Genomic DNA, 57,671 nt, shown 5'->3' on the forward strand with positions numbered 1-57,671 from the left:
CAAATACCGTTTTTATACAGAACCGAAATAATTTTGCTTCCAAAACCAGGAAGAATACGATAACTATTCTCACGTCTAATGATATCAAGCATACCAATGCAGATGATGTCATGGGGTTTGCTCAAAACAATGATTTATTTTATTTGTCAGGAATAGATCAGGAAGAAACAATATTGGTATTATACCCAGATGCTTATAAGCCAGAAAACAGAGAAATTTTGTTCATAAAAGAAACTAATGAACATATTAAGATCTGGGATGGTGAAAAATTAACTAAAGAAGAAGCGTATCAGATTTCTGGGATAAAACGTATAGAATGGCTACACGATTTTGAAAAAATACTTCAATTAATGGCCTTCGAAGCAGATGGTTTTTATTTAGGACACAACGAGCACATAAAGCGAATTACATATAACAAACAAACACAACAGGATCGAATGATTAACTGGTGTAAAGAAAAATATCCTTTGCATCAGTATCATCGAGCCGCCAAAATTACAAGAGCTTTACGTCCTGTTAAATCAAATGAAGAGGTAACACTAATACAAAAAGCTGGAGATATTAGTATCGAAGGTTTTTATAGGGTGCTCAAAACAGTAAAACCAAACTGCAAAGAGTATGAATTAGAAGCAGAATTAACGTATGCACTCCTTAAAAATGGAGGAACAAGACATGCTTTTAAACCTATTGTAGCTTCAGGAAAAAATGCTTGTGCATTACATTATAATACCAATGATAATACTTGCCAGGATGGTGATATGATACTGCTGGATTTTGGAGTTTGCTATGGTAATTATAATAGTGATACAACACGTTGTATTCCTGTAAATGGTAAATTTTCAGATCGACAAAAAGAAGTATATTCTGCGGTTCTTTATTGTTTAAAAAAAGGAAGTAAGTTACTTAAGCCGGGAGTTATCCCAGCAGATTATGAAAAACAAATGGCCAGTTTAGTCGAAGAGCAACTTATCAAAATCGGATTACTTGATGCTTCTGAAATTGCTACTCAAAACCCGGATAAACCTTTGTATAAAAAGTATTTTATGCATGGTACAGCACATCATCTTGGATTAGATGTTCACGATGTAGGTTTGTACTCCAGGGCCTTAGAATCAGGGATGGTACTTACTTGCGAGCCCGGCATCTATATTCCTGAAGAAGGAATAGGTTGTCGCCTCGAGAATGATTACCTCATTACAGAAACCGGAAACATAAATCTCACACAAGCTATGCCTATAGAAATTGAAGAAATTGAAAAGTTGATGACGGTATAGTATTAATTACAAAATTATAAATTATGAATGCATTAGGAATAGGCGGTTCTACTATCGAAAAAGAATTAAATGCTATACAGCCAAAAGCTCATCTTGCCAAACCCATTCAAAAAGAAGAATTTCAAGCCAGAATACATAAAGCTTGTAATCTTATGAAAAAGCAGGAAATTCCTGTAGTATATCTGCATGCAGGAACAAATCTATTTTACTTTACAGGAATGCGATGGAATCCGAGTGAGCGAATGGTCGGAGCATTACTATTTCCTGATGGTGAAGTGCATTATATAGGTCCTAAGTTTGAAGAAGGAACTATTTTGGATTTCATGTCAATAAAAGGCCCTGTTCATTGCTGGGAAGAACATGAAAGTCCATATACCTTATTTGTGAATATCCTTAAAAAGAAAAATATTAGTGGTAAGGATGTGGCTATGGATGAAGCAACACCCTTTTTTATTATTGATGGAATCCTAAAAGAACAATCCATTTATCATCTGATTAATGCAAAACCGATTACAGCAGGTTGTAGAATGATAAAATCTGAAGCAGAAATTGCCATCATGCAAACTGCTATGGATATTACTATGGAAGTGCAAAAAGCTGCAGCAAGAATATTGAAACCTGGAATTAGTGCTAAAGAAGTTACTGGTTTTATTAATGAAGCTCATAAACGATACGGTATTCCTTCGGGATCATACTTTTGTATCGTATTATTTGGTGTAGATTCCTCTTTCCCCCATGGCGTAAAAACACCAAAAAACCTTGAGCAAAACGAAGTAGTACTTGTAGATACAGGATGTGTCTTGCATGATTATATTTCAGATATTACCCGAACATATGTGTATGGTGAAATCAATGAGTTACAGCGTAAGATATGGAATCTTGAGAAAGAAACTCAACTCTCTGCGTTTGCTGCTGCTCAATTAGGAAAACCATGTTCTGTAATAGATGATGCTTCAAGAAAAACATTAGAAGCCAAAGGTCTTGGTCCTGATTATAAATTACCGGGATTGCCTCACCGCACCGGCCACGGAATCGGATTAGATATCCATGAATGGCCATATATAGCGAGACATGAAGAGGCGATTCTTACATCTGGAATGTGTTTTAGTAATGAACCTATGATTTGCGTACCCGATGAGTTTGGTATTAGATTAGAAGATCATATCTATATGACCGACGAAGGACCAAAATGGTTTACGCAACCTGCGCATTCAATTGAAGATCCTTTTGGTTTATCTCTGTAAACAGATACAGGACAAACAAAACTATCCCAAAGTATTATCGATGATACTTTGGGATAGTTTTGTTTGTTACCTAAAAATGAATCCGTTTTTCATAGGATCATCGGGATCAATCATAAAAGTATGCATTCCTGTAATGTGCGCTGTTCCTTCAACCTGTGGTATTACCGCTTTATAGGGGCCGTACTCTTCTTCAGAAATAACAGAACCCTTAAATACAGAATCTGTGATACTTTCTATAGTCATCGTATCTCCATACTGTATTTCATTTCTCATTTTGTGTATTGCCATTCTACCAGAAACCCCTGATCCCGTAGGACACCGATCGACTTCTCCTTCAGCAAAAATGCATACATTTCTACTGTCAATATTTTCTTTTGTAGAATCTCCAATAAAAATGGTACCGTATAAAAAACTAAGATCTTCTTCGTAAGGATGTAAAATATTAGAATCTTGCTCCATTACGGCATATTTTATATCCATTCCTTTGGCAATTAGCATTCTATATGAATTTGAAGTCAAATCAAAATCAAAGTTGTTTTTAGCCATATCTACATATGCATAAAAAGCGCCTCCGTATGCTAGATCATAAATTACTTCTCCTATACCGTCTACCTTTACTTTTCTATCCAATCCAACTACAAAACTGGGAACGCAATGAAAACGAACTCCGGTCACTTTTCCATTTTTTACTTGTGCATAAGAAATGATTCGACCACAAGGAGCATCAATTTTTATGGTATTATCTCCTTCATTATAATCTATCCAGTTCATCTCTACAGCCAATGTAGAAATCGCAATAATAGCATGACCGCACATGGTGCTATATCCTTCATTGTGTATAAACATGATACCAAAATCCCCATCATCATCATTAGGCGGTAGTAAGATACATCCATACATATCGGCATGACCGCGAGGTTCAAACATAAGTGAGGTACGTAAATGATCATAATGCTCTTTACAATATCTTCTGTATTCTAATACCGAATTTCCTTTCAGTTCGGGAAAACCATCAACAATAACCCTAAGGGGTTCTCCTCCTGTATGCATATCTATTGTTTTGATTTGCAACCAATCTTCTTTTGGCTTGAAATCGATATTTCTTAGGATATTTTGATAAGTTTTACTCATGTGTATATTTATTATAGTAATAAGTAGCTGCTGCTAAATCTTCGAGGGCATGTCCTACAGATTTAAAAATAGTTATTTCACTATCACTGGTTCTTCCTTGTTTAGCCTTAGAGCAGAGTTCGAATAAATCGGCTCCGATATCACCTTCTTTTAGAATACCTTCTTTAAGAGGAATAACAATATCTCCACTTTCTTTAAGTCCTCCCTGAAAAGTATCCACAAAGACAGTCGCTTTTTTTATACTTTCATTATCAGCTTCACGCATATCTTTTTTGTAAGCTCCAACCAAATCTACATGCTGCCCGGTTTTTAAGTATTTACCCAAAACCAAAGGAGTTTTAGATAATGTTGCGCAGGATATAATATCTACTTCAGAAATTTTTTCTTCTATTGTATGTATGGCATGAATTTCAAAATCTTCTCCTTCTAATTCAGTTGATATTTTTTTAGCTTTTTCATAATTCCTCCCCCAGATATAAACTGTTTTAATGGGTCTTACGCTAGCATGCGCTTTAATTAGGTTAGTAGAGAGTGCTCCTGTTCCAATCATTAATAAGGAAGAAGCATCAGTTTTAGATAAATACGATGATGCCAGGGCAGATGCCGAAGCTGTTCGTTTTACGGTCAAACTTTTTGCTTCCATTATAGCTTTTATGGTACCCTTGATGGCGTCCATATATAAATATGTACCTTGGATCGAAGGTAGATCAAACTGACCGTTTTCTGGACTTACCGTTACAACCTTAACTCCTGCCTCTTTACCAGGATTCCAGGCTGGCATCAATAGTAAAGTAGAGTCTTCCTGAACCGCTGGATTTGGAAAATCATGATGATGGCGCATGGGCACCAGAATAGAATTTGACGCAAATTTGTCTTTTAATTCGGCAATTAGCTCATTAAAATTAGTGTTGTTTTCAATAAAATCGGTACTGACCTGAACAATTGTATCCATAGATTATAAATGTAAACAAATCCCAATTCGTAATGACATACTAACTCAAATGTTATTAAAATGATATTATTCTTAGGTAATATAGTATCACTAAGTCAATACTCTTTTAGGCTATCTTTAAAATATTAAAAACTATTCATTTTATGAATCGAGCTAAGTATATAGTATTACTACTTCTTGTTAGTCTTTCTCTTTTTTCTTGTAAAAGTTCATTGCCACCTGCTACCGAGATATCCTTTGAACAAAAATTAAAGAATGTATTCCCTACTGCAGAGATAAGTGAAATAAAGGTGAATGATCATTTTACAGAATCGTATCGGTTGATATTAAAACAGCCATTAGATCATAATAATCCAGATGCAGGAACTTTTGATCATTATGTATATGTATCACATTCTGATTATTCGCAACCCACAGTATTAGTTACGGAAGGATATTCTGCAAAACACCAAACATATGAATTGAGCACCTTGCTAAAAGCAAACCAGGTTATGGTAGAATATCGATTTTATGGAAAATCAAGGCCTAATCCAATTCCATGGGAGTACCTGACCAATGATCAGGCAATTCAGGATTATCATCTTCTGGTTATGAAGCTAAAAAAAATATACACTAACAAATGGATTTCTACAGGAATAAGTAAAGGAGGGGAGACGGTATTGATTTATAAATCACAGTACCCAAAAGATATGGATGTTGCTGTTTCTTATGTTGCTCCTTTGATCAATACTCGTGAAGATCCAAGAACACAACAACATATTAATACTGTTGGAACCAAAGAGTGCAGAACTAAGATCACTAATTTTCAACGATTATTGTTAACTCGAAGAGAGGCTCTTTTGAAGGAAATTGATCAGCATTCCAGAAAAAAGAAAATGAGTTTTACAAAAGTATCACCAGAGGAGGCTCTTGAATATGCAGTATTAGAATTTCCTTTTTCATTTTGGCAATGGGGAGGAAAGTGTGATGAAATTCCTGATGGGCATGCCGACGCTGCCACCTTGTTTACCTATCTTAATAAAGTGGTAGGAATCGGCTTCTATAATGATAAAACATATCATGATTTATTACCTTCTTATTATCAACATATGGTAGAACTTGGATATTATGGATTTGATAGTGCTCCTGTACAGGATTTAATTAGAGTAGTAAAACAGCCAACTAATATGAGATTTGCTCCAAAAAATATTCCTATGACTTATGATCAAAATTATATTAAAAAAGTTAGAGATTATGTAGAGAATAAAGGCGATCATATCATTTATATTTATGGAGAATATGACCCGTGGGGAGCTTGTTCACCTAGCCCAAAACCTCATGTAAATGCTTTAAAAATGGTATTTCCTATGGGGAGTCATAGTACTAGAATTAAAAATTTCTCAAAAGAAGATCAGAGAAAAATCTATGAGAAGTTACAAGCATGGTTGTCAAAAGGTAACTAAGCTATTTTTGCAACAAATTTTAAGCCTGTAATATATTTTATACTACAGGCTTAAAATTAATAACTGATGATGGATTTAATACATTTTTAAAATCTGAAATTCAAAGCTCTATTTTCCTCCGCCTGGTAAATTTGTCTTAAGATAATGGGTTAGTGTTTCTCGTAAATGTCTAGAGGTGTTTTTTCCTTCATATATACCATGAGATCGATTAGGATACGATACCATAGAGAATATTTTATTATGACGAATAAGCTCATTAGCCAGTACTTCTATACTTTGATAATGAACATTATCATCTCCTGTCCCGTGTATCAATAATAAATCTCCTTTAAGATTTTTGGCAAAATTAACCGGAGATCCTTTTTTATAACTTTCGGGCATGAGTTGTGGGATTCCCGAGTATCGTTCCTGGTAGATATTGTCATATAATCTTTGATCGGATACCGGAGCTACTGCCATTCCCATTTTATAAATTTCGGGATACCTAAATAAAGCGTTAAGGGTCATAGAACCACCACCGCTCCATCCCCAGATACCAATGCGATCTGGATCTACAAAATCAAACATTTCAATGATTTTTTTTGTTCCTTGAGCTTGATCTGAAGAGGAAAGAACACCAATTTGTCCATACACACATTTTCTCCATTCTCTTCCTTTAGGACCAGGAGTGCCTCGGTTATCAATACTCATTACAATATATCCTTGCTGGGATAGCATCGTATGCCATAAATAGTTACTTCCGCCCCAGGAATCTAATACAGTTTGAGACCAAGGTTCGCCGTATACATGAAATAACACAGGGTATTTTTTTGATGGATCAAACCCTATAGGTTTGATCATATAGGCATCTAGTGATGTGCCATCATCTAATGAGATCTTAAAAAACTCTTGTGGATTGTGATCTATAGCTGCTATTTGTTTTTTCAGTTTTTGGTTAGAGACCAAAGTTTTAATCACTTTGTGATCGGGTAAAGAAATAATATCTGTAGTAGGAGGAAGGCCAGATTTAGAATAGGTATGCTGAGCAAATTTTCCGTTTGGAGCAATACGATATCGATGCGTTCCCGGTTGATCTTTTGGCGATAATCTTTCTGCTTTTCCTTTTTTATTAAGCTTAGTTCTATACAGATATCTTTGTGTAGCATTTTCTGGACTTGCCATATAGTATAACCATCCGTTTTTTTCGTCGATTAATTCAATATTAATCATATCTGAATCGGTAGGAGATACTTGGGTTTCATTACCATCTTTAACAAGATAAAGAGCTTTCCATCCACTTTTTTCACTTACCCAGGTAAATGTACTGGCATCGTCTAGATATTTAAAATCATCTACTGCTTCTAACCAGGCAGTCTCTTTATCTTCATAAATTATCTGAGTATTCCCATCCAGAGCATTGCAGAGTGTTACTTTATTATGATTTTGTGCTCTGTTGAGGTGTTGCAGAAGCAATGATTTAGAATCTGGTTTCCAAATCATCCTGGGAATATATTGGTTGCTGGCATCTCCTGATAGTTTCATCCAGGTTGTGGATCCTCCAGATGCATTAACTACCCCGACTTTTGCTTCAGACGGTTTTTCTCCTGCTTTAGGATATTGTACTGGTATGGTATACGAATAGATAGAATCTGTAGTATTGATCATAAGAAAATTCTTAATCTTACTGGCATTGATTCTCCAGTATGCAATCTTACTACCATCGGGACTCCACTTAAAACCATCTCTACATGAGAACTCTTCTTCATATGCCCAATCAAAAGTTCCGTTAATGATCTTATCTGTTCCGTCTGTTGTTAATGCAGTGATATTTCCATCGGTTAGTGATTCGATATAAATATTGTGCTCTCTTACATATCCTACCTTATTTCCATCTGGTGAAAACTTGGCAAACATAAGCGAAGATGATTTTGCCTTTGCACCGCCCAGTTTGGTCAGTTTTTTTGTTTTTAAGTGTAATACCCAATAATCTCCTTTGGTGTTATATCTCCATACTCTCGAAGAGTTTGTGAATAATAAGACTTTACTTTTATCGGTAGACCAGATATAATTCTCTATAGATAATGGAGTGTTTTTTCCCTCAGGAATCATCCATTTAGCTGGGATTAAAATACTTTGCTCTCCTGTTTTGGTATCTGTTTTAATAATATCATAATACCCTTTGTTTTCTGAAGAAGTTACCAAAGTAGTATATGAGTCTCCTCCTTCGAACCATTTTAAGGTTTTTGATCGCTCTAAAGAAAAAGTATTACTACTGAAGATTTGTTCTAGTGAAAGTTTTGATTGTTGAGCAGATATGATGCTTACATTCAGTATAACAAGGAATATGCAGCAAACCTTTTTGATCGTATTATAATGTATCATTAACCGGAAGTTTAATTTTAAAGAGATATCTAATTTGGTGATTTCTCAAAGATATAGTGATATCTAATTGATTTGATACAATAAGTTAGCTAAATGTGATACTATATTACCTTTTTTGATGCTTTTTTGTTAAAAAATATGAGAAAATAATACTCTGTTTTTGATTCAACTTAACTTCAGCATATAAGAATCCTTTTAAAAAATCACTTTGGCTTAGCTTAAGTCAAAAGGATAAGTACTACGTGTTACTGTAGCTTTTTTAAAAGTTTTTCTATTAGAGATACGATACTCTAAAATAGATTAAGATGATGCAACAACGATCTGTTGTTTCTTTAATTCCTCTTCGTTTAAGTCTCGTGTCAACCAACCACTTCTACCAGCTGTAGCTATTGCATATGGTGTAATCCAAAATAAAGTAAAGGCATAAAAAACACTATATGGATATGCCCAAAAACACTCTGATATAGTATGCTTTCTGGCATAAAATAAAGCTTGTATACTCGAAAAAACTAATATGCTTACCAATGTAGAACTAAAGAATAATAATGGATATGTACCTATGAAAAATAACATTAACAGCATAGCTGGATATGCAGCTATCATTTTTAACCATTGGTTTAAGAGTAGTACTCTGGTACCAATTTTAGTCCCTTTTCTAAAATTTGTAAAGGCAAATTTACTCATAGCAATATTCTCTCGAATGTTACTTCTCTCCCAGCGGATAAACATTTTAGATAGGTTTTTGTAGCGCTCTGGAGTGTTGGTATAAACGTATGCTTCACGTTGAAAAAATACTTTATACCCTTGCTTCAAAATCATATTAGTCATAGCACGATCCTCACCAATTTTCGAAACTTCTCCCATAAAAGTTTGATTAATCCAGTCTTGAAGACAATTGAAGACTGCCTCTCTGCGATAAGCAGATAAAGCGCCTGGTGTGCATAATACCGAACCTAATCTACTTTGTGCAGAACGTATAAATTCGAAACTAAAGGCGAAACTTACATTTAGCATACGTGGAATTACAGCTTTTTCTCTGTTCAATACGCGTACATTTCCGGCTACAGCTCCACACTCTTTATTTACAACAAAAGGACTTGCCATAAGACGCAACGTATCTTTTTTAACTATAGAATCACTATCAACAGTTATGAATACTTCTCCTGTGGCTAAATTGAATCCACGGTATAATGCATGCCTTTTTCCTTTGTTTTTGGGTTGTTGGTATATTGAAACACGATCGCCTAATACTTCTTTAGCTTTTTGCATCCATTGCCAGGTATTATCCTGACTTCCATCATCAATAGAAATTAACTGTAATTTTTCTTTCGGATAATCACTTTCGGCAAGACTAATTAAAGTTTTATAAACCAATTCTCCTTCATTATAAGCGGGTACTATAACTGTACACGAGGGTAATTTTTCATACGATACTGGTTTAATGGCCTTGTAACGTAGATATAAAAACAGCAAATAAATTAAAAAACTAATCTTAACCGTAAGTAGCATGATACCAGTGATCATCAAGGGGATTCCCCAGGCAGTATTCATTCTTTCTAAATACACTTTTTCAAAATAAGGTTGTAGAAAGTAAAATAAGGATACACCACCAAATATCAATAGAAATGTTGCTATTAGAATGAGAGGTGATGATACATTTGAAATAAATTTTTCTAGAAGATTAGGGGATTTATTTATAGATATTGATGTTTCCAAAGATTCGCAAGATGTTGATTGCTTCATGAATGTTTCCTTAAATTACTCGTGAGAGAAAACAACATTGATGCCATTTTGGATAGGGTTTGAATAACAAGTGTTTAGGCGGTTGTTCTAGTTTTTTGGATGTGGAAATCTTACACACTTGTGTGTATTTATACGTCATTATTGCATAAAATTAAATGTGATATGTGTGCTTTTATCAGCAAAAAGGCATCAGATATCTTGTCCTGAAAAAAGTTTACAAGTTTTTATTTAATCCTAGAATAGGTTTGTACTTTATGAGGAAGAAACGCAAGTATTACAAAAAAATGAGAAGGGATTGAATAAAACTATAATAAATGAATCAGAATTATGGGATTTTTTATATTTTCATGATTGAGTAGAAATTTATAGAAAAAAATTAAAAAACTAAAGTTCAATAAACAAATGAGAAACCTAATTATAGTATTTATTCTTTTAATATCCTTATGTGGTTATAGCCAAGAGCGAAAGACACAGGTAAATGTATCTAAATTTTACAGAGAAGGTGACTTATCGTTCTTACATATAGAGAAAGAAAAATACATTATAATGCAGATGACTCATTTTGAAAATGAAAAAAGTAATGAAAAAGAAATGATACTAAACGGAGTAGAGTATCGATTAAAGAAGGTATTTAAAATTAAAAACCTGAATTCAACTTCAACTATTCATTCATTAGAGTACTGGTCTAGTTTAAATAATGACATTATACTAATGGATAAGTAGAAAGTATATTTGTTTGAATTTAAAAAAATAATGAAACAATAATTACTTTCCAATTTACTTTTCGGTTAAAAAAGAAACCTCTTTAAAAAAAGAGGCTTCAGGTGTTTCTGTGGAGTCTGAGAGGGCTGTAGCGATTAGTAAATGTCCTGAGGGCATTTGCAGCGAAAGAGCCAGCTGATGCATTGGCCGAATCCCCCGGATACACAAAAACCTGCTGTTTGGCAGGTTTGTAGTGGAGTCGGAGGTAACACTTTTGTGAAATTTAACTATTGCTTGATCATATCTATTTTAGTTTTAAAACTTAATTTATTCAATAATATCAGGGTGTTTGAGGTTGTGTGTTCGTTTTGATGAGTTGCATAGTATTGTGTTAGATTGTAATTGACCGTACAAAAATAACTATATTTGTACGGCAATTTGTTTTTAGTATTATGGCAACAGTTAATTTTCTATATCGTTCAATTAAGGAAAATGCACCTTTGAATATTCGTTTGTTATTTAGACATGATAAAATGGATTATTCATTGGGAGCTAAAACAAAACTGTTTGTATATACTATTGAAGAATTAAATGCTAATGATAAAGTAAGCAACAAACGTTTTTGGAAGGAAAGGTTTAAGAAATCTAAAGATATTGGCTTTCAGAATAAACAGGCTGAAATCAATTTTGAGTTAAATAGAATTACTAACCATGTATTGGATACTTTTAATAAGGCGAATATAAATTCTGTCATAGAAGATTCTAAGTGGTTATATAATTGTTTGGAGTCTTACTATAATCCTAATAAGGATATTGAAATACCAACTGATTTATTAAGTTTTATAGATTACTATATCCAGAAGAAAGGAAAAGGTGGTAATACAGCTTCAGTAAAAAAATATCGAGTAATAAAGAATAAACTTAAACGCTTCGAAGATTATAGGAAGAAACAAATTCTCATAGCCGATATTGACGAGGATTTTAAAGACGGGTTTGAAAAGTATTATATAGATCAACAATATTCAAGAAACACAATCCATCGTGAATTTGTATTCGTCAAAACATTTTGTTTTCATGCTAGATATTTAGGGCTAAAAACACATCATCATCTAGATAGCTTAAAGTTTGATCGTGAAGAAGTAAAACATATTTACTTATCATTCGATGAGATTAAGAAAATTAAAGAAGTTGAATTGCCACATGAATATTTAGAAAATGCAAGGGATTGGCTGCTGATAAGCTGTTATTTAGGTCAACGTATAAGTGATTTTATGAATTTTTCTAGTACGCTTATAAGAAACGAGAACGATAAGTATTTACTAGAATTTAGGCAGGTGAAAACTAAGAAATTGATGACGATTCCTGTTTCTAAGGAAGTTAGAGAGATATTAAGTAAAAGAGATGGAGAATTTCCAAGAGCCATTTCTGATCAAAAATATAATGACTATATAAAAGAAGTAGCTAGAATTGCTGGATTAAATGAAATATGTGAAGGCAAAAAAAGAATTAATGTTACTCCTGATAAAAAGAAAGGAAGTTTTAGGGATGTTATTGGAAAATACGAAAAATGGGAACTTATTACATCACATATAGGTAGACGTTCTTTTGCAACTAATTATTATGGAAAAGTACCTACCACGTATTTGATAAATATTACTGGACACTCAACGGAATCTATGTTTTTAAATTACATCAAGAAAAGTAATAAGGATATAGCTTTAGATGCCTACAAATATTTTAATTAAAACTTTAATGATGTTATTGTTACATATCAACGAAAAAGATAAGATAGTTGCTCTTAATGTGCTTAAAGAAGAACTTAATGATCTTGATTTGATTAATTCAAATCAAGTAACTGATGTTCTAGTAGGTAACTTGAAAACTGCGTGTAGGCTTATTGAAGATGCAATTGAAGATGCTAACCATTTCGCTAAATATCAGAAAGACTTAAGGCAACAAAGAAAACAGTTGCTAATTGGTCAGATTAGACAATTAAATGCGATTAAAGAGCAGTATGAAGCAAAACTTATTGAGTTAAGTTTCGAGAGAAACGAAATAGAGGAAACTAATTTTAAAGCAGCATTTGATTTTCGATTAGATAAATCCGATGAGAATGAAATAATAGTTTATTCTAATAGGGATAAATTGGAACAAGAAATAATTTCGGCTATAGAAAATAATAAAACTACTAAGAAAATCTATCATGAAAATAATCTTAGAGACTTTTTCATGGACACAGTTAGTGATGATAAAATATTAAAGCTTCAAAATGAATTTAAAAATGAGACAGGTAAACAAATGGCTATCGTAATACATTTCTTAGTTAAATTCGAGTTAATAAGGTTTGATAATAGTGATCGAAAACGAACAAGTAGGAAACACTTTGTTAGTTGTTTTACAGAAAAGGAATACAAAGAGATTAATTCAATTGGAAATCATTTAGACATTGATGAGGGTTTAAAACGTATTACTTCAGACGACAAACAATACATTCGTATTAAAAAACAACTAGATAAAATTGTTAGTAGTTGTTAGGCAATTTCTAACAATTGATTTAGAGTTAATTATATTTTAATTCTCTTTTTATTTGCAACACTAAAATTAAATAATGCAATATGAAAAGAGCACAACTAATAGATTTAACTCCCGAGCAACTAATTGAAATTTTTGATTCAACTATTGCAAAACGTTTAGATGTTTTAAAGAAAGAGTTACTTCACGAAAATGCTAATGATGAAATTCTAACCAGAGAAGAAGTTTGTAAAATTCTATCGATTGATCCTAGCACTTTGTGGCACTGGCAGAAGAAAAACAAGATTAGGGTTTATGGAATTTCTGGTTCTAGACGCTATTATAAACGAAGTGAAATAATTGCAGCTTTAAAACTTCTTAAGAGTTAGTCTATTATGAAAATAAAACTTAAAAGAAGTGCAATGCTACCTTCTTTTCCTTATGAAGTCTTTCCTGAGAAAATCCAGAATATAGTACTAGAAACAAACAAGCATTTATCATTTCCAATTGATTTTATTAGCTCAGCTATACTCTATGCGATTTCAATATCTATAGGTAATACACATAAAATTCAAATAAAAAAGGGTTGGTTGGAAAGTGCTGTTTTATATATAGCTATTGTAGGTAAAGCAGGAACAAATAAAAGTCACCCCTTAAGTTTTGCCTTAAATCCAATTCACAAAAAGAACGAAGAATATTTTAAGGAATACAATAAACAACTTAAGGAACATATTAGAATTTCTTCCTTGTCAAAAAAAGATAGAGAAAAGGAAGGTTTAAAAGTTCCTAAGCATCCATCTCTTGAAAAATTAATAATAAGTGATTATACACCAGAAGCATTGGCCAAAGTGTTAAATACCAATATTAGAGGTGTTGGCGTATATTTAGATGAACTGGCTAGTTGGTTCAAAAATTTTAATAGGTATAACAATGGTAGTGAAATGGAATTTTGGCTTAGTGCATGGAGTTGTAAACCAATAAATATTGACAGAAAGACCGGGGAACCAATATTAATACCAAATCCTTTTTTGTCTGTTTGTGGTACTATTCAGAATGATCTATTAGATGATCTCGCAAAAGATGGTAGAATGTCAAATGGATTCATAGAAAGAATTTTGTTCGTTATTCCTGAAAATATCAAAAAGCCTTATTGGACAGAAACAGAAATTGAAGATCAGATTTTTAATTCTTGGGAGACTGTAATTAATAAAATTTTGAATATAGAGATTGATACTAATACAGATGATTCATTAAACCCAAAAATTGTTAGGCTTTCGAAAGGAGCGAAAAAGATCATTTTCAAATGGCAAAGAAAAAATGCAGACAAATGTAATGCTAATGAGAATGAAACAGTCAGTGGTATTTATAGTAAAATGGAGATGTATGCTCCTAGAATTGCTTTAATACTTCAAATAATGTATTGGGCATGTAATAATGATTCTAGAGATGAAATTAATAAGAAAACCATGAAAAATGCTTTGAGAGTAGTTGAGTATTTTACAGCCCATGCTTTAAATGTTTCAGAAAAAATTAGAACAAAAACTCCAGTAGACAAGTTGCCTTTAGATAAAAAGGTTCTCTATAAAAATTTACCAAATGAGTTTAGAACAGGAGAAGGGCTTGTAATTTCAGAGAAACATAGAATTCCTGAGAGAACTTTTAAAGATTTTTTGAAAAAAGAAAATTTATTCAGAAGAATCAAACAGGGTCACTACAAAAAGAACTATAAATAAACCTTGCATTTTCTGCACTATCTGCATTTATAAAACAAAGTGTGCATAAAGTGCAACAAATGCAACTAAAAAAAACAAAGAAATGAAAATTAAAATATTAGATAGTAGTAGTACTCGAAATTTTGAAAAATCTATTAATAAATACCTTAAAAAGGGATGGAAAATAAGAGGGAATGTTTTTAAAGGCTTTGATTGTTTAAATGTTGTTTTGTACAAAAGATAACAACAAAAAGTGATTCTTATTTTTATTTTTTAACTATAAAATGGTTTTTCGTAACATTTGTATAACAAAAAACATAACAAGATTTAAATCCGTGTAAAGTGTTTGCTAAACGCAGGACGTAACATATTGTATAAAGAAAAAAAAGTCGTCGGAGTACCTTTTTTTATTTGAAGGTTACCTCCTCTTTATTAGCTTCATAATAATAATGTTATTGACTCGAGAGGAGGTTATAGTTTTTAAATAGTATTTTTAAAATTGTTAAAAGGGTAGGTGGAGTATTGTTATTGGTTAACTCGCATTTTGTTATATACCTCTTCTAATTTTTGGAATTTAAGCTTGTCGAAACTTTTATTTGGTAACCAGATGCCATTTTCAAGATTGAATAAAATCGAAAAATCATTACTATTTAGATATTCTTTTAATATTGACTTAGCTCTTGTTCTATCAATTTTTAAAGTTTTCTGGTGTTTTTTGTAGTACTTCCTCTTGTTTTCGAAATCCAATGGAAGAGAAGTTATCGTCAATTCATTTAAGTTCGTTTGAGCAAATGTTTGAAAAGCAACATAAACGATATCTCTTTTTACAATTTCCTCTTTTGCATTTTCTAAATCATTCTTTGAAATAGGTTTAGAGACTTGTATGTGTATATTTGATTTTTCTTCTGAGATAAACTTTAGAGAACCATTTTCTTCATAGAAATCGCCAGAGTCTTCGAGCATTTCTCGTATGGTCTCATATTGAGGCAAAGTTTTAGCCTCTGTTTCGGATTTAGTTTCAGATTTACAACTTAGTAATAGAGTAAAAGCAGCAACTGAAAGAATGAAAGTTGTTTTATTTATTAGGTTAAGTATTGAATTTTTAGTCATTGGTTTATCTTTTTTTATTTTAGCAAATATATAAAAAAGGTTGTAAGTAACCCATTGTATTCAATTCGTTGAATAAAACTAATTGATTGCAACTTTGATATATGTCAAAGCGTGAACGGAAAAAAGAGATACCTGTCTTTAGTATCGAATTAGGGCAGCATATCAGAGCTCTAAGAATCAGGAATGATTTAAGTATTGAGGAAATAGCTTTTAAAGCTGGAATTGATGCCCAAAACCTTAGAAAATACGAACTAGGGAAACAAGAAATGAAAGTTTCTATGATGAAGAGAATAGCAGATGCGTTTGGAATTACTCCTTCAGAACTACTATTATTTGATGAGTAGTGATTGAATAACTATTCTAAATCAGATTTAGTTAATTCAGTATTTCCGTATAGTACAAAACTATCTTTGTTGCCAATTAATTCCATAGCAACTAGAATTTCATCTTTACTTTCCAGTTCAAGGATTTTCTCATCAAAACGTTTTAGCATGCTGTCAAATGATTGTTTAATTGTGTTTTCAGAATTAAAAAAATCCTTTAAACAGTAATTCTCACATTCAATATAATCATTATAAAATTCTTCATAAGTAGCAAAAGTGTCATCTGCAAAACCAACATAGCTAAAACAATCATTTTTTATAAGTAATTTTCCTAATTCAATGGCAGTACTACAAGCAGTAGAATAAAATAAAGTCTTTTTAAAATGAGCTAAGCTATTACAGTCTACATATACATTATTTTCTGTAAGTAGATGTGATTCATCTCCATGAGAAAGCCCTACAAATCCAAAGGGTTCTTCTGTAAATGAATTAATCTCACCTAAAACATAGTCTTCAGTACAGTTTAAGCCTCTTATAGGTCTAACTGTAATGCCATTATTCGTAGAAAAATTTACGGATATGTCATTAAAACTTAGTTCGAAATAATCACCTAAATCTAAGTCATTATCATCATACGCAACAATTAAATTAATCATCCATTTTTAATTTTTGACGACTAAATAATTCAACTGCTAATTTCAGTAGGTTTTTCTCAAAAGAAATACCAACATCTGTTTGTTTACGAATACTGTCTAGTAAATCATTCATTGTGTAAGAACGACCTTCTTTAGTTTTTAAAATTACTTGCTCTCGCTTTTCGGGAGGATGTCTAACAATCCAATCCTCTATAACTGCATCAACTCTAACGTCTAGTATTTGGACTGCCTCATCAATAAGCTCGATTATTTGCGAGTAATCAGCAGAAAAGCTTTCTAACTTAAATAAATCTTTATTTATTAGTTTTTTTAAAATGTTCCCATCTATTTCTGATATTTTACTGACGGTTACTAGTATAACATATACTAGAGATGTTTGTTCTCTTATCTTTTCAAAAACTTCAATACCATCTATTTCTTTCCCATCATGAAAATTTCTATCGAGTAGCACAACCATCTTCTTACCAAGATTATCTAACACATAATCTAAGCCTTGTTGTGAGTGCCTAAATAATATAACATTTGATTCTCCGTACTTAATTCTAAGACTTACTAAGATCGGCGAAGTGTTATTTTCTTCGTCAAATATGTCATCATGTATGACTACAATTTTAGTTGGAACTATCTGATTCATTTTTATTTATTGTTAAATGGGATAGTAATCTTAAATGTTGCTCCAGTAGGTTGGAATTCATTTTCTATTACTTCAATTTTTCCATTGAGTGCAAGGATTTGTTTTTCTACTATATATAGTCCAACACCAGCACCTCCTTGTTCAGCTGTTCTAGTGTTATAAAGACCGAATATCCATTCTTTGTCATCCATATCTAAGCCATAGCCATTATCTGAAAAATAAATAACAAAACTGTCGGTGTTAAGAAATCCAGTACACTTGATTTTCTTGTTAGTAGAATCTTTTAATGCTTTAATTGAGTTAGATACTAAATTTTGGAAAATGTCTTGAAAAGCATCTTTGTTAGTCTCTATTACAAAGTCTCCCTTAATATCGACTTCTAATTCGATACCTTCTTTTTTAAATACTGCTCTATACTGTTTTTCCAGTAACTCAGTTATTAATTCTGAAACATTAAATTCCGCGTAGTTTTCAGGATTTACATTTGCGAATCCTAACATGAAATCTGTAACAGATAAGAGTGTTTCCATCTCATTATATATTAAAACAGCATACTGTTTAAAAAATTTCTCTAAATCTTTGTTAGGGTAGTTTAATTTAAAAAATTCCCCTAGATGTTTCACCTTAGCAATTGAAGTCCTAACAGCATGTGTTATTAGCGAGGCAAATTCTTGCATTGAAACGATTCGATATAGTATTTTTTCTTTTCGCTCAACTTCTTTTTGAAATTTCTTTTGTTCAGAAATCCCTTTACTTATTGCTTGATGTAAACCTTTAGCCTGCTCCTTAAGGCGGTTTATATTTTCCTTAGCTTTAGGACTACTTTTTTCAATTACTTTTTCAATCTTCTGTAACTCCCGTTCAAAGGTTTTAACATCTGTACTTGCATCAATTAATTTATTCTCAACAACACTTCTTTTTGTAATTCTCTCATGCTTTTTTAACTCCTCAAAAGCCGTTAGCTGTAAGATGATAAATTCTTTTAAACTTCGGTAGTCTTCATTATCAATAAAATTCTGCCTATTAGTAGCATCTATTATCAAAGGGTTGTCTGCTTTCGTAATATCTAATACTCCAATTACCTCTCTTGTGCCGACTGTGTCAAACGCTCCACTATAACGTCTTTTATCTAATCCCAGAATATCCCTCTTTTTATCAAGGTCTTGTTCATATTCCGCGAATGGAGTTGTAATAATACCATCTCTATATATTTTTATACCATCGATTCGAGTATCATCGTTTTTGTAAGCTGCTCTATATTTTCTTTTAGCTCCCTCATTAAAATGGTATATTCTTAATTTAATAGGTCCAAATATTTGTTTTGGAAGCTTCTTTTTTTCAATTTCCCCAGTAGTAGAATTAAATTCTAAAGATTCTTGAAAACCTTTATCTGGATCGTATTTTATTTCAGCATAATGTGAATAATATTTTACAGGATCTGGTTTAACTGGTTTATTTGCGTAAGATGAAAACTCATTTGAATTAATTGTTATTTCAAATGGGGGATTTACAGGGTAAAAGGGAGAAACCAATTTAGATAGTTCTTTGTAGAGTCTTTCTAAGTCATTTGTAGACCATACATCAAATATATTTGAAATGATAATTTTCGTTCCTTTTTCCTCCTTTACTTTTGCTGGTTCGTATGAATACTTATTTTTTACATCAGTAAAAAGAGATAATTGTCCATCATTTGAACTTTTAGATAGTTCTTCATATTCATCCCAATTAATATTAACATATAACCAATTATCCTCTCCGGCTTGTTTAGTTTTTATTTTAACGCGTTCACCTAATTTGTCAACTGCAAATCGCCCTACTCCTTTTTCACCAACAAATTTTCTGTTATATGGCGGGTCAGAATATAATTGCATGCGTTTGCTATTGGTTCCAACTACCATCCATTTATCTCTAATATCTTCGAAAGACATTCCTGTACCATCATCACTAATTATAATTTGTCCATTGACAGGATCTGAAGCTATGTCAAAAAAAGAAACCTTGACATCTTCAGCATTAGCATCATAACAATTCTTTACTAATTCAAAAATAGCAGTAATTCTATCTGTAATTAATTCTCGTCCTAAAAGACGAAATGCATTTACATCAACTCTCCATTGTAATGATTGGTCGCTATCTGTATTATTAATTTGATTCAAGTTGTTTGATATGATTTTTTATACTTTTTGCAATAGCAACGCCAAGACCTACAGGAACAGCATTTCCTATTTGCCTTGCTATTACATTATTAGACATTTCTTTGTTTGGTTCAATAAATTTGTAATTACTAGGAAAACTTTGTATTAATGCAGCTTCTCTTAAAGTAATAGCTCTATCTTGTTCAGGATGACCGAACCTTCCGTTACTAAGACCGATACAATATGTTGTCATTGTAGGAGCAACATCATTCCACTTCATTCTTCCATACACACTTTTAAAATTTTTACCACTCTCTTTTTTATGACATTCAAGCCATAGACTTTCGTCCCAATCTTGCCAATTTCCTCCCTCTTTAGTAGCTTGTATGCGCTTCTTATTTAAATCAGTTAATTTTCTAGATTTATGAAGAGCATCACTTGGATGGGAGACTCCATCTTCAACAGGTGGTAAATGACCAATAGCCTGCTTAACGGTAACATAATTATTGTTCTTAATTGTCTTTTCTATAAGCTCAATTTTTCCGTGTTTTGAACCGAATAAAACCAATCGTTTTCTCCTTTGTGGAACGCCATAATCTTGAGCGTTAACTATTCCCCATGTTACAAAATAATTCTTCTTTTCTAATCTTTTTACAAAGTCTTTAAATACTTTACCGTCATTGAATTTTAGTAATTGAGGGACATTTTCCATAGATATAATCTCTGGTTCTATTTCATCTACTAAATCAGCAAAAGAATATAATAATTTCCATTTTTGGTCACTTGAAGTTCTTTCACTTTTTTTAACACCTTTACGGTTATATATTGAAAAAGGCTGGCATGGTGCACACCCAACTAATATTTTTCTTTTTCCATCGGTGTATTTTGAAATTAATTCTTTACTTGTAATACTAGTAATATCTTCATGGAAAAATTTAGAATTATTGTTTTTTTCAAAAGCATATTTACAAGTTTCATCAAAATCAATACCAGCATCAACTTTGAATTTTTCTTTAACAAATCCATGAGTTAAACCACCAACTCCACAGAATAAATCCACTACTGAAAAATCACTTACCTTCACTTTTTGTTTTTTATTCTTAAATTTATCTAAAACACCTACTGACAAATATATATATAATAGATGATTAATTAACAATTAAAAGGTAATTGTACATTAATCGTACATAAATACAAAACAAAAATCCGTAAAACTTTATAAATAAAGTAATTACGGATTTTTAATGTGGAGTCGGAGGGATTCGAACCCTCGTCCAAACAAGTAATACAATAGCTTTCTACACGTTTAGTTTTTGTTTAATTTTCGTCGATAGGAAAGACCAAAAACCGCCAACTTATCGCTTATTCTCAATTAAGTTTCGAAATTATATCAAGATCCTATAATTTCTAGGCCTATTTTTACGATACTCAAAACCAAACGCCATAAACCAAGGCTTTTGAAGAGTATCCTGCTTGTCTACCTTGTAGACCGAGGCATTATCCTACTAAAATTCAGATTATGCAGCTAGGGCGTAGTTATTCTCGCCGTTTAAAAAAGTGAAATATGATATTTACGAGCTATATCTCAGCGCTCGACGTGCTTACTACTTTATTAATCTCGCTGTCAAAACCAGTCGACCCCAGTAGTATTTTCCGAAATTTGATCATTATATTTCTTTTTAAAACAGAATCTGTTTTCAATTTGATCAAAAATACTTTCGGGCAGCAAATATAATCATAATTATCATATATTTACCCTCGTTTTTTAGTACAAAATTTATACCAATTCATATGACTAAGTTCGGTGTCATTAAAGAGCGAAAAAACCCGCCAGATCGTCGTGTAGTTTTTTCGCCAGATGGCCTAAAATCAGTAATGACCAAATTTCCTCAAGCTTCTTTTATTGTAGAACCTTCTAGTGTTAGAGTTTTTAATGACTCTGAATATGAAAAAGCTGGCTTTGCAGTTTCTGATGATTTATCAGATTGTGATGTGTTACTTGGTGTAAAAGAAGTACCTATTGCTGCTTTATTGCCTAATAAAAAGTATTTTTTCTTCTCTCATACAATCAAAAAGCAAACGTATAATAGAGATTTACTTAATGCTATCCTTAAAAATAATATAGAATTGTATGATCACGAAGTTATCGTTGGTCAGAGTGGTTTTAGATTAATTGGATTTGGGAGATATGCAGGGATCGTTGGGACATACAATGGGTTTAGAGCGTGGGGAATTAAGTATGATACTTTTGCCTTGCCTAAGGCCGAAACACTTAACGATCAAAAAGCGTTAGAGTCTGAATTATCTAAAATCAAACTACCAAATATAAAGATTGTACTTACAGGAAATGGAAAAGTAGGAAGCGGGGCCAAAGAAATTCTGGATGCCATGAATATTAGAGAAGTTTCTGTAAATGAATATTTGAATACTACATTTGATGAACCCGTTTATGTTCAAATCGATGTGTTGGATTATAATAAACGTAAAGATGGTCGTACTATAGATAAGGGTGATTTTTATACAAACCCACAAGAATATGAAGGAGATTTTATGCGATTTGCAAAAGTGAGTGATATGTATATTGCTGGTCACTTTTTTGGAGATGGGGCACCTTTTATTTTTACAAGAGAGGATGCAAAATCCGAAGATTTTAATATCAAATTAGTGGCAGATGTTTCGTGTGATATTGATGGGCCTGTTGCTAGTACAACTCGATCTTCTACAATTGCAGATCCGGTTTATGGATATGATCCACAGACCGAAACAGAGGTGGATTTTAAAGATCCAAAAGCAATAGGAGTTATGGCTGTTGATAATTTGCCCTGCGAATTGCCTAAAGATGCAAGCGAAGGATTTGGAGAAATGTTTTTAGAACATGTAATCCCTGCTTTTTTTAACGATGATAAAGATGGTATTCTCGAAAGAGCAAGAATGACCAAAGACGGAAAACTGACAGAAAGATATAGTTATCTTCAGGATTATGTAGAGGGTAAAGAATAATTTTAATAAATAGATCAATACAATATGACAACTCAAGAGCTGGTTGCCCAAATACATGCAAAACAATCATTTTTATGTATAGGATTAGATGTGGATTTAAATAAAATCCCTAAGCATTTATTGGATAAAGAAGACCCTATTTTTGAGTTTAATAAAGCAATTATAGACGCAACACACCATCTCGCTGTGGCCTATAAACCTAATACTGCTTTTTATGAAGCGTATGGTATTAAAGGATGGAAGTCTCTGGAAAAAACGATTATCTATTTAAATGCAAATTACCCCGAGATTTTTACGATTGCAGATGCCAAACGTGGTGATATTGGTAATACAAGTACAATGTATGCCAAAGCTTTTTTTGAAGACTTAGCGTTTGATTCGGTTACTATTGCTCCTTATATGGGTAAGGATTCTGTAGAACCATTTTTGGCATTCGAAAATAAACATACGATACTTCTTGCGCTAACCTCTAATCAGGGAGCTTTTGATTTTCAAACAAAAGATGTAGAAGGAAAAGAACTGTACAAGCAGGTATTAGAAGTTTCTAAATCATATAAGAACTCTGAAAACTTAATGTATGTGGTTGGAGCAACGAAAGCTGAGTTTATTGGACAAATTAGAAAAATTATACCGGATAGTTTTCTTTTGGTTCCTGGTGTAGGAGCACAAGGCGGAAATTTACAAGAAGTATGTAAATATGGATTGAATGATCAGGTAGGATTGTTAATCAACTCTTCAAGAGGTATTATATATGCTTCAGACGGAACCGATTATGCCGAAGCAGCAGCAAACAAAGCATTAGAACTTCAAAAGCAAATGGAAAATATCCTGAAATAAAAAAAAGGAACAAGAATAGTGTATACTCTTGTTCCTTTCCAAAAGGATAGAATTAACGCCAATTGGCGTTAAAAACGTGTTTTGCATACCCATAAAGTCCGTATGCAATAAAAATAATGAAAAATGGCATTATGCCATAAAAGATGATGTTTGGTAATATTGAATTCATAGCCCCAAAAATTTTAATATTAATGTCTCCTAAGGTAAGAAGATGTTTTCTAAAATCCTATTTTTAAATATCTAATTACTAAGTATTTATGATTTTTTTATGATTTTTGAAAATTATTAAAAGTAACACAACCAGCGTTATGATATGTATAGATCAATTAGGTAGGAGAATAGAATTTTTAAAACCTCTAAGACGTATTATTTCTTTGGTACCTTCGCAAACCGAGTTATTAGTTTCGTTAGGATTATCGGATAATATTGTTGGAGTGACTAAATTTTGCGTTCACCCAAAAGCGATAAGAAGTCAAAAAGTTATTGTAGGGGGTACCAAGAAAGTCAATTATGAAAAAATTAAAAAACTAAACCCAGATATTATCCTTTGTAATAAGGAAGAAAATACAAAAGAGATCGTAGCGCACTTGCATGAAGAATATCCTGTGCATGTTTCAGATATTTATTCTATCTCTGAAGCTTTAGAAATGATTAAGCAATACGGAGAGATTTTTAACAAAAAAACTGAAGCAACTACGCTTATATCTAAAATAAGATTAGAAAAAGAATCTTTTGATGATTTTGTGTCTACAATGCCCCAAAAACGAGTGGCATATTTTATCTGGAAGGACCCCTGGATGGTAACCGGTAAAGATACATTTGTAGATCATCTGCTAAAAGCAAATCGTTTCATAAACGTTTTTGATGATAAAGATCGTTATCCAGAAATATCAAAAGAGGAACTTAGCTCAATACAAGATTTGGATTTGATCATGTTATCTTCAGAACCATATCCTTTTTCAGAAAAGCATATTGATGAACTAACAAGTATATCCAATGCAAAGGTCATTTTGGTTGATGGAGAGTATTTTTCGTGGTACGGATCTCGCTTAGTCCAGGCTTTTTCATACTTCAAAACACTGCATGAAGTTTAAAATAAACCTATACTTTTTTATGAGAATAAATAATAAACTTCAGTAGGTAATTAGACAGATATCAATTAGATAGATTGTCCCTCGATTTCTTTTATCTGGATTAAGATTTTATCAGCTTTTTGATGAAGTTGATCACTTTTGTTTTTATCTGTAAGTGCTAATTTATAAGCACTCTTCATTAATTTACAGTAGGTGTACTGTAATTTTTGCAATTCAGTTTTGTTCTTTAACCAGACAAACATTTCTCTTCTCTTATATTTATAATGCAAAGATACTGGATAATAGAAAGGAGGTTTCTTAAGGATCAGTTAAGGTAGCCTAAAATTGTGATAAATGTAATAAACCTCTTAACTATTGATTAAGAGGCTTATTTAAGATTTTATCGATCTTGTAGAGCAAATACTCGTCGCAATAAATCGGTTGTTCTGGAGCTAAGCTTAGTCCGAATGTCTTTTTCTTCTACTGCAATCATTGCATACACTCCTTTAAGAGCTTCACCCGTTACATAATCTGTTAGATCCGGGTTTACATTATTGGTGAGCGGTATTGAATTGTATTTTGTGATAATATTAGACCAAATTTTATCTGCACCTACTTTAGAAAACGATTTGTTGATTACAGGATTAAACTTTTGGTATAGTTGGCTTCGCGTTTTACTCTCAAGATATTGAGTAGCTGCCCTGTTATTACCTAGCAGTATTTGTTTGGCATCATTAAATGTTATTTGTTTTACAGCACCTACGAATATAGGTGTTGCTTCTTTTACAGCATCTTCTGCAGCACGATTAATTGCTTTTAGTCCTTCATCTGCAAGTTTGCTTAATCCAATATCTCTTAACGTCTTATCTACTTTTCGTAACTCTTGCGGAAGAAGAATTTTAACAAGTTGGTTTCTATAAAAACCATCTTTTTGGGTAAGTTTTGTGACTTGCTTATCAATACCATTATCTAAAGCTTCTCTTAATCCATTAGAGATATCAATATTGCTTAATCCAAAACCTCCGGTGGTCTGCGGAAGGTTATTTACAACTTGTTGTAACTCTGCACAACTTGATAATAAAAAGATAGCGAGTATAATAAAAATTTGTTTCATGATTTCTTATTAGATTTGAGATTGTAATTATATGTAATGCACTATTATAATTAAGTTGATATTCAATCATAATTATGTATTGCGAATTTTATCTAACCTTTAAAATTAATAAATGTAGCCAGATGAAATCAAATTTAATTTTTTTAATACTATCTACTCTAATTATTTCATGTAAAAATGAAAAAGTATCGATAAAAAACCAATCTGTTCTACAAAATGAATTTGATCAGTATATTACTATATTAGGAATTGCACAGGACGGAGGGTTTCCTCATATTAATAATACAAATGAATACGTAGCAGTTCAAAAAGGCGAGGTTGATAAAGAATTGGTTACTGCATTGGGCGTGATTGATAAGAAACACCATAAAAAATTTATATTCGAAGCAACACCAGATATGCCAGAACAATTAGCAGTTTTGGATAATGAACATCTAAAAAATGATGCTATTATTGATGGCGTATTTTTAACGCATGCTCATATAGGACACTATACTGGATTGATGCATTTTGGCAGAGAAGCAATGGGAGCAAATAAAATACCTGTGTATGCAATGCCAAGAATGCAATCTTTTTTAGAAACTAATGGCCCATGGTCGCAATTGGTCTCTTTGAAGAATATAACCATTAAACCTATACAGGCAGATTCTACAATTGCGTTAACAAATGCGATACAGGTAATTCCTTTTTTGGTACCTCATAGAGATGAATATTCTGAAACGGTAGGATATAAAATTATCGGAAATAGTAAAAAAGCATTATTTATCCCAGATATTAATAAGTGGTCTCTTTGGAAGAAAAATATTGTAGATCAGGTTAAACAAGTAGATTATGCCTTTATTGATGCTACTTTCTTTCAAAATGGAGAAATCCCAAGACCAATGTCCGAGGTGCCACATCCTTTTATCGAAGAAACTATTGCTTTATTTAAAAATGAGTCAAAAGAAGTAAGATCAAAAATAATATTTATTCATTTTAATCATTCGAATCCCGTACTTCAAAAAGATTATAAAGGAAGAACAGCTCTGGAAAAACAAGGGTATCATTTTGCAAATACCAAGGATGTTTTTCCGCTATAAAAACTACAGTATTATTGTTATAAGTGATTGCTTATTTTGTTCTATTAGATCTTCATTGATTAGGAAAACACATTCTTTCTAAATATAAAAGCTATAAATATTAGTATTAAAATTTGAAACATAAAATCACTGAAAATGGGGGATGCTACTACTAAGTATCGTTTTATCTTTATAGATGATTTATAAAGTGAAAAACTATATATGTTTTGGAAAAATAACTTGAAATTGCCTATTACTTCAGAAGATAAAAAGTGGGTAGAAGAAAGTATTGCGTTTCTTGATGATAAGTTAAAAGGGCGAGAGGCGAAAATGGAAACCGTATTGCCAACTCATCCTTATTTTAGCAAGAAGTTTGAAGGCACGCTATCAGATGCAAAGTTTGTATTAAATCAGGTTATACAACTAATGGGGATAGAGGATATAAGTATCCAGTTGAAATTATTTAATGATGGGGCAGTAAAAATGGAAGATGGTAGTATTCTTACAACACCAGCCGATATCAATGGGAGATGGAAAGGTGCGGCAGGAATGTATCAAAATTTAAATGATGTTACTACGATTTTTATAGCCACCGATCAGCTTAACAACTTAGAAACTCTAGTTGCTACATTAGCTCACGAGTTATCGCATCAACTGCTTTTAGGAGAACAATGGATTAAGGATAATGACGAGTATCTCACAGATCTTCTGGCCATAGTATGTGGTTTTGGGATTTTTATTGGAAACTCTAAATTTAATTTTTCTTCAGAACAAATAGGAATTGGGAGTAACTGGAAAATGAGTGAACAAGGGTATTTACCAGAACAAGTTATTGCCTATGCGATGGCATATTTATCAATTAAACGAGGAGAATCTATTGACTATGCTAAATTTCTAAATAAAACTATAGCAAAATATTTCAAGCAAAGTATAAAGTATCTTAAAAAGAATGGTGTAACAGATTCTGTTTCGAATTCTGTAAAAGAAATTGAAACTTCACAAGAAGTTATAAAAACATCTACCGAGCATAAGGAAGATTTTTTGGAAGAGACACAACAGGAAACACCCGAAAATGCTAAAGAATTCAAAATAGATACTATTGAGGGAATAGAGAAGGTGTCTTTGGTAGAGGCTTGCGCTCAAGAAGATATTCTGTTAGTGAAGCATTTACTACAAATAGGAGTAGATGTAAATACTACTTCTAAATTGGGTTTTTCTGCGTTGAATATGGCAGTCATTAAGAATAATATCAAGTTAATACATATACTTCTTGATGCTGGAGCAGATATCAATCTTCAGAACACAGATGTGTTTGGTTTAGGTGAAACACCACTTATATCAGCGGTTAAGGAAAATAATGCAACTGTTATAGAATTAATATTAGATCATGGTGCAAATCCTAACACACCAAATTACTTTCATAAAACACCTTTGATGATAGCGGCACAAGAAAATGCTCTGGAAGCAGCAAAAGTATTATTAGAACATAAGGTGCCGATTGAACATGGAACCCACACCGGTTTATATACAGAAACATCACTATGTATTGCGGTTTTAAATAATCATACAGAGATGGTTACCCTTCTTGTACAGAACCGGGCAAAGACCAAACCACTTAGAAAATTACCACGACATAAGATTAATCCTAAAATGGTAAAGTGGCTAAAACAACGTAAATACTTATAAAAACCAGTATCTCTCGTTTTAAAGTGCTATATTTTGAAACAGAAATACATTTAAATAAGGGAGTTTTTCCTTTATGAAAAAACAACAGTTTTGTTATTATAGACCAGTAATTTTCTTTCAAGATGATGTTTAATAGCTCGAGATAATACAATTTTTTCGAGATCACGACCTTTAAGAACAAAATCATGAGCATTATGAATGTGCGATACACGCGCAATCTCTTGCTCAATAATAGGTCCGCCTTCTGGATCAGAAGTCACATAATGACTTGTTGCGCCAATGATTTTTACACCTCTTTCATAAGCAGAGTGATATGGCTTTGTTCCAGGAAAAGCAGGTAAAAAAGAACGGTGTATGTTTATAATTTTATAAGGAAATTGATCTATAAAATCAGAAGAAATAATTTGCATATATCTCGCCAGAACTACAAAATCAATGCTATGTTCTTTTAGAAGTTCTATTTGCTGTGTTTCAGCTTGCTTTTTGGTGTCTTTTGTTACCGGAATATACTTAAATGGGATGCCAAAAGCATCAGCAATAGGCTTAAGATCTTCATGATTACTTATAATAATAGGGATGTATACTTTTAATTCTCCAGAGGCATATCTTCCCAAAATATCATAAAGACAATGATTGTATTTAGAAACAAAAAGAGCCATTCGAGGTTTCTTTTCTGTATTATACATTTCCCAATGCATGTTATAATTTTCTGCAACGTGTGTAGTAAAGGACTCTTTAAATAGTGCTAGTTTTTCTTCGTCTTCATCAAATTCGCATTCTAATCTCATAAAGAATTCCTTTAGTTCACGGTCTACATGCTGTTCTATGTATATGGTATTCCCTTTTTTGGCCAAAATGAAATTGGTGACTGTTGCTATAATTCCTTTTCTGTCGGGGCAATTAATTAATAGGGTTGTTTTTTTCATTATGACTTGTGTTTTCTCAAGACATAAACTTACTATTATTGAACTGATTTTAGTAATTGTTTTTTCTTAAGTTTTATGAATCAACCTTATTCTTTTATTGATTTTGGACTGTATTGCTTTGATCAATGTATGATTTTTAGAAAACTAACATAATAAGTATTAAATTTGAACTATAAATAATGAAAGCATTTGATAGGTTAAATAAATTATATAATTCTAAAAAAATAGTCCTTTTTGATGCGTATTTCGTAAATTAGCAGCACTAAAACCACTTTTTATTATCAATGGAACAAAAAGCACCATATACACCCAAGAATAAAGTAAGAATAGTTACCGCAGCTTCATTATTTGATGGACACGATGCGGCTATTAATATTATGCGCCGTATTATCCAATCTACAGGAGTAGAAGTCATTCACTTAGGTCACGATCGTAGTGTAGAAGAGGTTGTGAATTGTGCCATACAAGAAGATGCTAATGCTATAGCTATGACTTCCTATCAAGGAGGGCATAACGAATATTTTAAGTATATGTATGATTTGCTAAAAGAAAAAGGAGCAACTCACATTAAAATATTTGGTGGTGGTGGTGGAGTAATCCTTCCCGAAGAGATTAAAGAACTGATGGATTATGGGATTACTCGTATATACTCTCCTGATGATGGAAGAGAATTAGGGTTACAAGGGATGATCAATGACCTTGTAGAAAGGTCGGATTTTCCTATAGGAGATCAACTTAATGGAGAAGTAGAGCACTTAGTAGAAAAAGAAATTGGTTCTATTGCCCGAGTTATTTCTGCAGCAGAAAATTTTCCTGAAATAGCTAAGGATACCTTAGATCAAATACATATAAAAAATAAAACGTCAAAAACACCCGTGCTTGGTATTACGGGTACTGGTGGAGCTGGTAAATCATCATTAGTTGATGAGTTGGTTCGCCGGTTTTTAATTGATTTTCCTGAAAAAACAATCGGATTAATTTCTGTAGACCCATCTAAACGTAAAACAGGAGGAGCATTATTAGGAGATAGAATTAGAATGAATGCTATTAATTCTCCAAGAGTATATATGCGTTCTCTAGCCACACGTCAATCTAATCTGGCATTGTCTAAGTATGTGGCAGAAGCTATAGAAGTGCTTAAAGCTGCTGAGTTTGATCTTATCATTCTCGAAACTTCCGGAATCGGCCAGTCTGATACCGAAATCTTAGAGCATAGTGATACCTCTTTATATGTAATGACACCAGAATTTGGTGCAGCAACGCAATTAGAGAAAATAGATATGTTGGATTTTGCAGACCTGGTAGCTATCAATAAATTTGATAAAAGAGGCTCTTTGGATGCATTACGAGATGTAAAAAAACAATATATGCGTAATCATCAATTATGGGATATTCCACAAGATGAGTTACCAGTATATGGGACTATTGCTTCGCAGTTTAATGATCCGGGAATGAATACACTCTACAAGGCAATTATGGATAAGATTGTAGAGAAAACTGGAGTTGAGTTGAAATCTGATTTTCATATTTCTAAAGAAATGTCTGAAAAGATATTTGTTATTCCACCAAGTAGAACTCGATATTTATCAGAAATCTCAGAGAATAACAGAGCATATAATAAAACTGCAAACACCCAGGTAGAGGTTGCACAAAAATTATATGGTATTTATAAAACTATCTGTAGCGTTGCTAATGTCGATTCTATTGCTTTATCTAAGAATGGTATTGAAGAAGAGAGTCTTCAGAATATAAAAACCGAGGATAATGCATCATTTTTGAAGTTACTTTTAGCAGAGTTTGATAGAGTAAAACTTAATCTTGATCCTCATAATTGGGAAATTATTACAGGATGGGCTGTTAAGATCAAAAAATATAAAGATCCTATTTATTCTTTTAAGGTAAGAGATAAAGAAATTAAAATAGAAACACATACAGAATCTCTGTCGCATAGTCAGATTCCTAAGGTGGCATTACCAAAATATGAAGCTTGGGGTGATATCTTGAAATGGTGTTTACAAGAAAATGTACCAGGTGAGTTTCCTTATGCTTCGGGCTTATATCCTTTTAAACGTACCGGAGAAGATCCAACACGTATGTTTGCTGGAGAAGGTGGACCCGAACGTACCAATCGTCGTTTTCACTATGTGAGTTTAGGAATGCCCGCTAAGCGACTTTCTACTGCCTTTGATTCGGTAACACTTTATGGAAATGATCCTGATCAAAGACCAGATATTTATGGTAAAATTGGTAATGCAGGAGTATCGATTTGCTGTCTTGATGATGCAAAGAAATTATACTCTGGATTTGATTTAACACACGCCATGACTTCAGTAAGTATGACCATTAATGGTCCTGCACCAATGTTACTAGGTTTCTTTATGAATGCGGCGATCGATCAAAATTGTGAGAAGTATATTAAAGAAAATAACCTTGAAACCGAAGTAGCATCGAAAATCAAAAAAATATATACCGAAAAAGGAGTAGAACGTCCAGAATATCAAGGTGAACTCCCTGAAGGTAATGATGGATTAGGATTAATGCTTCTTGGTGTTACAGGAGATCAGGTATTACCCGCAGATGTATATAATGACATTAAAGCTACAACTTTAAATACTGTTCGTGGTACAGTACAAGCAGATATACTTAAAGAAGACCAGGCACAAAACACCTGTATTTTCTCTACAGAATTCGCACTGCGTTTGATGGGAGATGTACAAGAATATTTTATTGATAAACAAGTACGTAACTTCTATTCGGTATCCATTTCTGGATATCATATAGCAGAAGCAGGAGCAAATCCGATCACACAGTTAGCATTAACATTGGCAAATGGTTTTACGTATGTAGAATATTACCTAAGCCGTGGAATGGATATTAACAAATTTGGCCCCAACTTATCCTTCTTCTTCTCTAATGGTATTGATCCGGAATATGCAGTTATTGGCCGTGTAGCACGTAAAATATGGGCAAAAGCATTAAGAAATAAATACGGAGCAAATTCTAGAGCTCAGATGTTGAAATATCATATCCAAACCTCGGGTCGATCATTACATGCTCAGGAAATTGATTTTAATGATATTCGTACAACACTTCAAGCTTTATATGCAATTTATGACAACTGTAACTCATTGCATACCAATGCTTATGATGAAGCGATTACCACGCCAACAGAAGAGTCTGTGCGTAGAGCAATGGCAATACAATTGATCATTAATAAAGAATTAGGATTGGCTAAAAATGAAAACCCAATTCAGGGATCTTTTATTATAGAAGAACTAACAGATCTTGTTGAAGATGCAGTATTGGCAGAGTTTGACAGAATCACAGAACGAGGAGGAGTGCTTGGAGCTATGGAAACCATGTATCAACGTAGTAAAATACAAGAAGAAAGCTTGTATTATGAAACGTTGAAACATAATGGAGAGTTTCCGATTATTGGAGTGAATACATTTTTAAGCTCTAAAGGGTCACCAACGGTAACACCTGGAGAAGTAATTCGTGCAACAGAAGAAGAAAAGGAGTACCAGATCACAATGCTAAACGAATTGCATAAAGGAAATGCTGACACTACTACAGAACTACTAAAAAACTTACAACAAAAAGCGATCAGTAATCAGAACATTTTTGAAGCTTTAATGGATGTATGTAAAAAATGTTCTTTAGGCCAGATTACATCAGCACTGTTTGAAGTAGGAGGGCAGTATAGACGAAATATGTAAGTTGCTTAACTCGTAAGAGCGAAGCATAATATAGAATCCTTTTAATAAAACCTCACAGGGATACTGAACTTGTTTCAGTATCCCTGTGAGGTTTTATTGTTTGTAGCATTAGACGAACTCAATTCAATACTCGATTTATTTAGGGTTTATCTAAGAAAGATTAATAATGATCAAAATTTCAATATCTTTAGACATGAGTAATACCATTTTAACTTTGAAATTGGTATAAAAATCTAATTCGTGTTTAGTACCATAGAATATACAGTAACTGCAATTGTGTGCCTTATTTCGGCAATAGTGATTCAACGTATTTTTAGCAAAGAAAAACTTCGTGGAGCTGATAAAAAAGCTATTCATGGAATCAAGTGGTTTGGACTGGCAATATTTGTTTGGGGTCTTGGAGCCTTGGTTAATTTGATTATGGTTGAAGGATTACAATGGCCTTCGACCAATAAAATCCTGATTTATTTTGGAGTACTGGTTTCTTTAGCAAACTCGTTGTTTATTTTGTTATCTCTTCCTTCAATAGAACATCCTCAAAAACCTGGGATTGTAGTGCGACTGGTACAACGTTTTAGTGTTCGCGAATTTATAGGACTCTTTTGTGGTGTTTTAGGAATGATCACTTTTGTTTTTATCGCATCTTCCTATGGTAATCCCGAGATTAGTAATAATTTTATTTGGTTGATTGATATCCCTATTTCTATTTTGGTGGCTATTTCATTGCTGTATGAACTTAATAAAGCTTTTGTAGGAAGGCAAATGAGATTTATGTATTTGCCCACGTTTGCATTATTTGCCTTAATTGTAATCGCTGTTTCTCATCGTATGATACCGCAGGATAGAGTTTTACAATTTATTGATCAGCAATTCTGGGGAGTATTAGGTAGTATTACTGCTATTTCGTTCAAATTTCTTTTTATTCTTTTATTTTCTATTCTTTTATACAGTTGGAAATTTCTTTCAGAAAAAGAACAACAGCAAAGCCTGGCTCAAAAACTGGAAATTCAAAAAGCTAAACTCGAAAAAGAAAAAGAACAATTACTATTGGCAAACGAAAGCCATTTGGATACGATCAAGACATTAAAAAATAACCTAAAAACGATAAAAGCAACATCAAAAATAGAACTTTCCGAAAGGCAAAAGGAAGTTTTAGGATATCTGGCGTATTATGGAAGCTATAAATCATATACCGAAATTGCCCAGGAAATGCACATTAGTACAGATGGATTTCAGACCCATATTCATCAAATAAAAAAGATGCTTAACATAAGCGGGACAGGGGGAAAAGAACAGTTGATTGCTTTTGCAAAGGCTAATAGTTTTCTTCAATATACTTCACTAAAAGATGATACGTAACCGTATGCTTAACCATTCTGGTCATAAATTTTGAATACTACTTAACCTTTTGTGGTGTGAGTTTTTAGAGCAATTTGCTTTAAAAATTTCACTATGTTATTTCCTTGTATTATTTCAGAACAAAATTTAGATGAAAATATCAATCGTGTTTTTGGTGATGCTACCAGTTGGTTTGTCGATGCAATTCTAGCCGAAATCCCAATCACAGAGACTGTAGGGGTTCCTTGGGTGGTTGTAGTATTGATATTAGGAGCTGGATATTTTACACTGTATTTTAAGTTTATTAACGTAAGAAGCTTTTATACCGCAATACAAGTAGTTCGGGGAAAATATGATGCTGTAGAAAATTTGGATCACGATGGTTCTAGTGATTTATCTTCTGAAAGTGCTTTAGTAAAAGAAAAAAATACTGATGATGATGTAAATGGAGAAGTTAGTCATTTTCAGGCATTAACTACAGCTGTTTCGGCTACAGTAGGACTGGGTAATATTGCTGGTGTAGCAATTGCCTTATCTATTGGTGGTGCCGGAGCAACACTCTGGATGATCATTATAGGAGTGTTGGGGATGTCTTCAAAATTTGTAGAATGTACATTGGGAGTTAAATACCGGGAGGTGGATAGTGACGGAAAAGTTTTTGGCGGTCCTATGTATTATTTAACCAAAGGGTTAGGAGAAAAAGGCTACGCTAAATTAGGAAAAGTTCTATCTGTACTTTTTGCTATTATGTGTATAGGTGGATCGTTTGGTGGTGGTAATATGTTTCAGGTAAATCAGGCATTTAAATTGTTTGATCATGTGATAATTTCGGATAACTCAATGTTACATGGACAAGGTTGGGTGTTTGGAGTTATCATGGCAATATTGGTTGGTGTTGTTATCATTGGCGGAATCAAAAAAATAGCAAGTGTCACGGATAAAATTGTACCCTTTATGGTATTGATTTATATCGTCGCAGTTTTGATTGTTTTGGTATTGTACAGCTCTGCTATTCCGGCAGCATTTAGAGCGATTTGGGAAGGTGCTTTTCATCCTGAAGGAGTGATGGGAGGTTTTGTAGGAGTATTGGTTCAAGGGTTTAGACGAGGGGCTTTTAGTAATGAAGCAGGAGTTGGTAGTGCTTCAATAGCCCACAGTGCTGTAAAAACACGTTTTCCTGCAAGTGAAGGGCTAGTGGCATTGCTCGAACCTTTTATCGATACCGTAGTTGTGTGTACAATGACTGCTTTGGTGTTAATTATAACCGGGCAGGTAGATACAAGTACCGAAATTGATTTTGAACAAGGTGTTCTCCTTACTGCTTCTGCATTAGAGAGTGGTGTTTCATGGTTTCCGTATCTCCTCACAATTGCAGTATTACTTTTTGCTTTCTCTTCTATGATTTCATGGTCATATTATGGATACCAGGCCTGGAGTTATCTTTTTGGAAGAAGCAAACGCACAGAATACTTGTATAAGTTTATTTTTTGCTGTTTTACAGTAATAGGCGCTGCAGCTACATTAAATGCAGTTACAGATTTTAGTGATGCAATGATTTTTGCTATGATGGTACCTAATATGATAGGTTTATTTTTATTAAGCCCTAAAGTAAAAGATGAATTAATACGCTACAAAAAAAGTATTGCCGGAAGGATGAAATAATCAAAAAATATCATGAAATAAAAACCTATAAAAAGGACACTTTATAAACTCATCATCCAGGAACGTTGCAGATGTTTAAATTTTCTAAGCTCTTTACGCAATAGAATTAAGAATTCTTTTCCGTTACTTTCCGATTGTTCGAGACGCTCACAATTTTTATAAAGCCTATTGGTGATGTGTATTAGAGAAGTAGCATGCCTTATACGCTCATCTTGAAAGACTTGGTTTTCGGCTTTAATTATTTTAGGAGCCAGCGCATCTGATTGTCTTATGATGTCACCCGTAAAATAAATATGAGGATTCTCACTCCCGTTATTTTGTAATGTAGCCAAGTCATGAACAAGATAATTTGAAATGCTTCTCGAGAGTGTAAATATCTCAAGAGCTTTCTTGTATAATCTTTTATTTCGGGGCTGTAATCTCATATTAGTTTGTTACCTCAAAAATAATGTTATTTTCAATATTTTTTCTTTATTATTTAAAGTTAAATGATTAATTTACATTAGTAATTAAGGACTTTTGTTCTTTTTTGCTTAAAAATGAAATTTTTGTAAATGGAATAATAATTAGAAGATATAGCTATATAAAATATAGAGTATAAAAGTATAGATAAGGATAGAAAAAAGACTCTTATGCAAATTCTAAATGATCATTAAAAAAATGAAAAATACACCAATGAAAATAGATGCCATAAACTGGGATATTCTAAAATGTTTGCAACAAAATGCAAGATTATCTAATACTGAGATAGGAAGAAAAGTAGGTTTAAGTTCTCCTGCAGTTGCAGAAAGGATAAAGAAGATGGAAGATTATGGAGTTTTAAAAGGATATATTGCCGATGTTTCATATACCAAAACGGGGTATCAATTAAAGGCAATAATCACGCTGCGAGCATTTATGGGAAGATTAAAACCATTTTTGATAAAAGTATCAGAATTTAAGGAAGTTATGAATTGTTACCGAATCACAGGTAATGAAAATATAGTTATGGAAGTAGTATTAAGAGATCAGATACATTTGCAAGAATTTATAGATAGACTTATTACTTATGGAGAAGTTAAAACACATATTATACTTTCTAATCTTATTGAGAATAATCCAATTACTGGTCATGCCGAATTTAGAGAATTAGATATCTAATTTATGGCATGAGATTTGATTATATCTATACAAAGAACAATCTTTATCTTGTGTGAGGACATTAGTATGGGGAACTAAAGAGAGTACAGGGAAAAGATGAAAAACGTCTGAAAGCATTCAGACGTTTTTTTATTGCTCTTATCCAGATTTCATTAAATTTATAGAATAATTATGCATCTTTTTGTGCTCGTTTTAGTCCTATAGATATATAATTATATTAAATCATAGCATTATGAAAAATAAAGAATGTACCTGCACGTGTTCAAGTTGCGCAGAAGGACAATGTTCTAACTGCTCCAGCATAGGATGCGAATGCACTGGATGTAGCTGTTAACAATAACTTCCCTATTTCTATTAAAAATAAAAATAGGGATATTTCTGTTTTGATTTATGGAAACTTCGAATCTTTGGAAAGCCTATCATAAAGACATTAGATTGTTTATAAAAAGTAAAGTGAAAAATGATCAAATTGTTGATGATTTAATACAAGAGACTTTTATAAAGGTACATGGTAATAAAAATAAACTTAGAGATCATTCTAAAATCAAATCCTGGCTATTTACAATTGCAAGAAATATAGTATATGATTATTTTAAAGAAAATAAACAAACTACAGATTTTATAAATGAACAAATATGTGAAGAGACCTATGCTGATCATTCTGAAAAAGATTGTCTCCCAGAATTAATAAATAGATTGCCAGAAAAATATCGAAACCCATTACTTCTTTCTGATGTGAAAGGTCTTAAGCAAAAACAAATTGCAGAACAATTAGAAATACCTTTGTCTACTGTTAAATCACAAATACAACGTGCCCGAAAAATGATCATACAAGGATATATGGATTGCTGTGACTATAAACTTAATGATAAAGGAAAATTAGTAGGAGAGACTAAAGGGAAGGAAAATTGTAAAATATGTAGATAAAAAGATATTAAAATACTGCTAAAAGCTATTAAGTGGTATTTTTTTTGTGTTATTTAGTTATAAAATCATTGTATTGTGTCAATATTATTTCTTAAAAAACATCTCTTTTTTGTTATACTTTGCATAAGCTTCATAAACTATGGGCAAAATACACTTACACTCAAAAAGGGCGTTGTTGTAGATTCTTTGATTATTCCTTCTACAGGTAATCATTTTAGTATTTATTTACCCAAATTTTTTGATTTAGATAAAAGTTGGCCCTTACTCTTGGGGTTTGATAGTTCGGGAAATACAGGGAAAACTGCGCAATTATATAGGGAAGCAGCTGAAGAGCAAGGATATATTGTAGCTATTAGTAATTTTCAGGAAGATCAAGAAGCGCAAAAAAGGGTAGAGTATGTATCTGATTTTATGAGCTATATTTTTTCTCTTTTTCAGATTCAAAAAGGAAGAGTCTACATTGCGGGGATACAGGAAGATGCAAAACAGGCAAGTTTACTAGCTGCTTTATATCCTAATGAAGTGTTTGGGGTAATTGCAATAGAAGATACTTACTTCTATGATTCGAGAATAAGAATTAAAAAAAACTTCTCTTATCGAGGTATTGTAAGTATCGACAATTATAGGTACCAGGATTTTTTCAATATTAAAAAATACTTAAAAAGCAGAGCAGTTCCGGCTGATGTCTATGTATGTGAGAAAGATTCTGGATTACTACTCAATAAACATATTAAAAAAACACTATCTGATTTTACATTGCACGCAATGAATAAAGGAAGGATGCCAATAGATTCTATTTGGGTTCGAGGTTTATTTCAGAAAGAAATGAAACAAGTAGAATCTTATCAGGATAAAGGTAGATTCTTAAATGCTTTTAATGAAGTAAAACGTATACGGCTCAAATATGGCGTTTTTTTTAATACTAATTATCTAAAAGAAAAACAGAAAGAAATTAAAAAAACTAAAGCGTATAAACAACAGAAACGACTAGAGACAAAATACCTGAACATGGAAAGTTTTCTTAGAGAAGCATATTTACTTTCTATGGAGGAAGATATAGGAGTAAAAGAGTTCGAAAACCTGGGGTGGTGGAAATATCAAATGTCAGAATTAGATACCTTGATTTTAGGGAAAGAAAAACATGCCCGTCATATGGGATATAGAATGAAAGGTTATGTGAGATATCTGGTTGATAGTTATAAAAATGAACTTCCTGAAAAAGAAGAAAACCTGGAAGAAAATTTATTCCTTAATATATTGAGTACCATAGTAGATAAAAATGATTTTGAATCTTATCGAAAAATAATTTCATTGAGTGCCCAGGATCAGGATAATGAAACAGCTTTGTTTTATTTAGAGCAAATGCTGAAGAATGGTTATAAAGATCTAAATGCATTGTATACTATAGAAGGTACATTAGCCTTGAGACTATCTAAAAAGTATAATGAATTAGTGAAAAAATATCTCGGAAATTCTAAATACTTCTTTTCAAAATAAATTGAAATCATAAAATTTTGTGTATTTCATCGAATTTATGTGTTTTTTGTCGTCATTTTTTTGGTTTGTATGATTTTTTTACATTATATTTACAATAGTAAAAAATACTTGATGTGTCATCCAGAATTAACATTTTAAACTGTATGACGATATGGATTTAAAATATTAGTTTGGAATACATCAGGGATAAATTAAGTGTGAGGACATTAGTCTAAAGACCCCGAATCTTGAAGCTAAAGAGAGTACGTAATTTTCCCTAAATACTGAAAGCGATCTGAATAAGATCGCTTTTATTATTTTTATTTATTAACTACAAGATGAGGTACATTTTCCAGGTTCCAGTCAATCACTAATCCTCCTGCAAGTGATCTTGCAATTTCTGCACCATATAGATATTCACATAAGTATAATGCGGCTTCAAAACTTTTGGCACCTCCGGCAGAAGTTATATACTTTTTGTCATGTACAAACAACACTTCTTTTCTGATATCCAAGTTAGGGAATGTACTGCGCATTTGATCTATATCACTTGGGAAAGTAGTAGACACCACATCATCAAGAACTCCAGCTTTAGCGAGAACAAATGCTCCGTCACAGTGCGAAGTCATAAATGAGGCAGTTTTATCTACTTGTTTTATAAAATCAATCATTACTTTATCATCTAAATCGGTATCTAAATGGTGCTCGGCACTGGGGACTACTAAAATATCTATTTTAGGTAAAGAATCTTTTACATAATTATAATCAGGTATAATTTTTAGACCTTCAAATGTTATTATATGGTGATCTGTATTTGCAACAGTAAAAACATTCATTTGTTTTATGTTCTTACGATATTGGGTATGTTGAAAAATATCAAAAGGTGCAGTAAATTCAGTATTATAGGTTCCATCCATAATGAGGAAAGCAACATTATATCGGTTAGGCTCTAATTTAGGAAAGCTCTTTTTCTTTTCTACTGTTTCTATTTTTGTTTCTACAGTGCTAGATTGCTTCTCCTGTTGTACTTGAGTACAACCATAAATTAATATAATACAAAAGGTGAAAAAGAAATTTTTCATTGCTATGAGTTTTATAAATGATGGTTAGCCAGATACTTTTTCCTGGCTAAGTTTTCGTTTTACGATATATAATAAAAATGTTCCTAAGGCAGCAATCAGTGTCATAAAAATCCAGGTATTTTCATACCCAAAATTATTTATGAATTGCATTCCAGAGTTATGGCCAAAGATATGAGCAAGAGAAAAAGACATACTATACAGTGCCATATAGGCTCCTTGTCTTCCCTTTTTTGATCTATCTAAAGCAAAAGCATTTCCAAAGGGAAATGCGACCATCTCTCCAAGTGTGGCGATAATCATTCCGATAACCAAAACTCCTGCCCAGGGAGTAACCAATAGTAGTAGAAAACTTATACCTGTTAGAACAAAACCTCCAATAACATTGCCTATTCTAGATAGTTTGGTTTTTTCTAGGTATGCTATGAGTGGCATTTCTAAGAAAAATATTAAAGCACCATTTAGCGCAAGTAATAATCCGATTTTCTGTTCTGATAATTGGTGAATTTCTTTATAATACAACGGGATTGTAGAAAAGTACTGAACAAATATAAAACCAAATAAAGCTAATGCAATTAGAAACAAGACATAAGTACCGTCACTATGAGCATTTACTGGGTTTTCGACAACAACTTCTTTGTCTAATACTTTTGCTTTTTTAGGGTGAAGGGTTTGTATCATCACTAATCCAGCTATAATACAAGTAATCCCGTCTATCCAAAATAAGCCGTAATAGCCTATAGATGCTATAATTAATCCACCGACTGCAGGGCCAGCAGAAAATCCTAGATTGATAGCAAGTCGAATAAAAGTTAATGATCTGGTTTTATTCTCTGGTTTGCTATAGGCGCTTAATGCCACAAAAAAAGCAGGCCTTGCCATATCTGCAATTGCAATTAGAATAAAGAAACCGGCACAAATACTCCAAAAACTAGTAAAATATTGAATAGTTATAAATGAAACACCTGTTAATAACAAAGAAATAAGTATGACTTTATAGTAGCCAATTTGATCACATAATTTGCCTCCTAACCAAGCACCTAAAAAAGAACCTAATCCATAACTGGTCATAATCCATCCTACTTGTTGTAGCGAAAAATCCAGGTCATCAGTTAAGTATAGAGATAAAAAGGGGATTACCATTGCCCCGGCTCTATTGATTAGCGTGATCAAAGCTAACCACCATACCTCTTTTGATAATCCAGAAAAAGAGTTGAAATAATGAAGGAAAAGTTTTAGCAATGTACTTGTGATTTGTATTAGACTTCCAATTAATAGATAAAAGTAGTTTTTTATCTATTATTTAAGCATAATTTTATTGAAATTAATTAGTTAACTAATTGTAAATTGTACTTTTGCAAAAAATAAAGGGGAAGTGTTCAGAATATCAATTTTATTTGTGTTTTTTATTGGGAATATAATTGCTCAGGATTCTATAGCGATAAAAAAAGTATTATCTTTTCAGGAAGAGCTTAATAAAGATTTTTCTTCTGAAGAAACGTCACCTTTAATTCCAAAAGATTTAGAACGTTTTAAAACACTCGATTTTTTTGAAATTGATACTTCTTTTTGTATTCGTGCAAAATTTGTTCGTACACCATATGAGACGCCTTTTGTTATGAAAACCACAACGGGTAGAGAGCCATTATATGTTAAATATGGAGAAGCCCATTTTATATTTCGGCAAAAGTCTTATGTATTACAGATATATCAAAATCAAGGATTAAAGACTCAACCAGAGTTTGAAAATTATTTATTTCTTCCTTTTACAGATTTAACTAATGGAGAATTAAGTTATGCAGGAGGACGTTTTATAGATCTCAAAATTCCTGAAGGAGACTATATTGTTATTGATTTTAATACTTCTTATAATCCGTATTGTGCTTATAACGATAGATATTCTTGCCCAATACCTCCAGAAGAAAACCATCTGGATATAAAGATTCCTGTGGGCGTTAAGGTATATAAAAAGTATCCAGAGAATGAATAAAAAAAGCGCTCTGATAATTCAGAACGCTTTTACTTTATAAAAAGATATACTAGAATTTATATACAGCCCCAAGTACAAAAGAAGAAAGACTTTTTGTTGCCTCTCTATCATTATCGATAAAGAAATCTTCAGAAGTTGTATCTATTCTTAATTCTGGTTTGAGAGTTAATTCTCCAATAGTATAATTTCCTGTAAGTGTAGCTGTGATAACATCTCCATCACCTTGTGTATCTAAACCAATTACATCTGTTAACCCTCCATTGTAAACCGAGAAATATTCTCCTCTTATTCCTATAGCGAATTTTTCAGATGTTCTGTATTGAGGATATAATGCTGCTCCGTAAAACCCAGAAGCATCTCCGTTTTCTTGTGGTTCTGTAGATACATAAGTTGTGTTTACTCCAAGGTAGAAATCTTGTGTCAGGTCCCATCCGGTAGTAAGATCTACCTGAAAAGTAGGGCCTACTTCTCCGGGCTCTCCTTCATTACCATATCTAAAGTTAAGAAAAGCACTACCCTTATCGAGGGTATATCCTATTTGTGCTCCAGCAATGTAGGTGTCAAACGGGTTATTATCTGTATAATCACTAGGATTCATTATAGCAAGCATAGCAGACCATTTTTCACTTATTGCAATATCTGCCTTCAAACCAGTATGAGATAAAGGACCATAAGTGAACATATATGAAGTAGAATAATTGAAATTTTCTGTCGGCGAAATCATTTCATACCCAATAAAAGTATTAAAATTACCGAAGGTAAGTTTAACACTTTCAGTTACATTCCAATAGACATATAGCTGGTTTATAATTTGAGCAGAATCATCAGAATTAAATACAGCATCTTCACCTCTGGGTCCAAAGACAAGATCGGCTACAAATCCAACTTTTTCGCCTTCATACCCCAAAATAGCATTAGCCATACCCAGTGCAAAGCCGCTTTCGTCTGCAAAAAATGTTTGTGGGCTACCGAGTTATCATTAGGAGCTGCAAAATTATATCTGTAATATCCATCAACTGATCCTGATAAGCTTATTTTGGACAATAATTTATCGAGTGTCGATTTTGGTTTTTCTTCCTGGCTAATGGCATTGAAACTCAAAAAAAATAAAGTAAAGAGAGCTACTTTTTTTAAAAATTTTGTGATGACCTTTGCTTTCATAGTTAGTTTTAATTGTTGTAATTATTTTTGATTAGGGGTGTAAAACTATGTAAAAGAATTTGAACCCGAAAGGATAAAGTTGTAAGGTGTTTTTAATGACAAAAAGTATTTAGAGAATGAATAAAAAAAGCGCTCTGATAATTCAGAACGCTTTTACTTTATAAAAAGATATACTAGAATTTATATACAGCCCCAAGTACAAAAGAAGAAAGACTTTTTGTTGCCTCTCTGTCATTATCGATAAAGAAATCTTCAGAAGTTGTATCTATTCTTAATTCTGGTTTAAGAGTTAACTCTCCAATAGTATAATTTCCTGTAAGTGTAGCTGTGATAACATCTCCATCACCTTGTGTATCTAAACCAATTACATCTGTTAACCCTCCATTATAAACCGAGAAATATTCTCCTCTTATTCCTATAGCGAATTTTTCAGATGTTTTGTATTGAGGATATAATGCTACTCCATAAAATCCAGAAGCATCTCCGTTTTCTTGTGGTTCTGTAGATACATAAGTTGTGTTTACTCCAAGATAAAAATCTTGTGTTAGATCCCATCCGGTAGTAAGGTCTACCTGAAAAGTAGGGCCTACTTCTCCGGGCTCTCCTTCATTACCATATCTAAAGTTAAGAAAAGCACTACCATTATCGAGGGTATATCCTATTTGTGCCCCTGCAATGTAGGTGTCAAACGGATTATTATCTGTATAATCACTAGGATTCATTATAGCAAACATAGCAGACCATTTTTTACTTATTGCAACATCTGCTTTCAAACCAGTGTGAGAGAAGGGACCGTATGAGAACATATACGAAGTAGAGTAATTGAAATTCCCTGTTGGTGAAATTACTTCATATCCAATAAAAGTATTAAAATTACCGAAGGTAAGTTTAACACTTTTGGTTACATTCCAATAGACGTATAGCTGGTTTATAATTTGAGCAGAATCATCAGAATTAAATACAGCATCTTCGCCTCTGGATCCAAAGACAAGGTCGGCTACAAATCCAACTTTTTCGCCTTCATACCCCAAAATAGTATTAGCCATACCTAGTGCAAAACCATTTTCGTTTGCAAAAGATGTTTGTGGGGCTACCGAGTTGTCATTAGGGGCTGCAAAATTGTACCTGTAATAGCCATCAACTGATCCTGATAAGTTTATTTTGGATACTAATTTATCGAGTGTTGATTTTGGTTTTTCTTCTTGGCTAATGACATTTAAACTCAAAAAGATTAATGTAAAAAAAGTTACTTTTCTTAAAAAAAATGTGGTGGTTTTTGTTTTCATAATTAACATTGATTACCGTTATAATTAGTTTTTAATTGGCACGGTAAATCTATATAAAAACAATTTTAACCTTAAAAAATATAGGGTATGAATGCTAATTTTTGTGTATATTGTATTTTATACCCTGATAAAATTAGGGTATAACTTTTATTTTTATATATTTTAAGAATTTGAAAGTGCTTTTTTAGGCTTTTCTTATGATATTGTGTTTGTTTTATTTAAAAAGGCCTTAATAAACACATTAGAAAGTGGGATTAGCTAAAAGCTTAATGTGAGTTTATTTAAATAGAGAATATTGGAAATGATAAGTACGGCAGAAATTTAGAGTAATGCCTGATTACCTTTTTCTTCGGTTCTGATTCTGTAAGTGTCCTGGATGTTTGATACAAATATTTTTCCATCACCAACTTCTCCGGTTTTAGCAGAATCTATTAATGCGCGAATTGTTTTTTTCTCAAATTCATCAGAGACAACTATAGATAAGTATCTACGTGGTATATCAGATGTATTATAGGTGATCCCTCTGTATACATGGCCTTTCTTTTCATTGCCAACACCTGTTACATCCCAATAGGTAAAGAAATTTACTTCAATTTTATGTAGAGCTTCTTTTACAGCTTCGAATTTTGATTTGCGTATAATTGCTTCGATTTTTTTCATAAGCCTTTACTTAAATTAATCTCCGGCACAATTTTTATTGGATTATTTTACAATAAACATCCCTAAAAATATGAAAAGAACTCCAACCACAAATGATCCGGCAGCATAGATGATAAAGTTGATAAAATCTCCGGATTTTAGTAATACATGATTTTCGTAGGCAAATGTAGAAAAAGTGGTAAATCCTCCACAAAAACCTGTTGCCAAAAGGGTAACTGTATTTTGTGATATTACATTGTTTTTAAGTGCTAGACCTAGAATAATCCCAATAAAAAGACTGCCTAAAATATTAGCTGTAAAGGTACCATATGGGATTCCTGTAGAAGAACTATTGAGGTATTTACTTATAAGATAACGTGCGATGCTACCTGTGCCGCCTCCAATAAACACCAAAAGTATTTGTTTCATCTGTTTTTATCTATTGTTTCTTAAAGGTCAGGCTGGTATTGATTGATGTTCGTATCAACTTGGTTACTATGTGTCCCATAAATTAATAAACTACATTCTATCATTCTATAGAATGTAGTTTATATAGTATTATTTTATTGGAATATATATTTCTGTAACCCACTCAGCAGGGTTTGGTTGTAATCTTGGCTCTACACGATACACTTCAAAAGCTGCAGATTCCATATTTGGCTCTAGATTGTTCTCTGCAATATATTTGTAACCAGCTTCCCACGCTTCTTTTAGGTTGATATAGTCTCCTTTAAGCGTCGTCTTTACTACTTTCTGTCTTGGTAAAAAATCACAAAGAATAGAACTTTCTTTAGGAGTAATTACTTTATCTCTGGTTGGAATTGCTGTAGAGAAAATTGCTGTTCCTTGTTCTTCATTATACTCATTATATAATGTAAAGGGCATACCTGTTTGAGGAAGATTGTTTTGTTTCATATATGTATCCACTGCAGGGATCATATCTTTCATTTTTTCAGGAATTATAGCTATTGAAGAAGCAGTAGCACTGTACATATAAAACCCACCTCCATGTTCCGTAACTCCATCTACATGAACAGCATATTTTTTCATTTTTTCATCAGTAAATGCATCAAGTTTTTCGAGTCCGCGAGCATACATAGGCTTTATCATTTGAGATATAGTACTATCTTGAGTAGCCCAAAATGCCTTTTCCATAAAAGATTGTTCGCCTTTCATTCCCCAGGTCACTTTGGTTTTTTTACCTTCTATTTTTTCAAATTTCCAGTACACATCACTTTTACTTTCTCCCATTGGAGTGACAAATGTGATATTTTGATCTATGCTAGTAAACGGAGAAGCCTTTATGGTCTCCATTTTACCATCTCCTTGTGTTTCGCTTTTCCAACTATAAGAAGCACCTTCGCCACTTGTTTTTTCGGGATATTCCATAATAAAATCATCAGATTCATCCATCCAAGGTCCCCATTTATCCCAAGTCTTATACTCATTGATTGTAGCAAATAATAACTCATCGGGAGCATCTATTACTCTACTTTCTTCTACTTGATACTCGCCGTCTATGGTAGCAACATAAACAGCTCCGCCAATTATTACTAATAATAATAGAAAAAATAAATATTTCACTATTTTCATGTTAGTTAGTTTAGATTGTTTGGTCAGCTAATATAAACAATTTTAACATCCTTTTATTTTGTTACATTTGTCAAAACAATAAAATAAAACAAATGAAACTCGACAGAATATTATTTTTTATAGCGATCACTAGTTTAATGATTGCATGTAAAAAGGATCCAAGCGTTAAGGATCAAATTAACCAACAGGAAGAAAAACAGGAGGTAGCAGAGGAAAAGTTTGATTATGTTGTAGAGCAATTTGCTGATCTTAAAATTTTAAGATACCAAATACCGGGTTGGGATAATCTTACTTTGAAAGAACAAAAATTAGTATATTATCTTACACAAGCAGGATTAAGTGGAAGAGATATTATGTGGGATCAGAATTACCGTCATAATCTTACTATCCGAAAAGCATTAGAAAAAGTTCACACTTCTTATGAGGGAAATAAGAGTGATGCAAACTGGAAAGCTTTTGAAACATATCTAAAACGAGTTTGGTTTTCTAACGGGATTCATCATCACTATAGTAATGGTAAGATTAAACCAGAATTTAGTCGAGATTACTTTAGCTCTCTTCTTGCTGCTACAGGAACCGAAGTGCCTAAAGAAGTATATGAAGTGATCTTTAATGATCAAGATGATAAAAAAGTAAATCAAGCAAAAGGAGTTGATAATGTAGCACTATCTGCGGTTAACTTTTATGGCCCTGGAGTTACTAATACCGATGTTACATCATTCTATAGTAAAATGAAATCTCCAAATGCAGAGAAACCTTTATCCTTTGGTTTAAACTCTCAATTGGTAAAAGAAAATGGAAAATTAAAAGAGCGAGTATATAAATCAGGAGGATTGTATGGATCTGCAATCGACGAAATCATCAAATGGTTAGAAAAAGCAAAAGGTGTAGCAGAAAATGAAGCACAAGGAGATGCCTTAGGGTTATTGATCGAATATTATAAGACAGGAAATTTACAAACCTGGGATGATTATAATGTGGCATGGACGGCAGCTACTGATGGTAATATCGATTACATTAATAGTTTTATTGAAGTATATAATGATCCATTAGGATATAGAGGTTCTTATGAAACTATTGTACAGATCAAGGATTTTGATATGTCTAAAAAAATGTCTGTACTATCAGAAAATGCGCAGTGGTTTGAAGATAATTCTCCATTAATGGATGCTCATAAAAAAGATAGTGTTGTAGGGGTTTCGTATAAAGTAGTAGCTGTTGCCGGAGAGGCAGGAGATGCATCACCAAGTACACCTATAGGAGTAAATCTTCCTAATGCAAACTGGATTAGAGCTGCTGTAGGTTCTAAGTCTGTATCCTTAGGGAATATTATCGGTGCTTATAATAATGCCGGTGGTTCGGGACGTTTAAAAGAGTTTGTACATGATGATGAAGAGTTTGAACTAGAAGAAAAATATGGACAATTAGGAGATAAGTTACATACAGCATTACATGAAGTAGTTGGTCATGCATCTGGAAAATTAAACCCGGGAGTAGGAGAAACTAAAGAAACATTAAAGAACTATGCTTCTACTATGGAAGAAGGTCGTGCTGATTTAGTTGGATTATACTATTTAATGGATCCAAAATTACAAGAACTAGGATTAGTTGAAGATTGGGAAAAGACAGGTAAAGCTGCTTATGATGGATATATTAGAAATGGATTAATGACACAATTGATTCGTTTAAATCTTGGTGATGATGTAGAAGAAGCTCATATGCGTAACCGCCAGTGGGTTAGTGGTTGGGCTTTTGAGCAAGGAAAGAAAGATAATGTAATCGAAAAAGTAAGTAGAGAAGGAAAAACTTACTTTAATATTAATGACTACACTAAACTACGTGAAATCTTTGGTCGTTTATTAAAAGAAACACAACGTATCAAATCTGAAGGAGATTATAAGGCGGCAGAAGCTTTGGTAGAAGGATATGGTGTAAAAGTTGATCAAGCTGTACATGCAGAAGTATTAGAGCGTAATAAGCAATTTACATCAGCACCATATAGTGGTTTTGTAAATCCTGTTTTAGTACCAAAAACTAATGATGCAGATGAGATTATAGGTTTTGAAATATTTCAACCTAAAACCTTTGAAGAGCAAATGTTATGGTACAGTAAGAATTATAACTTCTTACCAGAGGTGAATTAATCATATTACATAAAAATTTTATAAAGAGCCTCATAATATTTTTTTGAGGCTCTTTTTTATTTCTTTTTGAATTCAAAAATTTGCTCTAAAATTGGAGTTGTTAAAGTAAATGTAGCTAAGATTAGTGAAGCATAAAATGGATTGTAATTGACTATCTGCACTTCATTGAAATCTCCTAAAGCAAGTACCCAAATAGTAAATGCTATAATAGATATAATGATTTGAAACCATGGTGTTTTTAGTTTTTTAGACTGATCTTTAAGCCCAAAGTATTTATAAAAAGGAGTAAGTGTTAATCCAATAAAAAATAAAACTAAAAACCCAGTTTTTCCTTCTTCAATTGCAAACTTATTGAATACCAAATAAAAGGCAATGATTTCTCCAGGGATGTATTTTATAACTTTTTGAAAATAACTATCTACATTTATATTAGGTTCGATTAATGTATCCTTTTCTGTAAATACGCGAGGTAGTAGTGTTTTTGTTTTCATTGTAAATCTATTTTGTTAGTTTATAAATAAATTTGAAAGAAACTGTTCCTAAATATTTATCATAGAAGTATTCATTATTTGTAATGTCGAGAGCAGTAACAGTTTCTCCGTTTTCCTGAATTTCTTTACCAGATGATTGGATAAGAAAATCTTTTGGGCTTCTGCTGGATATTAATTCATAGGTCAGACCAATAGAAAAATCTTCGGTGAAATTATATGAAACACCTAAACCTCCACTAATCTTTTGATTAAAAACATTACCCGATTGAGCTCCTTGTAATGTTATCAGATTTACCGAAGCAATAAAACTCCAATCCGATATTTTATGAATCTGCCCGATTTGGTTACCATCTTTGTCTGTAAAGCGATAGGTTAAATTCTTCTTGAAAGAAATAGGTATTGAGACTACTGTAGATAAAACAAAACTTGTTTTTTGGCCTTTGTTTAGAATAACGGTATTGTCTATTGGCGATATTTGTACGGTTTTAATATTTTCTGTACTTCCATTAAATCCTAAACTTAATCCGAAAGATATATTTTCACCAATACTTCCATTTTCTTTTTCAGAGTCTTCTAGTGTTTTAAATTCTTCTTGATTATTATCTCCTCCTGATGTGTTTAAAGTCTTGAATTCTTTAGAAGTTTTATCTTTTTTATATTTTGTGTAGGCTTTTTGTTGCCCAAACGAAAAATTAAATGCGATCAATAGACTTAATGTAATTAGTGTTTTCATATCAGATTGTTTGTATAATGAATGATAAAACATTGTGGTTTCTAGGTTCGGTTTTTTTATAATTCATGTCAAAACTACCTAACAATCAAGCACAAAAAAATACCCATAGCTGGGTATTTTTATCTTTTGTATAAAGGAAATTACTTAAAAATCATACTTTTTTTCAATAGCATAGCGTAATAATTCTCCTTTGCCATGAAGGCCCAGTTTGCGTATGATATTTTTACGGTGAGTTTCTACAGTAGATACCGAATTAAAACGAATGGCAGCTATCTCTGATGAGGTTTTTCCTTGTCCGATAAGTTTTAAGATTTCCCGTTCACTTTTTGATAAGAGCTGTTTTTTAGATGGTTGTTTGGCATCTTTAGAAAAGAGTGATGGGTCAATAGCGGCATCAAAATAGGTTTCTCCTTTTGCTATTTGTTGTATTGCTGTTAATACTTCTTCCAGAGGTGAATTTTTAAGTAAGTATCCAGAAGCTCCAGCTTCGATCATTTGCCGAACAGCATCTTCCTGGTCAAACATAGAGAAGGCAATAATTTTGGTGTAAGGAAATTCTTTTTTTATGATTCTGGTAGCAGCAATACCATCAATTTTAGGCATTCTGATATCAGTAAGTACAACTTTAGGTTGTTTTCTTCTTACAATATTGAGTAGCTCTTCTCCATCATTAGCCATACCAACTATACTAATTTCTTCTTCATACCGAAGAAGAAGTTCTACACCATCGATAAGAGATTGGTGGTCTTCTGCGATTGCTATAGTGATCATATGGGGATATTTATTATGATATTAGTTCCTTTTTCTATAGTAGAATCAATCTCGAAGGTTCCTTGGAGATGTTCTACTCGTTTTTCAATATTCCTTAATCCCATGCCTTCTTTTTGAGGGAGTACTTTGGCATCAAAACCTCTACCATTATCCTCTATGATGATGTTTAAAAGAGAATCATGATTGGTTAAAGAGATATGTATTTCTGAAGCTTCGGCATGTTTAATAGCATTGGTAATGAGCTCCTGGATCATCCTAAAGATTGAAATTTCTAATGCATTGTCCAACCGCTCTTCTAACCCATAATCCTGTACTTCGATATGTAAAGCATCACCATTACCTACTTTTTTAGCGAGCTTTTTAACTGCAGGGAGTAATCCTTGATTGGCCATCACTCCACTATTTTTTTCATGAGCAATGGTTCGTACTTTTTGGTAGGCTTCATCTAATAGCGCATTCGTCTTGGTATATAATTCTTCTACATGTTCAAGTTTAGGGTTGTCCTTATTATGTTGTAAATGCTGAAAATGAAGTTTGACCGTTGCGAGTGTACTTCCCAGGTTATCATGCAGTTCATTGGCCAAACGTTGTCGTTCTTTCTCTTGTCCAGAGATCATAGCATCAATAGCAGTAAGCTCTTGCTCTTTAAGAAGCTTTTCTGTTTTTTGGATTTCGATCTCACGTTCTTGTTTTGCAATGCGTTGTTTGCGTTTGGTGTTTTTGTATACAAGAAATACAAATATTGAACCCACAAGGATAAGAGAAAGCGACCCTATTAGTAGATTCCTGTTTTGTACTCTGCTAGCTTCGGTTTTAAGGTTAGTGTTTAATAGTTGAACTATTTCTTTTTCTTTTTCTGCTGTTCTAAGTTTAATTTCCATAGCAGAATTTTGTAAAGTATTTTTTTGGATACTAAGTTGCTGTTCGAGTATTGTCGAGCTATCTCGTTGCTTCAGTGCCAAGAAATAGTTACCAAGACCTTCATTGTTTAAAGAAGCATAGTTATAAATGTAAATTTTTGATCTAAGAGAATCAGAAATGTCAACAAATTTTTTTGCAATATCAATATGTTTTAAACCAGTTGAATATTTCTTTTGTTTTCGATAAATTTCTGATAAACGAATATGTGTTCTGAATTTTAAGTATTTTAAAAAAGGAACATCACTTGTTTCGATTAAAACTTTTTGATGTAGCTTGGTGGCTTCTAGTGTTTTTTTTTCTAATTCTAATTGAATAGCTTTTAAAGAATAAAACAGAGGACGAAATCTGTGATTTTTATTGAGCAGTTGTACTTGTTCCTCTAGTTCATTAGTGAGTAAAAAAGAATCATCATCGTCATTAGGAATAGCTTGGTAATCAAAATAAATTTCATACTTAAAAGCCCAGCATTTTTCTATAGGTGTTTTTGCTAGTCTTTTATATTCAAGTAGATAGTTTTCGAATTGTTTGTTGGTTTGTGAGTACTCATAATGATATAATTCCAAGATGCTTAGCAAGCAAAACTTTATTAAATAAGGCCTTTTTGTTTCTTTGGCAAAGGTGTAAGCATTATAAAAAGATTCAATAACCGTAGTTCTGTCTTTATTGTGATATAATCTGTCATAGCCTATATTAAGATAGTTAATGCATTTTTGAAAGGGATCTGATATTTGATCTCTATATGAAATCTTAGGTTTTATTTTTTCCTGTCCGTTATAGAAAAGAAGATTTGATAATATTATCAAATCTTCTTTAAGTATGCCAGAAGTTATATCATTAGCTTTGATTTTTGCTTTTTCATATTCTAAGTTTATTATTAAATCAAAATAAGTTTGTAAATGATTAATGTCTTTTGCAGAAGATCTAACAAAAGAAAGAAATAATAAGCAAATACATAAAAGCGGATATTTTTTCATTTAGAATATTATTTTGGCAAACCCACGTGGGCATATTTTTCCGGTGCCCTTATCAATTATTTTTGCAGACCCAGTTAATTGGGTTTTTTCTGGACGCCCTTGTCTATAGGTTTGAAAATTATTTCCAAATTCGTATTCAGACCTTAGACCGTCTCTATAATAAAATTCACTGTCAAAAATTCCTCCTTCAATTGCAGAAGAACCAATTTTCTCAAACTTTCTTCGTACAGATAGATAGTGATCATTTTGAAGATCGGTTAAATTACAATTAATAAGTTGTTCAGGATCGGTTTTCGGGGGAAAAGTCACCTCAGGATGTAATGCTTGTAGAGTTAAATCAAAAGCCATACAGTTAATGATAGGGCCAGTAATATCATCTTTTTCAGGTTCAAGTTGTTCTTCTATTAGTCCTAAGAAATCAACATGTTTAAGGCCTATGTTAAGTGGTCCTTTATAATTAATTAACTTAAATCTAACACTTTCTACAGTCGTTTTAGAAACCGTGAAACATGCGTAAACCCCAAAAAAAGTACCATACATCTGGCTGCTATAGACGAGTTGATACCGTTCATCTTTTTCCTTAAAAAATACATTTGTAGAATAATTCATTTTTTTGTTTTTATAATTTATATGGCAAATTAGCAAAACAATTGGTTTATAAGATATACCCAATACAAGGTATATCTATTCTTAAATCAAACTTTTAGATTTACAAAAAACTAAATAATTATGAAAAAATCAATTTTAATTGGGATAAATAAATATCCAGTAAACTATACACTAGAAGGATGTCAAAATGATGTTACATTATGGGAAGATGTTTTGAGAATCAAATTTGGATTTATAACAAAGAAAAAATACGACCTGCTAAAACAAGAAGTGTTGGACCAGCTTCAATTATTAGTCTCTTCTTTGGAAAAAGGAGATATAGGCGTTTTCTTTTTCTCTGGACACGGAGTTCGAAGACATGATGATAGTGATAAATATAACGAAGGTATTGTAGCAACTGATAAGGTTATTTGGGACTATGAAATTGACAAATTTAAAAAAAGAGTAAAAAAAGATAGAAAATTGATTTTGATTTTTGATACATGCCACTCTGAAGGTGTTTTTGAACCGCATAAATTTTTAGATTTTGAGCGAATTGGTTTAAATTATATGGTAAAATCTATTCCTGTAGAAGATATGGAATTCCCTTCAGTAGAATCTAATGAAGATGAAGGATTGGTTATGAGAGAAGTGAATGGCGATAGCGTTATTACATTGGCTGCTTGTGGAAAATATAAACAAGCATATGAGAAGCAGTTTGGTGAAATGTACAATGGCGTATTCTCCCATTATGCAACTCAAATACTTCTAAGAGGAAACGAAAATATAAATTTTGGCAATTTTTTAGATCTAGTAAATACAGAAATTAAAGACAAAGAAAATGTCGAACAAGTATCGGTAATTTCAGATTATGATTTAAAAATGGAACATAAGATGTTCTAAGAGTGTGTTTTACTCGGGTTGTAAATACGTTTTTAAGGCAAAAAGCAACAAAATAAAGATAATAAAACCAATGAGAATAAAAAGGCTACCCTTGTAATATTTGCGATGTAGTTTGATATCTTTTCGATAGCTAAATATCATTAAGATGATAAATGCTACGACAAAAAATCCTGCAAATATTAACTGGCCCTGACTAAACATAAATTGTTATTTTTACGGCAAAGATAATCTATAAAAATATACTGATGAAAGATAAAATTGCTGCAGTACAAGAATTTCACACTTCATTTAAACTTGGATATAAAAACGAACCCATAGCCGATCTGGGAGCCGCTAAAAACACACTTCGGTTTAACCTGATGAAAGAGGAGAATGAAGAATATTTAGAGGCTGCTCAAGACAATGATTTGATAGAAGTAGCTGATGCATTAGGAGATATGCTATATATCTTATGTGGGACTATTATCGAGCATGGTATGCAGCACAAGATAGAGGAAGTGTTTAACGAGATTCAGCGTAGTAATATGAGTAAGCTAGGCGAAGATGGGCAACCTATTTATAGAGAAGATGGCAAAGTGCTTAAAGGACCTAATTATTTTAAACCTAATATCAAAGAAATCTTAGATCGATAAAACAAAAAACTCCGGAAGAACATTCCGGAGTTTTTTTATTGTATGAGAATTATATTTTCTAGCATCTAGCTATACTTTATATCTCCAGCCAAAAGTATCTTCGGCTTTGTTATATTGAATATCCATTAGTGCTTTTTTGAAATGAGAAGCATAAGAATTTTCTTGCTTTTCGATTTCATAATGCTCTCCTTTATATCCAAAAGCTTTTACCGGGCTTACCACAGCAGCAGTTCCTGCACCAAAAACTTCTTTTAGACTTCCGTTTTTTGCAGCTTCTACAATTTCGCTAACCGTAACAGGTCGTACATCTACTTTAATACCTTCTTTTTCGGCAATAGTAATTAAACTTTTACGAGTGACCCCATCAAGAATTCTATCACTCACAGGAGCGGTAAGTAAGGTGTCATTAACTCTAAAGAATACATTCATCGTTCCTGCCTCTTCCATAAATTCATGAGCATTAGCATCGGTCCAGATTATTTGTTGGTATCCTTGTTCTTGTGCAAGTTTTGTTGGGTAAAATTGCCCAGCATAGTTTCCGGCGGCTTTTGCGTATCCAAAACCTCCGTTAGCAGAACGACTAAATTTTTCTGCAACCAATACACTCACATCACCACTGTAATAGGATTGTGCAGGTGAGCATATGATCATAAATTTATATTCATCTGCTTCAGAAGCAGAAACACTTGCCTGAGTTGCGATAACAAAAGGACGTATGTATAATGAGTTTCCGTAACCAGGTTTGATCCATTCATCATCTAATTTTAATAAGGCATTTAAACCTTCAAAAAAGTAATCTTCAGGAAATTCTGGTATAGCCAAACGTTCGGCAGATATGTTGATACGTTTAAAATTTTCATCAGGTCTGAATAAAAAAGTATCTCCATTATCATCTTTATACGCTTTCATTCCTTCAAAAACTGCTTGGCCATAATGAAAAACACGAGCAGAAGGCTCCATGGTGAGTGGTCCGTAAGGAACAATTTCTGGTGTTTGCCATTCTCCATTCACATAATCACAGACAAACATATGATCTGTAAAAATTTTCCCGAAATTAAGGTTTTCAAAATCTACTTGTCCGATTTTAGACTCACTTACTTCACTAATTTTCAAGGCTTGAGAAATTGTGTTTTTCATTTGTTTCAGTCGTTTTAATTATTTTACATTACATTAATTAAAAGATTAAGAATGAGTGAGGTCACTACATCCTATGGTAAGAGATTTAAATAGTTACTTTGAAGAAAAGAGTATCTAAATTTCTTAATGCTCGTTTCGCTTGGTTTATCTTTTAAAAGTTAATGACAGTAGTAGGCTTTTCTATAGCTTGTTATCATATTCTTAGTCTCAAAACCAAAGAAATACTAACATTCTTCTAATTCACTACAAAAATACCCTTTTCTTGTAAAATAAGAATTTTAAAAATGTTTAATTTTGCAAAACATATAGATAATAAAGGATTATGAAAAAAAATGTATTGTTTTTTGTAGGATTGTTAGTACTAGTAGGTTGTAATTCATCGATTAAAACAGAAAACTTCTTTTCTGTTAAAGATATTTCAAGTGAAAATTATAAAAGTTTTGGCGATAAAATATCTTCAGATCATATTTACAATAGAGATGCAATAGCAGAAGAATATAAAAATTTAAAAGAAGGAGATACTGTAGCAGTTGCTTTTTCGAGTACTGTAAATGCTGTTTGTAAAGCTAAAGGTTGTTGGATGAAAGTAGCTTTGGATGAAGGTAAAGAAACAATGGTGAAGTTTAAAGACTATGGTTTTTTTGTGCCAAAGGATATAGAAAATGATACTATCATTGTTCAGGGAAAAGCATTTGTGAGCGAGATGTCTGTAGAGGAGCAACGTCATTTTGCCAGTGATGCAG

At 32.5% G+C, this 57,671-nt stretch carries 53 protein-coding genes and 1 other RNA gene (1 of these 54 running past the window's edge); 25 read left to right on the plus strand and 29 right to left on the minus strand.

All coding sequences use genetic code 11. The features are described 5' to 3' along the window. Positions 1-1,274, plus strand: a 1,274-nt coding sequence (locus Z054_RS0121515; protein WP_024772100.1) for an aminopeptidase P family protein, incomplete at its 5' end; no start/stop codon positions are given. 23 nt (positions 1,275-1,297) lie between these two features. Further along, positions 1,298-2,518, plus strand: a complete 1,221-nt coding sequence (locus Z054_RS0121520) for a M24 family metallopeptidase (RefSeq protein WP_035093040.1) — start codon at positions 1,298-1,300, stop codon at positions 2,516-2,518. A gap of 66 nt (positions 2,519-2,584) precedes the next feature. Here the strand turns inward: Z054_RS0121520 and Z054_RS0121525 are convergent, their stop codons facing one another. Both Z054_RS0121525 and lhpI read right to left on the minus strand, forming a co-directional pair. Then, positions 2,585-3,649, minus strand: a complete 1,065-nt coding sequence (locus Z054_RS0121525) for a proline racemase family protein (RefSeq protein WP_024772102.1) — start codon at positions 3,647-3,649, stop codon at positions 2,585-2,587. Further along, the gene (lhpI, locus tag Z054_RS0121530; protein ID WP_024772103.1) at positions 3,642-4,601 is read right to left on the minus strand and encodes a bifunctional Delta(1)-pyrroline-2-carboxylate/Delta(1)-piperideine-2-carboxylate reductase; all 960 of its coding nucleotides are present in this window, start codon (positions 4,599-4,601) and stop codon (positions 3,642-3,644) included. The genes Z054_RS0121525 and lhpI overlap by 8 nt, the downstream gene beginning before the upstream one ends. Before the next feature lie 143 nt (positions 4,602-4,744). On the opposite strand from lhpI, the gene Z054_RS0121535 reads away from it, so the two are divergent. Then, a complete protein-coding gene (locus tag Z054_RS0121535) occupies positions 4,745-6,043 on the plus strand; it encodes a S28 family serine protease (RefSeq protein ID WP_024772104.1) in 1,299 nt (432 codons plus the stop codon). Positions 6,044-6,151: 108 nt separating this feature from the next. Here the strand turns inward: Z054_RS0121535 and Z054_RS0121540 are convergent, their stop codons facing one another. Together Z054_RS0121540 and Z054_RS0121545 are read right to left on the minus strand one after the other, a co-directional pair. Next, entirely contained in the window at positions 6,152-8,404 is a 2,253-nt protein-coding gene (locus tag Z054_RS0121540) for a S9 family peptidase (RefSeq protein ID WP_035093043.1), read from the minus strand. A 300-nt stretch (positions 8,405-8,704) separates the two neighbouring features. Then, positions 8,705-10,147: a glycosyltransferase gene (locus Z054_RS0121545; protein ID WP_024772106.1), complete on the minus strand. Its 1,443-nt coding sequence runs from the start codon at positions 10,145-10,147 to the stop codon at positions 8,705-8,707. A gap of 402 nt (positions 10,148-10,549) precedes the next feature. On the opposite strand from Z054_RS0121545, the gene Z054_RS0121550 reads away from it, so the two are divergent. The 5 genes from Z054_RS0121550 to Z054_RS0121580 all read left to right on the plus strand — a co-directional run bounded on the left by Z054_RS0121550 (position 10,550) and on the right by Z054_RS0121580 (position 15,093). Continuing rightward, entirely contained in the window at positions 10,550-10,870 is a 321-nt protein-coding gene (locus tag Z054_RS0121550) for a hypothetical protein (protein ID WP_024772107.1), read from the plus strand. Between the two features lie 431 nt (positions 10,871-11,301). Continuing rightward, a complete protein-coding gene (locus Z054_RS0121565) occupies positions 11,302-12,594 on the plus strand; it encodes a site-specific integrase (RefSeq protein ID WP_024772108.1) in 1,293 nt (430 codons plus the stop codon). Then, on the plus strand, positions 12,572-13,384 hold the full coding sequence (locus tag Z054_RS0121570) for a hypothetical protein (RefSeq protein WP_024772109.1): 813 nt from the start codon (positions 12,572-12,574) through the stop codon (positions 13,382-13,384). The genes Z054_RS0121565 and Z054_RS0121570 overlap by 23 nt, the downstream gene beginning before the upstream one ends. Positions 13,385-13,464: 80 nt before the next feature. Next, complete coding sequence (locus Z054_RS0121575; RefSeq protein ID WP_024772110.1) at positions 13,465-13,749, plus strand: helix-turn-helix domain-containing protein; 285 nt, start codon at positions 13,465-13,467, stop codon at positions 13,747-13,749. 6 nt (positions 13,750-13,755) lie between these two features. Next, on the plus strand, positions 13,756-15,093 hold the full coding sequence (locus Z054_RS0121580) for a YfjI family protein (RefSeq protein WP_024772111.1): 1,338 nt from the start codon (positions 13,756-13,758) through the stop codon (positions 15,091-15,093). 504 nt (positions 15,094-15,597) lie between these two features. Here Z054_RS0121580 and Z054_RS0121585 read toward each other — a convergent pair. Further along, positions 15,598-16,182: a hypothetical protein gene (locus Z054_RS0121585; RefSeq protein ID WP_024772112.1), complete on the minus strand. Its 585-nt coding sequence runs from the start codon at positions 16,180-16,182 to the stop codon at positions 15,598-15,600. Between the two features lie 101 nt (positions 16,183-16,283). Between Z054_RS0121585 and Z054_RS0121590 the strand changes: the two genes are divergently transcribed. Further along, complete coding sequence (locus Z054_RS0121590; RefSeq protein ID WP_024772113.1) at positions 16,284-16,526, plus strand: helix-turn-helix domain-containing protein; 243 nt, start codon at positions 16,284-16,286, stop codon at positions 16,524-16,526. Between the two features lie 11 nt (positions 16,527-16,537). On the opposite strand, the gene Z054_RS0121595 is transcribed toward Z054_RS0121590, so the two are convergent. The 5 genes from Z054_RS0121595 to ssrA all read right to left on the minus strand — a co-directional run bounded on the left by Z054_RS0121595 (position 16,538) and on the right by ssrA (position 21,572). Next, on the minus strand, positions 16,538-17,161 hold the full coding sequence (locus tag Z054_RS0121595; RefSeq protein ID WP_024772114.1) for a hypothetical protein: 624 nt from the start codon (positions 17,159-17,161) through the stop codon (positions 16,538-16,540). Further along, positions 17,154-17,795, minus strand: a complete 642-nt coding sequence (locus Z054_RS0121600; protein ID WP_024772115.1) for a hypothetical protein — start codon at positions 17,793-17,795, stop codon at positions 17,154-17,156. Before Z054_RS0121600 ends, Z054_RS0121595 begins: the two co-directional genes overlap by 8 nt. A gap of 2 nt (positions 17,796-17,797) precedes the next feature. Continuing rightward, a complete protein-coding gene (locus Z054_RS0121605) occupies positions 17,798-19,951 on the minus strand; it encodes a sensor histidine kinase (RefSeq protein WP_024772116.1) in 2,154 nt (717 codons plus the stop codon). Continuing rightward, positions 19,938-21,059, minus strand: a complete 1,122-nt coding sequence (locus tag Z054_RS0121610) for a DNA cytosine methyltransferase (protein ID WP_241461440.1) — start codon at positions 21,057-21,059, stop codon at positions 19,938-19,940. Before Z054_RS0121610 ends, Z054_RS0121605 begins: the two co-directional genes overlap by 14 nt. Before the next feature lie 115 nt (positions 21,060-21,174). Further along, positions 21,175-21,572: a transfer-messenger RNA gene (gene ssrA, locus Z054_RS31105) on the minus strand. 149 nt (positions 21,573-21,721) lie between these two features. Between ssrA and Z054_RS0121615 the strand changes: the two genes are divergently transcribed. The 3 genes from Z054_RS0121615 (at position 21,722) to Z054_RS0121625 (ending at position 24,861) form a co-directional block, all read left to right on the plus strand. Further along, complete coding sequence (locus Z054_RS0121615) at positions 21,722-22,930, plus strand: NAD(P)-dependent oxidoreductase (protein WP_024772118.1); 1,209 nt, start codon at positions 21,722-21,724, stop codon at positions 22,928-22,930. Positions 22,931-22,954: 24 nt separating this feature from the next. Continuing rightward, a complete protein-coding gene (gene pyrF, locus Z054_RS0121620) occupies positions 22,955-23,767 on the plus strand; it encodes an orotidine-5'-phosphate decarboxylase (RefSeq protein ID WP_024772119.1) in 813 nt (270 codons plus the stop codon). Between the two features lie 308 nt (positions 23,768-24,075). Continuing rightward, a complete protein-coding gene (locus tag Z054_RS0121625) occupies positions 24,076-24,861 on the plus strand; it encodes an ABC transporter substrate-binding protein (RefSeq protein ID WP_024772120.1) in 786 nt (261 codons plus the stop codon). A 65-nt stretch (positions 24,862-24,926) separates the two neighbouring features. On the opposite strand, the gene Z054_RS31390 is transcribed toward Z054_RS0121625, so the two are convergent. Together Z054_RS31390 and Z054_RS0121635 are read right to left on the minus strand one after the other, a co-directional pair. Next, the gene (locus tag Z054_RS31390) at positions 24,927-25,103 is read right to left on the minus strand and encodes a Lacal_2735 family protein (RefSeq protein ID WP_152538641.1); all 177 of its coding nucleotides are present in this window, start codon (positions 25,101-25,103) and stop codon (positions 24,927-24,929) included. 137 nt (positions 25,104-25,240) lie between these two features. Next, a complete protein-coding gene (locus Z054_RS0121635; RefSeq protein ID WP_024772121.1) occupies positions 25,241-25,954 on the minus strand; it encodes a DUF4197 domain-containing protein in 714 nt (237 codons plus the stop codon). Positions 25,955-26,076: 122 nt separating this feature from the next. Between Z054_RS0121635 and Z054_RS0121640 the strand changes: the two genes are divergently transcribed. Together Z054_RS0121640 and Z054_RS31850 are read left to right on the plus strand one after the other, a co-directional pair. After that, positions 26,077-27,033, plus strand: a complete 957-nt coding sequence (locus Z054_RS0121640) for an MBL fold metallo-hydrolase (RefSeq protein WP_024772122.1) — start codon at positions 26,077-26,079, stop codon at positions 27,031-27,033. Positions 27,034-27,234: 201 nt separating this feature from the next. Next, on the plus strand, positions 27,235-28,698 hold the full coding sequence (locus tag Z054_RS31850) for an ankyrin repeat domain-containing protein (RefSeq protein ID WP_024772123.1): 1,464 nt from the start codon (positions 27,235-27,237) through the stop codon (positions 28,696-28,698). 71 nt (positions 28,699-28,769) lie between these two features. Here the strand turns inward: Z054_RS31850 and purU are convergent, their stop codons facing one another. Then, complete coding sequence (gene purU / locus Z054_RS0121650; protein WP_024772124.1) at positions 28,770-29,624, minus strand: formyltetrahydrofolate deformylase; 855 nt, start codon at positions 29,622-29,624, stop codon at positions 28,770-28,772. A 284-nt stretch (positions 29,625-29,908) separates the two neighbouring features. Between purU and Z054_RS0121655 the strand changes: the two genes are divergently transcribed. From Z054_RS0121655 to Z054_RS0121665, 3 genes are all read left to right on the plus strand, one after another. Beyond that, complete coding sequence (locus Z054_RS0121655; RefSeq protein WP_024772125.1) at positions 29,909-33,343, plus strand: methylmalonyl-CoA mutase family protein; 3,435 nt, start codon at positions 29,909-29,911, stop codon at positions 33,341-33,343. Positions 33,344-33,583: 240 nt separating this feature from the next. Then, positions 33,584-34,702, plus strand: coding sequence for a helix-turn-helix transcriptional regulator (locus Z054_RS0121660; RefSeq protein WP_024772126.1), 1,119 nt, complete (start codon positions 33,584-33,586; stop codon positions 34,700-34,702). 93 nt (positions 34,703-34,795) lie between these two features. Beyond that, positions 34,796-36,343: an alanine/glycine:cation symporter family protein gene (locus tag Z054_RS0121665; RefSeq protein ID WP_024772127.1), complete on the plus strand. Its 1,548-nt coding sequence runs from the start codon at positions 34,796-34,798 to the stop codon at positions 36,341-36,343. A 41-nt stretch (positions 36,344-36,384) separates the two neighbouring features. Here Z054_RS0121665 and Z054_RS0121670 read toward each other — a convergent pair whose 3' ends face one another. Continuing rightward, on the minus strand, positions 36,385-36,768 hold the full coding sequence (locus tag Z054_RS0121670) for a hypothetical protein (RefSeq protein ID WP_024772128.1): 384 nt from the start codon (positions 36,766-36,768) through the stop codon (positions 36,385-36,387). 250 nt (positions 36,769-37,018) lie between these two features. On the opposite strand from Z054_RS0121670, the gene Z054_RS0121675 reads away from it, so the two are divergent. The 3 genes from Z054_RS0121675 to Z054_RS0121685 all read left to right on the plus strand — a co-directional run bounded on the left by Z054_RS0121675 (position 37,019) and on the right by Z054_RS0121685 (position 39,907). Beyond that, entirely contained in the window at positions 37,019-37,483 is a 465-nt protein-coding gene (locus Z054_RS0121675; protein ID WP_024772129.1) for an Lrp/AsnC family transcriptional regulator, read from the plus strand. Positions 37,484-37,873: 390 nt separating this feature from the next. After that, positions 37,874-38,410 carry a sigma-70 family RNA polymerase sigma factor gene (locus Z054_RS0121680; protein WP_024772130.1) on the plus strand — a complete coding sequence of 179 codons (537 nt, stop codon included), beginning with the start codon at positions 37,874-37,876 and terminating at the stop codon, positions 38,408-38,410. Between the two features lie 75 nt (positions 38,411-38,485). Continuing rightward, entirely contained in the window at positions 38,486-39,907 is a 1,422-nt protein-coding gene (locus Z054_RS0121685) for a hypothetical protein (RefSeq protein ID WP_024772131.1), read from the plus strand. A 299-nt stretch (positions 39,908-40,206) separates the two neighbouring features. On the opposite strand, the gene Z054_RS0121690 is transcribed toward Z054_RS0121685, so the two are convergent. After that, positions 40,207-40,968, minus strand: a complete 762-nt coding sequence (locus Z054_RS0121690; RefSeq protein WP_024772132.1) for a DJ-1/PfpI family protein — start codon at positions 40,966-40,968, stop codon at positions 40,207-40,209. Between the two features lie 24 nt (positions 40,969-40,992). Beyond that, positions 40,993-42,207, minus strand: a complete 1,215-nt coding sequence (locus tag Z054_RS0121695; RefSeq protein ID WP_024772133.1) for an MFS transporter — start codon at positions 42,205-42,207, stop codon at positions 40,993-40,995. 133 nt (positions 42,208-42,340) lie between these two features. Here Z054_RS0121695 and Z054_RS0121700 point away from each other — a divergent pair, with 133 nt between their 5' ends. After that, positions 42,341-42,955 (plus strand): DUF1684 domain-containing protein, encoded by a 615-nt coding sequence (locus tag Z054_RS0121700; RefSeq protein WP_035093047.1) that lies wholly within the window; start codon positions 42,341-42,343, stop codon positions 42,953-42,955. A 49-nt stretch (positions 42,956-43,004) separates the two neighbouring features. Here Z054_RS0121700 and Z054_RS29015 read toward each other — a convergent pair whose 3' ends face one another. The 6 genes from Z054_RS29015 to Z054_RS0121725 form a co-directional block, all read right to left on the minus strand. After that, a complete protein-coding gene (locus Z054_RS29015) occupies positions 43,005-43,877 on the minus strand; it encodes an outer membrane beta-barrel protein (RefSeq protein ID WP_241461441.1) in 873 nt (290 codons plus the stop codon). Then, the gene (locus tag Z054_RS32505; RefSeq protein ID WP_241461442.1) at positions 43,829-44,116 is read right to left on the minus strand and encodes a porin; all 288 of its coding nucleotides are present in this window, start codon (positions 44,114-44,116) and stop codon (positions 43,829-43,831) included. The genes Z054_RS29015 and Z054_RS32505 overlap by 49 nt, the downstream gene beginning before the upstream one ends. A 173-nt stretch (positions 44,117-44,289) precedes the next feature. Continuing rightward, positions 44,290-45,402, minus strand: a complete 1,113-nt coding sequence (locus Z054_RS0121710; protein ID WP_024772135.1) for a porin — start codon at positions 45,400-45,402, stop codon at positions 44,290-44,292. Positions 45,403-45,723: 321 nt separating this feature from the next. Beyond that, the gene (locus Z054_RS0121715; RefSeq protein WP_024772136.1) at positions 45,724-46,062 is read right to left on the minus strand and encodes a P-II family nitrogen regulator; all 339 of its coding nucleotides are present in this window, start codon (positions 46,060-46,062) and stop codon (positions 45,724-45,726) included. A gap of 42 nt (positions 46,063-46,104) precedes the next feature. Then, complete coding sequence (gene crcB / locus Z054_RS0121720; RefSeq protein WP_024772137.1) at positions 46,105-46,470, minus strand: fluoride efflux transporter CrcB; 366 nt, start codon at positions 46,468-46,470, stop codon at positions 46,105-46,107. Between the two features lie 129 nt (positions 46,471-46,599). Beyond that, a complete protein-coding gene (locus tag Z054_RS0121725; protein ID WP_024772138.1) occupies positions 46,600-47,634 on the minus strand; it encodes an SRPBCC family protein in 1,035 nt (344 codons plus the stop codon). A gap of 92 nt (positions 47,635-47,726) precedes the next feature. On the opposite strand from Z054_RS0121725, the gene Z054_RS0121730 reads away from it, so the two are divergent. Then, entirely contained in the window at positions 47,727-49,778 is a 2,052-nt protein-coding gene (locus Z054_RS0121730; RefSeq protein WP_024772139.1) for a dipeptidyl-peptidase 3 family protein, read from the plus strand. 56 nt (positions 49,779-49,834) lie between these two features. On the opposite strand, the gene Z054_RS0121735 is transcribed toward Z054_RS0121730, so the two are convergent. The 5 genes from Z054_RS0121735 to Z054_RS0121755 all read right to left on the minus strand — a co-directional run bounded on the left by Z054_RS0121735 (position 49,835) and on the right by Z054_RS0121755 (position 54,277). Further along, on the minus strand, positions 49,835-50,269 hold the full coding sequence (locus Z054_RS0121735) for a hypothetical protein (RefSeq protein ID WP_024772140.1): 435 nt from the start codon (positions 50,267-50,269) through the stop codon (positions 49,835-49,837). 7 nt (positions 50,270-50,276) lie between these two features. Continuing rightward, positions 50,277-51,002, minus strand: a complete 726-nt coding sequence (locus Z054_RS0121740) for a hypothetical protein (protein ID WP_024772141.1) — start codon at positions 51,000-51,002, stop codon at positions 50,277-50,279. A gap of 144 nt (positions 51,003-51,146) precedes the next feature. Beyond that, on the minus strand, positions 51,147-51,773 hold the full coding sequence (locus tag Z054_RS0121745) for a response regulator (RefSeq protein WP_024772142.1): 627 nt from the start codon (positions 51,771-51,773) through the stop codon (positions 51,147-51,149). Then, positions 51,770-53,668: a sensor histidine kinase gene (locus tag Z054_RS0121750; RefSeq protein WP_024772143.1), complete on the minus strand. Its 1,899-nt coding sequence runs from the start codon at positions 53,666-53,668 to the stop codon at positions 51,770-51,772. The genes Z054_RS0121745 and Z054_RS0121750 overlap by 4 nt, the downstream gene beginning before the upstream one ends. Further along, entirely contained in the window at positions 53,669-54,277 is a 609-nt protein-coding gene (locus Z054_RS0121755) for a hypothetical protein (RefSeq protein WP_024772144.1), read from the minus strand. It lies immediately after the preceding gene. A gap of 120 nt (positions 54,278-54,397) precedes the next feature. Between Z054_RS0121755 and Z054_RS0121760 the strand changes: the two genes are divergently transcribed. Further along, a complete protein-coding gene (locus tag Z054_RS0121760; protein WP_024772145.1) occupies positions 54,398-55,159 on the plus strand; it encodes a caspase family protein in 762 nt (253 codons plus the stop codon). 9 nt (positions 55,160-55,168) lie between these two features. On the opposite strand, the gene Z054_RS32510 is transcribed toward Z054_RS0121760, so the two are convergent. Beyond that, positions 55,169-55,360: a hypothetical protein gene (locus Z054_RS32510; protein WP_035096817.1), complete on the minus strand. Its 192-nt coding sequence runs from the start codon at positions 55,358-55,360 to the stop codon at positions 55,169-55,171. Positions 55,361-55,404: 44 nt separating this feature from the next. On the opposite strand from Z054_RS32510, the gene Z054_RS0121765 reads away from it, so the two are divergent. Next, on the plus strand, positions 55,405-55,791 hold the full coding sequence (locus Z054_RS0121765; protein WP_024772146.1) for a pyrophosphohydrolase domain-containing protein: 387 nt from the start codon (positions 55,405-55,407) through the stop codon (positions 55,789-55,791). 69 nt (positions 55,792-55,860) lie between these two features. Here the strand turns inward: Z054_RS0121765 and Z054_RS0121770 are convergent, their stop codons facing one another. After that, complete coding sequence (locus tag Z054_RS0121770; RefSeq protein ID WP_024772147.1) at positions 55,861-56,928, minus strand: branched-chain amino acid aminotransferase; 1,068 nt, start codon at positions 56,926-56,928, stop codon at positions 55,861-55,863. A 322-nt stretch (positions 56,929-57,250) separates the two neighbouring features. Here Z054_RS0121770 and Z054_RS0121775 point away from each other — a divergent pair, with 322 nt between their 5' ends. Beyond that, positions 57,251-57,671, plus strand: the 5' portion of a protein-coding gene (locus Z054_RS0121775) for a DUF4920 domain-containing protein (RefSeq protein WP_024772148.1). 86 nt of this gene lie beyond the right edge of the window; 421 of the gene's 507 nt are visible here — the first part of the coding sequence; its start codon is at positions 57,251-57,253; its stop codon lies off the right edge, out of view.

Origin of the sequence: Aquimarina macrocephali JAMB N27 (assembly GCF_000520995.1) — a bacterium.
In the GTDB taxonomy this organism is placed as follows: Bacteria; Bacteroidota; Bacteroidia; order Flavobacteriales; family Flavobacteriaceae; genus Aquimarina; species Aquimarina macrocephali.

Excerpts from the sequence above, each read along its gene's own strand:
- Z054_RS31850 (WP_024772123.1), top strand. The coding sequence starts at position 27,235 with ATGTTTTGGAAAAATAACTTGAAATTGCCTATTACTTCAGAAGATAAA.
- Z054_RS0121625 (WP_024772120.1), top strand. The coding sequence starts at position 24,076 with ATGATATGTATAGATCAATTAGGTAGGAGAATAGAATTTTTAAAACCT.
- Z054_RS0121760 (WP_024772145.1), top strand. The coding sequence starts at position 54,398 with ATGAAAAAATCAATTTTAATTGGGATAAATAAATATCCAGTAAACTAT.
- Z054_RS0121590 (WP_024772113.1), top strand. The coding sequence starts at position 16,284 with ATGTCAAAGCGTGAACGGAAAAAAGAGATACCTGTCTTTAGTATCGAA.
- Z054_RS0121745 (WP_024772142.1), bottom strand. The coding sequence starts at position 51,773 with ATGATCACTATAGCAATCGCAGAAGACCACCAATCTCTTATCGATGGT.
- Z054_RS0121750 (WP_024772143.1), bottom strand. The coding sequence starts at position 53,668 with ATGAAAAAATATCCGCTTTTATGTATTTGCTTATTATTTCTTTCTTTT.
- Z054_RS0121525 (WP_024772102.1), bottom strand. The coding sequence starts at position 3,649 with ATGAGTAAAACTTATCAAAATATCCTAAGAAATATCGATTTCAAGCCA.
- Z054_RS0121725 (WP_024772138.1), bottom strand. The coding sequence starts at position 47,634 with ATGAAAATAGTGAAATATTTATTTTTTCTATTATTATTAGTAATAATT.
- Z054_RS0121615 (WP_024772118.1), top strand. The coding sequence starts at position 21,722 with ATGACTAAGTTCGGTGTCATTAAAGAGCGAAAAAACCCGCCAGATCGT.
- Z054_RS32505 (WP_241461442.1), bottom strand. The coding sequence starts at position 44,116 with ATGAAAGCAAAGGTCATCACAAAATTTTTAAAAAAAGTAGCTCTCTTT.
- Z054_RS0121535 (WP_024772104.1), top strand. The coding sequence starts at position 4,745 with ATGAATCGAGCTAAGTATATAGTATTACTACTTCTTGTTAGTCTTTCT.
- Z054_RS0121735 (WP_024772140.1), bottom strand. The coding sequence starts at position 50,269 with ATGAAAACAAAAACACTACTACCTCGCGTATTTACAGAAAAGGATACA.
- Z054_RS0121550 (WP_024772107.1), top strand. The coding sequence starts at position 10,550 with ATGAGAAACCTAATTATAGTATTTATTCTTTTAATATCCTTATGTGGT.
- Z054_RS0121545 (WP_024772106.1), bottom strand. The coding sequence starts at position 10,147 with ATGAAGCAATCAACATCTTGCGAATCTTTGGAAACATCAATATCTATA.
- purU (WP_024772124.1), bottom strand. The coding sequence starts at position 29,624 with ATGAAAAAAACAACCCTATTAATTAATTGCCCCGACAGAAAAGGAATT.
- Z054_RS31390 (WP_152538641.1), bottom strand. The coding sequence starts at position 25,103 with ATGTTTGTCTGGTTAAAGAACAAAACTGAATTGCAAAAATTACAGTAC.
- Z054_RS0121585 (WP_024772112.1), bottom strand. The coding sequence starts at position 16,182 with ATGACTAAAAATTCAATACTTAACCTAATAAATAAAACAACTTTCATT.
- Z054_RS0121740 (WP_024772141.1), bottom strand. The coding sequence starts at position 51,002 with ATGAAAACACTAATTACATTAAGTCTATTGATCGCATTTAATTTTTCG.
- Z054_RS0121655 (WP_024772125.1), top strand. The coding sequence starts at position 29,909 with ATGGAACAAAAAGCACCATATACACCCAAGAATAAAGTAAGAATAGTT.
- Z054_RS0121600 (WP_024772115.1), bottom strand. The coding sequence starts at position 17,795 with ATGAATCAGATAGTTCCAACTAAAATTGTAGTCATACATGATGACATA.
- lhpI (WP_024772103.1), bottom strand. The coding sequence starts at position 4,601 with ATGGATACAATTGTTCAGGTCAGTACCGATTTTATTGAAAACAACACT.
- pyrF (WP_024772119.1), top strand. The coding sequence starts at position 22,955 with ATGACAACTCAAGAGCTGGTTGCCCAAATACATGCAAAACAATCATTT.
- Z054_RS0121690 (WP_024772132.1), bottom strand. The coding sequence starts at position 40,968 with ATGAAAAATTTCTTTTTCACCTTTTGTATTATATTAATTTATGGTTGT.
- Z054_RS0121770 (WP_024772147.1), bottom strand. The coding sequence starts at position 56,928 with ATGAAAAACACAATTTCTCAAGCCTTGAAAATTAGTGAAGTAAGTGAG.
- Z054_RS0121595 (WP_024772114.1), bottom strand. The coding sequence starts at position 17,161 with ATGATTAATTTAATTGTTGCGTATGATGATAATGACTTAGATTTAGGT.
- Z054_RS0121540 (WP_035093043.1), bottom strand. The coding sequence starts at position 8,404 with ATGATACATTATAATACGATCAAAAAGGTTTGCTGCATATTCCTTGTT.
- Z054_RS0121680 (WP_024772130.1), top strand. The coding sequence starts at position 37,874 with ATGGAAACTTCGAATCTTTGGAAAGCCTATCATAAAGACATTAGATTG.
- Z054_RS0121580 (WP_024772111.1), top strand. The coding sequence starts at position 13,756 with ATGAAAATAAAACTTAAAAGAAGTGCAATGCTACCTTCTTTTCCTTAT.
- crcB (WP_024772137.1), bottom strand. The coding sequence starts at position 46,470 with ATGAAACAAATACTTTTGGTGTTTATTGGAGGCGGCACAGGTAGCATC.
- Z054_RS0121575 (WP_024772110.1), top strand. The coding sequence starts at position 13,465 with ATGAAAAGAGCACAACTAATAGATTTAACTCCCGAGCAACTAATTGAA.
- Z054_RS0121565 (WP_024772108.1), top strand. The coding sequence starts at position 11,302 with ATGGCAACAGTTAATTTTCTATATCGTTCAATTAAGGAAAATGCACCT.
- Z054_RS0121715 (WP_024772136.1), bottom strand. The coding sequence starts at position 46,062 with ATGAAAAAAATCGAAGCAATTATACGCAAATCAAAATTCGAAGCTGTA.
- Z054_RS29015 (WP_241461441.1), bottom strand. The coding sequence starts at position 43,877 with ATGGCTAATGCTATTTTGGGGTATGAAGGCGAAAAAGTTGGATTTGTA.
- Z054_RS0121670 (WP_024772128.1), bottom strand. The coding sequence starts at position 36,768 with ATGAGATTACAGCCCCGAAATAAAAGATTATACAAGAAAGCTCTTGAG.
- Z054_RS0121520 (WP_035093040.1), top strand. The coding sequence starts at position 1,298 with ATGAATGCATTAGGAATAGGCGGTTCTACTATCGAAAAAGAATTAAAT.
- Z054_RS32510 (WP_035096817.1), bottom strand. The coding sequence starts at position 55,360 with ATGTTTAGTCAGGGCCAGTTAATATTTGCAGGATTTTTTGTCGTAGCA.
- Z054_RS0121675 (WP_024772129.1), top strand. The coding sequence starts at position 37,019 with ATGAAAATAGATGCCATAAACTGGGATATTCTAAAATGTTTGCAACAA.
- Z054_RS0121640 (WP_024772122.1), top strand. The coding sequence starts at position 26,077 with ATGAAATCAAATTTAATTTTTTTAATACTATCTACTCTAATTATTTCA.
- Z054_RS0121755 (WP_024772144.1), bottom strand. The coding sequence starts at position 54,277 with ATGAATTATTCTACAAATGTATTTTTTAAGGAAAAAGATGAACGGTAT.
- Z054_RS0121730 (WP_024772139.1), top strand. The coding sequence starts at position 47,727 with ATGAAACTCGACAGAATATTATTTTTTATAGCGATCACTAGTTTAATG.
- Z054_RS0121570 (WP_024772109.1), top strand. The coding sequence starts at position 12,572 with ATGCCTACAAATATTTTAATTAAAACTTTAATGATGTTATTGTTACAT.
- Z054_RS0121710 (WP_024772135.1), bottom strand. The coding sequence starts at position 45,402 with ATGAAAACAAAAACCACCACATTTTTTTTAAGAAAAGTAACTTTTTTT.
- Z054_RS0121765 (WP_024772146.1), top strand. The coding sequence starts at position 55,405 with ATGAAAGATAAAATTGCTGCAGTACAAGAATTTCACACTTCATTTAAA.
- Z054_RS0121635 (WP_024772121.1), bottom strand. The coding sequence starts at position 25,954 with ATGAAACAAATTTTTATTATACTCGCTATCTTTTTATTATCAAGTTGT.
- Z054_RS0121665 (WP_024772127.1), top strand. The coding sequence starts at position 34,796 with ATGTTATTTCCTTGTATTATTTCAGAACAAAATTTAGATGAAAATATC.